The sequence below is a fragment of the Thermostichus sp. MS-CIW-34 genome, from assembly GCF_054060435.1.
Genome location: NZ_JBSSDE010000005.1, coordinates 55898 through 111849 on the forward strand (window position 1 = coordinate 55898; position 55952 = coordinate 111849).

At 59.4% G+C, this 55952-nt stretch carries 57 protein-coding genes (2 of these 57 running past the window's edge); 33 read left to right on the forward strand and 24 right to left on the reverse strand.

Going from position 1 to position 55952, the window contains the following annotated elements; all coding sequences use genetic code 11:
- The 11 genes from ACVWYY_RS02905 to ACVWYY_RS02955 form a co-directional block, all read left to right on the forward strand.
- Positions 1-168, forward strand: the end of a protein-coding gene (locus ACVWYY_RS02905) for a hypothetical protein (protein WP_011433618.1). It extends 213 nt beyond the left edge of the window; 168 of the gene's 381 nt are visible here — the last part of the coding sequence; the start codon falls outside the window, past its left edge; it ends in the stop codon at positions 166-168.
- Between the two features lie 226 nt (positions 169-394).
- Positions 395-1165 carry an SH3 domain-containing protein gene (locus tag ACVWYY_RS02910; protein WP_457403591.1) on the forward strand — a complete coding sequence of 257 codons (771 nt, stop codon included), beginning with the start codon at positions 395-397 and terminating at the stop codon, positions 1163-1165.
- Between the two features lie 299 nt (positions 1166-1464).
- Positions 1465-2262, forward strand: coding sequence for a DUF4382 domain-containing protein (locus ACVWYY_RS02915; RefSeq protein ID WP_457439538.1), 798 nt, complete (start codon positions 1465-1467; stop codon positions 2260-2262).
- A 67-nt stretch (positions 2263-2329) separates the two neighbouring features.
- On the forward strand, positions 2330-2923 hold the full coding sequence (locus ACVWYY_RS02920; protein WP_457439540.1) for a hypothetical protein: 594 nt from the start codon (positions 2330-2332) through the stop codon (positions 2921-2923).
- Between the two features lie 8 nt (positions 2924-2931).
- Positions 2932-3633 carry a cobalt transporter CbiM gene (gene cbiM, locus ACVWYY_RS02925; protein ID WP_457396142.1) on the forward strand — a complete coding sequence of 234 codons (702 nt, stop codon included), beginning with the start codon at positions 2932-2934 and terminating at the stop codon, positions 3631-3633.
- Positions 3620-4441: a cobalt ECF transporter T component CbiQ gene (gene cbiQ / locus ACVWYY_RS02930; protein WP_457439542.1), complete on the forward strand. Its 822-nt coding sequence runs from the start codon at positions 3620-3622 to the stop codon at positions 4439-4441. Before cbiM ends, cbiQ begins: the two co-directional genes overlap by 14 nt.
- A 133-nt stretch (positions 4442-4574) precedes the next feature.
- Positions 4575-5975, forward strand: a complete 1401-nt coding sequence (gene rimO / locus ACVWYY_RS02935) for a 30S ribosomal protein S12 methylthiotransferase RimO (protein ID WP_457439544.1) — start codon at positions 4575-4577, stop codon at positions 5973-5975.
- A 50-nt stretch (positions 5976-6025) separates the two neighbouring features.
- Positions 6026-6742, forward strand: coding sequence for a ribose 5-phosphate isomerase A (gene rpiA, locus ACVWYY_RS02940; protein WP_457439546.1), 717 nt, complete (start codon positions 6026-6028; stop codon positions 6740-6742).
- Positions 6743-7027: 285 nt separating this feature from the next.
- Complete coding sequence (locus tag ACVWYY_RS02945) at positions 7028-8365, forward strand: UDP-N-acetylmuramoyl-tripeptide--D-alanyl-D-alanine ligase (RefSeq protein WP_457439547.1); 1338 nt, start codon at positions 7028-7030, stop codon at positions 8363-8365.
- 107 nt (positions 8366-8472) lie between these two features.
- Positions 8473-8697 carry a DUF3134 family protein gene (locus ACVWYY_RS02950; protein WP_011433626.1) on the forward strand — a complete coding sequence of 75 codons (225 nt, stop codon included), beginning with the start codon at positions 8473-8475 and terminating at the stop codon, positions 8695-8697.
- Between the two features lie 288 nt (positions 8698-8985).
- Positions 8986-9318 carry a fasciclin domain-containing protein gene (locus tag ACVWYY_RS02955; RefSeq protein WP_414387847.1) on the forward strand — a complete coding sequence of 111 codons (333 nt, stop codon included), beginning with the start codon at positions 8986-8988 and terminating at the stop codon, positions 9316-9318.
- Positions 9319-9442: 124 nt separating this feature from the next.
- On the opposite strand, the gene ACVWYY_RS02960 is transcribed toward ACVWYY_RS02955, so the two are convergent.
- Positions 9443-9685, reverse strand: coding sequence for a hypothetical protein (locus ACVWYY_RS02960; RefSeq protein ID WP_011433628.1), 243 nt, complete (start codon positions 9683-9685; stop codon positions 9443-9445).
- A gap of 188 nt (positions 9686-9873) precedes the next feature.
- Here ACVWYY_RS02960 and ACVWYY_RS02965 point away from each other — a divergent pair, with 188 nt between their 5' ends.
- Together ACVWYY_RS02965 and menD are read left to right on the forward strand one after the other, a co-directional pair.
- Positions 9874-10782 (forward strand): cyanophycinase, encoded by a 909-nt coding sequence (locus tag ACVWYY_RS02965; RefSeq protein ID WP_148202746.1) that lies wholly within the window; start codon positions 9874-9876, stop codon positions 10780-10782.
- The gene (gene menD, locus ACVWYY_RS02970) at positions 10779-12599 is read left to right on the forward strand and encodes a 2-succinyl-5-enolpyruvyl-6-hydroxy-3-cyclohexene-1-carboxylic-acid synthase (RefSeq protein ID WP_457439549.1); all 1821 of its coding nucleotides are present in this window, start codon (positions 10779-10781) and stop codon (positions 12597-12599) included. The genes ACVWYY_RS02965 and menD overlap by 4 nt, the downstream gene beginning before the upstream one ends.
- Here the strand turns inward: menD and miaA are convergent.
- The gene (miaA, locus tag ACVWYY_RS02975) at positions 12523-13536 is read right to left on the reverse strand and encodes a tRNA (adenosine(37)-N6)-dimethylallyltransferase MiaA (protein WP_457403602.1); all 1014 of its coding nucleotides are present in this window, start codon (positions 13534-13536) and stop codon (positions 12523-12525) included. The genes menD and miaA overlap by 77 nt on opposite strands.
- A gap of 277 nt (positions 13537-13813) precedes the next feature.
- Between miaA and ACVWYY_RS02980 the strand changes: the two genes are divergently transcribed.
- Complete coding sequence (locus ACVWYY_RS02980; RefSeq protein ID WP_457403603.1) at positions 13814-14515, forward strand: hypothetical protein; 702 nt, start codon at positions 13814-13816, stop codon at positions 14513-14515.
- Between the two features lie 87 nt (positions 14516-14602).
- Here the strand turns inward: ACVWYY_RS02980 and rpe are convergent, their stop codons facing one another.
- Both rpe and ACVWYY_RS02990 read right to left on the reverse strand, forming a co-directional pair.
- On the reverse strand, positions 14603-15313 hold the full coding sequence (rpe, locus tag ACVWYY_RS02985) for a ribulose-phosphate 3-epimerase (RefSeq protein ID WP_457439551.1): 711 nt from the start codon (positions 15311-15313) through the stop codon (positions 14603-14605).
- Positions 15314-15418: 105 nt separating this feature from the next.
- Complete coding sequence (locus ACVWYY_RS02990) at positions 15419-15730, reverse strand: hypothetical protein (RefSeq protein WP_414383965.1); 312 nt, start codon at positions 15728-15730, stop codon at positions 15419-15421.
- Positions 15731-15880: 150 nt separating this feature from the next.
- Between ACVWYY_RS02990 and ACVWYY_RS02995 the strand changes: the two genes are divergently transcribed.
- Positions 15881-16282, forward strand: coding sequence for a VOC family protein (locus tag ACVWYY_RS02995; protein WP_457439553.1), 402 nt, complete (start codon positions 15881-15883; stop codon positions 16280-16282).
- 2 nt (positions 16283-16284) lie between these two features.
- Positions 16285-17925, forward strand: a complete 1641-nt coding sequence (locus ACVWYY_RS03000; RefSeq protein ID WP_457439555.1) for an NAD(P)H-hydrate dehydratase — start codon at positions 16285-16287, stop codon at positions 17923-17925.
- A 37-nt stretch (positions 17926-17962) separates the two neighbouring features.
- Here ACVWYY_RS03000 and ACVWYY_RS03005 read toward each other — a convergent pair whose 3' ends face one another.
- The 9 genes from ACVWYY_RS03005 to ACVWYY_RS03045 form a co-directional block, all read right to left on the reverse strand.
- On the reverse strand, positions 17963-20356 hold the full coding sequence (locus ACVWYY_RS03005) for a VWD domain-containing protein (RefSeq protein ID WP_457439557.1): 2394 nt from the start codon (positions 20354-20356) through the stop codon (positions 17963-17965).
- A gap of 545 nt (positions 20357-20901) precedes the next feature.
- Entirely contained in the window at positions 20902-21498 is a 597-nt protein-coding gene (locus ACVWYY_RS03010) for a hypothetical protein (RefSeq protein ID WP_457439559.1), read from the reverse strand.
- 18 nt (positions 21499-21516) lie between these two features.
- Positions 21517-22128 (reverse strand): hypothetical protein, encoded by a 612-nt coding sequence (locus ACVWYY_RS03015; protein ID WP_457439561.1) that lies wholly within the window; start codon positions 22126-22128, stop codon positions 21517-21519.
- A gap of 316 nt (positions 22129-22444) precedes the next feature.
- Positions 22445-22582, reverse strand: a complete 138-nt coding sequence (locus ACVWYY_RS03020) for a DUF4351 domain-containing protein (protein WP_414374584.1) — start codon at positions 22580-22582, stop codon at positions 22445-22447.
- A gap of 85 nt (positions 22583-22667) precedes the next feature.
- Positions 22668-23501: an undecaprenyl-diphosphate phosphatase gene (locus ACVWYY_RS03025; protein WP_457439563.1), complete on the reverse strand. Its 834-nt coding sequence runs from the start codon at positions 23499-23501 to the stop codon at positions 22668-22670.
- A 231-nt stretch (positions 23502-23732) separates the two neighbouring features.
- Positions 23733-24239: a DUF2808 domain-containing protein gene (locus ACVWYY_RS03030; RefSeq protein WP_457439564.1), complete on the reverse strand. Its 507-nt coding sequence runs from the start codon at positions 24237-24239 to the stop codon at positions 23733-23735.
- Positions 24240-24601: 362 nt separating this feature from the next.
- Complete coding sequence (gene psbZ / locus ACVWYY_RS03035) at positions 24602-24787, reverse strand: photosystem II reaction center protein PsbZ (protein ID WP_011433643.1); 186 nt, start codon at positions 24785-24787, stop codon at positions 24602-24604.
- Positions 24788-24929: 142 nt separating this feature from the next.
- A complete protein-coding gene (locus tag ACVWYY_RS03040) occupies positions 24930-25622 on the reverse strand; it encodes a queuosine precursor transporter (RefSeq protein WP_414329328.1) in 693 nt (230 codons plus the stop codon).
- Positions 25622-26278, reverse strand: coding sequence for a response regulator (locus ACVWYY_RS03045; RefSeq protein WP_457384811.1), 657 nt, complete (start codon positions 26276-26278; stop codon positions 25622-25624). Before ACVWYY_RS03045 ends, ACVWYY_RS03040 begins: the two co-directional genes overlap by 1 nt.
- A gap of 251 nt (positions 26279-26529) precedes the next feature.
- Here ACVWYY_RS03045 and ACVWYY_RS03050 point away from each other — a divergent pair, with 251 nt between their 5' ends.
- The 13 genes from ACVWYY_RS03050 to ribB all read left to right on the forward strand — a co-directional run bounded on the left by ACVWYY_RS03050 (position 26530) and on the right by ribB (position 39862).
- Positions 26530-27648, forward strand: a complete 1119-nt coding sequence (locus ACVWYY_RS03050) for a class I SAM-dependent methyltransferase (RefSeq protein WP_414349803.1) — start codon at positions 26530-26532, stop codon at positions 27646-27648.
- 162 nt (positions 27649-27810) lie between these two features.
- On the forward strand, positions 27811-28281 hold the full coding sequence (locus tag ACVWYY_RS03055; RefSeq protein ID WP_414342436.1) for a hypothetical protein: 471 nt from the start codon (positions 27811-27813) through the stop codon (positions 28279-28281).
- 73 nt (positions 28282-28354) lie between these two features.
- The gene (locus tag ACVWYY_RS03060) at positions 28355-28699 is read left to right on the forward strand and encodes an MgPME-cyclase complex family protein (RefSeq protein ID WP_414329330.1); all 345 of its coding nucleotides are present in this window, start codon (positions 28355-28357) and stop codon (positions 28697-28699) included.
- Positions 28700-28846: 147 nt separating this feature from the next.
- Positions 28847-30391 (forward strand): MFS transporter, encoded by a 1545-nt coding sequence (locus tag ACVWYY_RS03065; RefSeq protein ID WP_457403610.1) that lies wholly within the window; start codon positions 28847-28849, stop codon positions 30389-30391.
- Between the two features lie 139 nt (positions 30392-30530).
- Positions 30531-31700: a glycosyltransferase family 4 protein gene (locus ACVWYY_RS03070; protein ID WP_457439566.1), complete on the forward strand. Its 1170-nt coding sequence runs from the start codon at positions 30531-30533 to the stop codon at positions 31698-31700.
- A gap of 80 nt (positions 31701-31780) precedes the next feature.
- On the forward strand, positions 31781-33478 hold the full coding sequence (locus ACVWYY_RS03075) for a PP2C family protein-serine/threonine phosphatase (RefSeq protein WP_238376753.1): 1698 nt from the start codon (positions 31781-31783) through the stop codon (positions 33476-33478).
- 471 nt (positions 33479-33949) lie between these two features.
- Positions 33950-34168 carry a hypothetical protein gene (locus ACVWYY_RS03080; protein ID WP_414329334.1) on the forward strand — a complete coding sequence of 73 codons (219 nt, stop codon included), beginning with the start codon at positions 33950-33952 and terminating at the stop codon, positions 34166-34168.
- Between the two features lie 130 nt (positions 34169-34298).
- The gene (argH, locus tag ACVWYY_RS03085; RefSeq protein WP_414349809.1) at positions 34299-35732 is read left to right on the forward strand and encodes an argininosuccinate lyase; all 1434 of its coding nucleotides are present in this window, start codon (positions 34299-34301) and stop codon (positions 35730-35732) included.
- Positions 35733-35851: 119 nt separating this feature from the next.
- Positions 35852-36148, forward strand: a complete 297-nt coding sequence (locus ACVWYY_RS03090; protein ID WP_457403611.1) for a DUF6464 family protein — start codon at positions 35852-35854, stop codon at positions 36146-36148.
- A 161-nt stretch (positions 36149-36309) separates the two neighbouring features.
- On the forward strand, positions 36310-36798 hold the full coding sequence (locus ACVWYY_RS03095; protein ID WP_011433657.1) for a M67 family metallopeptidase: 489 nt from the start codon (positions 36310-36312) through the stop codon (positions 36796-36798).
- 246 nt (positions 36799-37044) lie between these two features.
- Positions 37045-37326: a MoaD/ThiS family protein gene (locus tag ACVWYY_RS03100; RefSeq protein ID WP_011433658.1), complete on the forward strand. Its 282-nt coding sequence runs from the start codon at positions 37045-37047 to the stop codon at positions 37324-37326.
- 2 nt (positions 37327-37328) lie between these two features.
- The gene (gene moeB, locus ACVWYY_RS03105; RefSeq protein WP_011433659.1) at positions 37329-38498 is read left to right on the forward strand and encodes a molybdopterin-synthase adenylyltransferase MoeB; all 1170 of its coding nucleotides are present in this window, start codon (positions 37329-37331) and stop codon (positions 38496-38498) included.
- A 110-nt stretch (positions 38499-38608) separates the two neighbouring features.
- On the forward strand, positions 38609-39862 hold the full coding sequence (gene ribB, locus ACVWYY_RS03110) for a 3,4-dihydroxy-2-butanone-4-phosphate synthase (RefSeq protein ID WP_457384803.1): 1254 nt from the start codon (positions 38609-38611) through the stop codon (positions 39860-39862).
- On the opposite strand, the gene ACVWYY_RS03115 is transcribed toward ribB, so the two are convergent.
- The 3 genes from ACVWYY_RS03115 to ACVWYY_RS03125 all read right to left on the reverse strand — a co-directional run bounded on the left by ACVWYY_RS03115 (position 39851) and on the right by ACVWYY_RS03125 (position 42738).
- Positions 39851-40333 carry a hypothetical protein gene (locus ACVWYY_RS03115; RefSeq protein ID WP_457439568.1) on the reverse strand — a complete coding sequence of 161 codons (483 nt, stop codon included), beginning with the start codon at positions 40331-40333 and terminating at the stop codon, positions 39851-39853. The two genes, ribB and ACVWYY_RS03115, sit on opposite strands and share 12 nt — an antisense overlap.
- Before the next feature lie 114 nt (positions 40334-40447).
- Positions 40448-41491 (reverse strand): GntR family transcriptional regulator, encoded by a 1044-nt coding sequence (locus tag ACVWYY_RS03120; RefSeq protein ID WP_457439585.1) that lies wholly within the window; start codon positions 41489-41491, stop codon positions 40448-40450.
- A 155-nt stretch (positions 41492-41646) separates the two neighbouring features.
- Entirely contained in the window at positions 41647-42738 is a 1092-nt protein-coding gene (locus tag ACVWYY_RS03125; RefSeq protein WP_148202843.1) for an ABC transporter ATP-binding protein, read from the reverse strand.
- Between the two features lie 317 nt (positions 42739-43055).
- On the opposite strand from ACVWYY_RS03125, the gene ACVWYY_RS03130 reads away from it, so the two are divergent.
- On the forward strand, positions 43056-43610 hold the full coding sequence (locus ACVWYY_RS03130) for a DoxX family protein (protein ID WP_414418374.1): 555 nt from the start codon (positions 43056-43058) through the stop codon (positions 43608-43610).
- 311 nt (positions 43611-43921) lie between these two features.
- Here the strand turns inward: ACVWYY_RS03130 and ppk1 are convergent, their stop codons facing one another.
- The 3 genes from ppk1 to ACVWYY_RS03145 are packed head-to-tail and all read right to left on the reverse strand — an operon-like array spanning position 43922 to position 47983.
- A complete protein-coding gene (gene ppk1, locus ACVWYY_RS03135) occupies positions 43922-46096 on the reverse strand; it encodes a polyphosphate kinase 1 (protein ID WP_457439571.1) in 2175 nt (724 codons plus the stop codon).
- A 58-nt stretch (positions 46097-46154) separates the two neighbouring features.
- Positions 46155-47114, reverse strand: a complete 960-nt coding sequence (locus ACVWYY_RS03140; protein WP_457387603.1) for a branched-chain amino acid ABC transporter permease — start codon at positions 47112-47114, stop codon at positions 46155-46157.
- A complete protein-coding gene (locus ACVWYY_RS03145) occupies positions 47114-47983 on the reverse strand; it encodes a branched-chain amino acid ABC transporter permease (protein ID WP_457439573.1) in 870 nt (289 codons plus the stop codon). The genes ACVWYY_RS03140 and ACVWYY_RS03145 overlap by 1 nt, the downstream gene beginning before the upstream one ends.
- Positions 47984-48138: 155 nt before the next feature.
- Between ACVWYY_RS03145 and lptC the strand changes: the two genes are divergently transcribed.
- Together lptC and ACVWYY_RS03155 are read left to right on the forward strand one after the other, a co-directional pair.
- Positions 48139-49113 (forward strand): LPS export ABC transporter periplasmic protein LptC, encoded by a 975-nt coding sequence (gene lptC, locus ACVWYY_RS03150; protein ID WP_457439575.1) that lies wholly within the window; start codon positions 48139-48141, stop codon positions 49111-49113.
- 83 nt (positions 49114-49196) lie between these two features.
- Complete coding sequence (locus ACVWYY_RS03155; RefSeq protein WP_457439577.1) at positions 49197-50960, forward strand: sulfatase; 1764 nt, start codon at positions 49197-49199, stop codon at positions 50958-50960.
- A 12-nt stretch (positions 50961-50972) separates the two neighbouring features.
- On the opposite strand, the gene ACVWYY_RS03160 is transcribed toward ACVWYY_RS03155, so the two are convergent.
- The gene (locus tag ACVWYY_RS03160) at positions 50973-51467 is read right to left on the reverse strand and encodes a DUF3531 family protein (RefSeq protein WP_414331319.1); all 495 of its coding nucleotides are present in this window, start codon (positions 51465-51467) and stop codon (positions 50973-50975) included.
- Between the two features lie 568 nt (positions 51468-52035).
- Here ACVWYY_RS03160 and fabG point away from each other — a divergent pair.
- Positions 52036-52797 carry a 3-oxoacyl-[acyl-carrier-protein] reductase gene (gene fabG, locus ACVWYY_RS03165; RefSeq protein ID WP_457403619.1) on the forward strand — a complete coding sequence of 254 codons (762 nt, stop codon included), beginning with the start codon at positions 52036-52038 and terminating at the stop codon, positions 52795-52797.
- Positions 52798-52802: 5 nt separating this feature from the next.
- Here the strand turns inward: fabG and ACVWYY_RS03170 are convergent, their stop codons facing one another.
- The 4 genes from ACVWYY_RS03170 to secG form a co-directional block, all read right to left on the reverse strand.
- Entirely contained in the window at positions 52803-54446 is a 1644-nt protein-coding gene (locus ACVWYY_RS03170) for a gamma-glutamyltransferase family protein (RefSeq protein WP_457403621.1), read from the reverse strand.
- Positions 54447-54483: 37 nt separating this feature from the next.
- Positions 54484-55176 (reverse strand): HAD family hydrolase, encoded by a 693-nt coding sequence (locus ACVWYY_RS03175; RefSeq protein WP_414350024.1) that lies wholly within the window; start codon positions 55174-55176, stop codon positions 54484-54486.
- A gap of 108 nt (positions 55177-55284) precedes the next feature.
- Positions 55285-55938, reverse strand: coding sequence for a YqiA/YcfP family alpha/beta fold hydrolase (locus ACVWYY_RS03180; protein WP_414343667.1), 654 nt, complete (start codon positions 55936-55938; stop codon positions 55285-55287).
- A 12-nt stretch (positions 55939-55950) separates the two neighbouring features.
- Positions 55951-55952 carry a 2-nt sliver of a preprotein translocase subunit SecG gene (gene secG / locus ACVWYY_RS03185; RefSeq protein ID WP_011433676.1) on the reverse strand. 238 nt of this gene lie beyond the right edge of the window, so only 2 of the gene's 240 nt are visible here; its start codon lies beyond the right edge, outside the window — the gene reads right to left on this strand; the stop codon is cut by the window's right edge — 2 of its three bases fall inside, at positions 55951-55952.

A 55952-nucleotide genomic window follows, 5' to 3' on the forward strand; every position in this document is an offset into this window, starting at 1 on the left:
AACATCCCGGATCCCAGGAGAAAACAAGCCCAGCGGCAAGTGGCTCAGGTGGTCAGTCTTTTTGGCTTTCTGGGCTTGGCATTGCCCCTCCTTCTGGCAGGATGGGTATTTGGCCGAGAGATTTTGACGACCGACTGGCAGAATAAGTTCACCAACACCAATAAGTAGAAGCTAATCTCCGACGCCCTTGCCCTCTGGGGTCGCGTCGCCCCGTCAGCGTTGCGATTCCTCTGCACAGGCCTAGCAAGAGCGCTGCGGAACACGATACATTGGGATGCAATCACGTCAGCGTTGCGCAGCAGTCGTGCTCTGGCTTTCGTAAATCCCCGGTTTTGACGGGGATCCCATCTTCTCTGCGGATTCTTGCCTGCAGCATTGCGGGAAGGTATTTCGGATGGCTAACTACCCGATGCGAGGCCGTTCTTCTCCTGCTTCTGGCGGTTTTCCCTTGGGCACCTTGGTGGTGGTGAGTGTCTCGGTTGGGGCTCTGGCCGCCTTGGCTTGGCAGTTGTGGCAGCTCGTCGCCCCCATGTTGGCCCCCCCTGCCCCGCCTCAATTTCCGCAGGCGGTGCGCTTGGATCCCTTGCCCCGCCCAGCCAGTTTTCCCTCTCCCCCCTCTGGCCCTGCTGCAGGCACTGTTGACCCTGAGGGATTTCCCCCCGGCAGCCGTGGGCGGGTGATCGAGCCCATTGGCCTGGCCATCCGCAGCCAACCTTCTGCCGATGGAGCCTACCAAGGGGGAATTGTGGTGGGGGAAACGGTGACGGTGTTGGAGTACAGCGCCGATGGTCGTTGGCAACGGGTGCGGCGGGAGCTGAATGGACAGGAGGGCTGGGTGCGCGCCGGCAATTTGGGCCCTGTGGATGGTGTTTCAGCCTCAACTTCTCCAGCTCCCACAGTTGAACCCAACCCTGAATCAACTCCTTTGCCGACTCGACCCCCCACGGCAGCAGTGGTTTCCCCAGGTGAGCGGGGACGGGTGATCGAGCCCATTGGCCTGGCGCTGCGGGCCACTCCAGAGCGGGAGGGAACCTACATTGGTGGTGTGCCCATGAACGAGGTGGTGACGGTGCTGGGCCTCAGCGAAGATGGCCGTTGGCAGCGCATTCGCCGTCAGAATGGGCAGGAAGGTTGGGTGCGGGCGGGGAATCTGGCGCAGGAGTAGCCCTTGCCATAGGCATAGCCCTACAGATGCCCTGGTGGGGGATTGTAACACCAGGGAAGCCTGTGTTTCGCTAGAGCAGTGCCGTTTGCGTCATCGGGACCGAGTCCTTGGCAGGGGAACTGGTGAAACACACTCCATTTCGGCTTGGTGCTTCAACAAGGGATCCCTGGGGCAAGGGGTTAGCTTTACCCTTTCTGGCCCTTGGGTTGGCCTTCTCTCTAGGCGCCTGCCGACCGGCTTCTAACGCTGGAGCGGAAAAGGTCAGGCAGGAAGCACCCCTAGCCCAAGCAAAGGCAGAGATGGGTACTCTGGAGTTTTGGGCCAACGGCGAGGACTTCATTCGGGAGGGGTTTGTCTCCAAAGACGGCTGGGAACTGAGCTTTGAGCACGTGTACGTGACGCTGGCGGACATAGCCGCCTACCAAACCGATCCGCCCTTTGATCCGGAAGGAAATGCAGATTTGCTGGCACGGGCATTGGTCAGCCTCTCCGGCCCCATCACGGTTGATTTGATCACGGCTCCCCCGGCGGAGCGGGCCTTACTGGGATCCCTAGAGGCACCCCCTGGCCACTACAACGCCCTGGGGTGGCGGCTGGTGCCAGCACTGGAGGGGCCGGCAAAGGGCTATTCCCTCTGGATCGAAGGCCAAGCCCGACCGACAAAGGAAGGGGCTGGGGAGATGCCGTTTGTGCTCAAGTTCAGCCCTGAGGTGGCCTTCACCTGCGGAGAGTATGTGGGGGAGGAGCGCAAAGGCTTTGTGCGCGTCGGCCAGGTGGCAGATCTGGAGGTCACCTTCCATTTCGACCACCTGTTTGGAGATGGAAGCTTGCCCCTCAACGACAGCCTCAATCAAGCAGCTCTGGGGTTTGCCCCTTTGGTGAAGTTGGATCCTGTCTCCCTGGAGCAGCGGCTGGCCGCGTCAGCGGCGCGGAGCACTGGGGGGGGATCCGACCTTCTGGAAGTGGACTGGGGGGATCTGCAGGAGGGATCCCCTGCGGCTAAGGCCGTATTGGAGATCCTGCACCACTTGGGCCATGTGGGGGAAGGCCACTGCCGCGCTGCCTCTGGCCCTGCCCAGACAGAGTCTTCGCCCTGAAGTCTTGGCTTTTCTAAGACCGGTCGCCTGCAGAGCATAGAGATTGTCGTCTGTCCTCAGCTAACCAATGAACCGAGTCTGGCCAAAACTTTGGATCCCTTCCTGCCGACTGAGCCTGATTGCGGCGTCGCGTCAGCGATGCGGAGCACGGTTGAGCTTGCTGGCTTTCGGCCTGCTCCTGTCTGCTCCCGCTTGGGGCCACGGGGTGGAGGCCTCTTGGCGGGCAGTTCCCGCTTTTGAGATCCAGGCCCGCTACGATTCTGGCGAACCGATGCGTTCTGCGCAGGTAACGGTGTTTGCGCCAACGGATCCCACTACCCCTTGGCAGGAGGGACAGACGGATGCGCGGGGACGATTTCTGCTGCAGCCGGATCCCAACCTGACGGGCCTCTGGCAGGTGCGGATTCGCCAGGCGGGGCATGGGGTGTTGGTCAACGTGCCGGTGGGCGAGGAGTTCCCTCAGACAGAAGGGATCCCCAGCGCTTCCCCACCCTTTGGGCCTTTGCAGCGGGGGGTTATGGCCGCCTGTGTCATTTGGGGCTGTCTGGGCACAGCTCTGTTCTTCTCCAGGCCGCGTCAGTCTGTTTATGGAGCGGTGGAGAGCCCATCGGTTTCAGCATCTCCGGGGTCATCACAGGTTAGCCCCTCCGCTCTGGAGTAGGACTGGCCATGCACATCAGCGATGGCATTTTGCCGGCACCGCTTTGGCTGGGGGGCTATGGCATCACCGCTCTCATCACCAGCTACAGCTTGCGGCTTCTCCGTCGCGCCGGCGTTGCCGAGCAATGTCCTTGGTGGGAACGGGATCCCCGCCATATTGCTACGCAACGCTGTCGCGACCAGTTGCCCAAAGCGGCTTTGCTCACGGCTGTCTTTTTTGTGGCCTCTTCGATTCACCTGCCCTTTCCCCCGGCCAGCCTGCATCTGGTGCTGAACGGGTTGATGGGTCTGATGTTGGGGGCTTTGGCCTATCCGGCGATTGTAGTGGGCTTGTTTTTTCAGGCGGTGGCCTTTGGCCATGGGGGCCTGACCACATTGGGCATCAACGCCGCCATTATGGGGATCCCGGCGCTCCTGGCCGGTGGGATTTTTCGGGCAGGCCGTCGGGTGATGGGGGCCGGAGTGTCTGCCTTCTTGGCGGGAGCGGTTGGGGTGGGTCTAGCAGTGCTGTTGTTTTACGGGGTGGTCATGGCTGCTGTGGTTGACGCTGGCAGCGGGATCCTCTCCACAGAAGCCGGTCGCCTGGCTCTTGGGAGCTTGGTGGTGGCCCACATCCCTCTGATGGTGGTGGAGGGGTTGTTCACCAGTTGGGTGGTGCTGTTTTTGCAGCGGGTACAACCGGCGCTGCTGGGAGAGTATGGCAAGAGATGAAGCCGGCTCAGGGATCCCTTGCTGCTGGCGCGGTCAACAATCCCATCCTCACCCCTCCAAACCCCTTTCCTGGCTGCACCGGTGGCAACCTCTGCCCAAGGTGCTGGGCCTGATGGCGCTGATGGCGGCTTTCGCCTCGGTGAGGTGCCTGGCCCTCTTGCCGCTCATCTGGGCGCTGGTGGCTGGACTGTGGAGCCTGTCGGGATTGCCTTGGAGCCTCGGGCTGAGGCGGCTGGCAGCCCCAGGGCTGTTGGTGGCAGGGTTGATGGGGATCCTACCCTTCTGGGCGGGGGAAACCATCCTGTGGCGCTGGGGATCCCTGGCTCTGCGTTGGGAGGGGCTGCAGATGGCGCTTCGCATTGGGGGGAGAGGGCTGGCCCTATTTGCCCTCACGATGCTGCTGCTGGAGACCACCCCCACATCGGAACTGTTGGCAGCGTTGCGGCAACTGGGGATCCCAGACCTCCTGCTGGAACTGGCCTGGCTCACCCAGCGCTATTTGCAGGAGGTAGCCGCTCAGTGGCAGCAGATGCAACGGGCAGCCCGGCTGAGGGGTTGGCGACCGCGGGGATCCCTGTGGCGTCCTGGGCCGGCTTTGAGGCAAGACCTACCCTTCCTGGCTGCTTCGGTGGGCACCCTGTTGGTGCGCAGCTACGAGCGCTCCGAGCGCACCTATCAGGCGCTGCGACTGCGGGGCTACGGACGGGCACCTCTGTTTTCGACGGCGGCTGGCGGGGATCCCTGGAGCTGGGCGGCCAGCGGCCTGGCAGTGGTGGTGTCGGTGGGCTTGGTGTGGACGCAATTTTAGGACTAGCCGCTTGGGCTTAGAAACAGAGGGCCATCTGCTGCCCCCCTGCAAAAGCGAGGGGAAATCCAACTGGGACTAGAATAGGAAAGCCCCATCGATTGTTGTCCGTTTCTGCCAGCTTCTTGGCCTCCTGATGAACCGGTTAGAAAGCACCCTGCCTACGCCCTTCCGCAGCCCCTCCCGTTTGGCGCCGGAGGCCCCGGCCGTTGCCATCTTGCACCTGGGCTGTGAGAAAAACCGGGTGGACACCGAGCACATGCTGGGCCTGCTGGCCCAAGCGGGCTACCGGGTGGATGGGGACGAAGAGAGCGCTAACTATGTGATTGTCAACACCTGTAGCTTCATCGAGGCAGCGCGACGGGAGTCGGTCAGTACCCTGATGGAGCTGGCGGTACAAGGCAAAAAGATCATCATTGCCGGCTGCCTGGCGCAGCACTTCCAGGAGGAGCTGCTGCAGGAGATCCCGGAGGCGGTGGCTATCGTGGGTACGGGCGACTATCACCAGATCGTCCAAATCATCGAGCGGGTGGAGCGGGGAGAGCGGGTCAATGCTGTTACTTCTAGCCTGGATTACATTGCCGATGAGACTGTCCCCCGCTACCGCACCACCCACGCGCCGGTGGCCTACCTGCGGGTAGCTGAGGGCTGTAACTACCGCTGCTCTTTCTGCATCATCCCCCACTTGCGGGGCGACCAACGCTCTCGCTCCATCGAGTCCATCCTCCGGGAAGCAGAACAGCTGGCCGAGGAAGGAGTGCGGGAGCTGATTTTGATTTCCCAGATCACCACCCACTACGGGATCGAGCTCTACGGGGAGCCGCGCTTGGCTGAGCTTATCCGCGCCCTGGGCCAGATCCCCATTCCCTGGATCCGCATGCTCTACGCCTACCCCACGGGCATTACCCCCGCTGTGGTGGAGGCCATTCAAGAGACCGCCAATTTCCTGCCTTACCTGGATCTGCCTTTACAGCACAGCCATCCTGAGATCCTCAAGGCCATGAATCGCCCCTGGCAAGGGCAGGTCAACGACCGGGTGATCGAGCGGCTGCGCCAGGCGTTGCCCAATGCCGTGCTGCGCACCAGCTTTATCGTCGGCTTTCCTGGGGAGACGGAGGAGCACTTCCAGCATCTACTAGACTTTGTCCAGCGCCATCAGTTTGACCATGTGGGGGTGTTTACCTTTTCTCCCGAAGAGGGCACCCCTGCCTACCACCTCCCCCATCAGGTTCCAGAGGCTGTCAAACAAGAGCGCCGCGCCCGTCTAATGCAACTGCAGCAAGGCATTGCCTTCCGCCGCAACCGCGAGCAGGTGGGCCGAGTGGTACCTGTACTTTTGGAGCAGGAAAACCCCAGAACCGGCGAGTGGATTGGCCGCTCCCCTCGCTTTGCCCCCGAAGTGGACGGGGTGGTGTACGTGCGTGGGGAGGGCTCTCTGGGATCCCTGGTGCCGGTGCAGATCACCCACGCCGAGCCCTATGATCTCTTCGGTCGGGTGGTGGCAGCGCCGGAGGGTTTTAGCTGGAGCGGGCGGTAGCGGTGCAAAGCACTTTGGTAGGATCTTCATCCACGGGAGAGGAGCTGGGAATGACTACCCTTGGCGGCAGCGGGACCGAGTCTTTAGATGAGCTGAAACAGGCGGCAGCCCGGGCTGCAGTTCAAAAGGTGCAGTCGGGAATGGTGGTGGGGCTGGGCACGGGATCCACAGCCGCCTTTGCTGTCAGCGCCCTAGCAGAGCGGATGCAAACCGAAGGTCTCCAGATTATCGGCGTGCCCACCTCCGAGCGCACGGCTGAACAGGCCCGCTCCCTGGGGATCCCGCTGGCTACCCTAGAAGAGCAGCCGCGCCTGGATCTGGCCATCGATGGGGCCGACGAGATTGAAGTGGGATCCCTGAACCTGATCAAAGGGGCAGGAGGGGCCCTGTTGCGGGAAAAATTGGTGGAGGCCAGCGCTGCCGAGCTGATCATCATCGCCGATGCCTCTAAAAAAGTCCCGCAGTTGGGCATTCGCTTCCCGGTGCCGGTAGAGGTGGTGCGCTTTGGCTGGAAAACCACCTTGGCGCGGGTAGAGGCTCTGGGGTGCACAGCCACCTTACGGCGGAATGCCAACGGGGATCCCTACTTGACGGACGAGCAGCACTACATCCTCGACTGCCAATTCGGCCCCATGGCGGATCCTGCCAAGATCGCCGATCAACTCAAAGGGACGGTGGGGGTTGTGGAACATGGCCTGTTCATCGGCATGGCCAAAGAGGCAATCATCGCCCTCCCGACTGGGATCGAAACGCTGCAACCCAGCTGACAACTTCCTATACCCAGTCGTGTATTGGCGTTGCCCAGGAACTGGGTTTACAGCTTTTTCCGACTTCATGGGAGTTCCGTAGCCAAGCGGGAGCCTTCCCACGCAAGAGATTGATTGACACTGGCTGTGGTAAACAACGCTGAAAAAAGCTGTACAGCTATCCCCAACTCCCCTCTCCCCCTGGGAGAGGGGCTGGGGGTGAGGGGGAGCGCTTGGGAAATGTCTCAATCGGGTCTGAAATGACCATAGACGAAGAGGCTGTAGGCGAATTGGAGTTTCTGCCCGATGCTGACCTTACGAACTGTGGCTGACCTGCTGCAAACTCCCCTGCAGGGGGATCCCCATTTGTTGGGTCTTCCCGTCCAAGCCATTTGCACCGACAGCCGCCAACTCCAGCCAGGCTCAGTCTTCGTGGCGCTGCGGGGGGAACGGTTTGATGGACACGACTTCATTCCACAAGCTTTGGCAAGGGGGGCCGTTGCCGTCATCAGCCAGCGTCCGGTGGCTGGGCCCCATTTTCAAGTCTCAGATACCCTAGCTGCCTACCAGCGCATTGCCAGAGGCTGGCGGGAGCAGTTTCCCCCCTCCGTAGTAGCCATCACGGGCTCAGCAGGCAAAACCACCACCAAGGAAATGCTGGCGGCTGCCCTATCCCGCTACGGCACAGTTCTCAAAAGTGAGGCCAACCACAACAACGACATCGGGGTTGCTCAAACACTGCTCCAGATGCAACCGGAGCATCAGTTTGTGGTTCTGGAAATGGCCATGCGCGGCCCCGGAGAAATTCGCCGGCTGGCTCAGATGGCTCAACCCACCCACGCCTTGATCACCCATATTGGCACCGCCCACATCGGCAGACTGGGATCCCGCGCGGCCATTGCTGCTGCCAAGTGCGAGCTGCTGCAGGAGCTAGGGCAGGGGGTGGCTCTGCTGAATGGAGAAGATCCCTTGCTGTTGTCTACCGCCGCCAGCCTGTGGTCGGGACAAACCCTTACCTATGGTCTGGATCGGGGGGACTTACGGGGAGAATGGGATCCCCAAGCCCAAACGGTAACTGTGGAGGGCCTAACGCTGCCGGTGCCTCTGCCGGGAAGGCATCATGCCCTCAACTGGATGGGGGTGCTGGCTGCTTTGCGCAGCTTGGGGCTGGATTGGGAGCGGCTCCGAGAACCCATCGCCTTGCCCACCCATCTGGAGGGGCGCAACCGCCATCTCAAGCTGGCGGGAGATGTGGAAATCTGGGATGAAACCTACAATGCCTCGCCGGAAGCGATGATTGCGGCTCTGCACCTATTGGCTCAAACCCCGGGGAAACGGCGCTGGGCTATTCTCGGCCCAATGCGGGAGTTGGGAGAGCATGCACCTCAGCTCTATGCGGAGGTGGGTCGGGCGGCTGCCCCTTTGGGGCTGGATCGGGTCTTGCTCTTGGATCCGGAAGGGGAGATGCAACCGCTGCTCGACCAAAAACCGGCAGCCCAGGCAGAACGCTGCGAGGAGGTATCCGAACTGCTGGAAGTCTTGCTGCATCAGGTACAAGCCGGGGATCGGCTGCTGTTCAAGGCAGCGCGAGCTGTTGAGCTGGATCGGGTGCTGCGCCGCTTTTTGCAGGAGTGGCAGGCATAGGCTAAACTGAGGGATATATCGATGGAAAGCCCGCGTCCCTCGGTTGAGAGGAGATCAATCCAAGCCGAGTTCATTCCTCGTCGATAACTGCCCTTTTTCCGTACGGCATGTACTACCACAATCCCTCTCTGCGCGAAGAGCCCCGCGATCAGCCGCCAACGGTGGTGCCCTCTCCTAGCAGCCTCTCCATTCTTGACTGGTTGCGCAAAGAGGGCCGGTTGATCGAGCAGCCCATTGAGGTCCCTGAGATGATTTTGGAAGAAGACATCGACGATATCGACGATTTGATCGGGGACGACTACGACGAAGACTTCGAGCCGGAAGAAGAGTAAGCACAACTGCCAGGATTATTACGAGCTCGTTAACTCATTTATCCCTTTGCTCGGCACCGTGAGGGTGTTATTTTTTGTGCTGCCGCTGGATAGACAGCTCGAGCAAACAAAACAGTACAGTCGTTTCAGGTTAGAGTGAGACGCCTGAGCTACCAAGAAAAGTCTTCCAGCCCCGCGCATTCAACGCTTCAGGTGTGGGTGCAGCGTTTTAGTTTGAATCAGAATGACTATAGATGCAGACAAACGTAACTGATCCCTCAGCCTCAAGGGATCCTTTTTCAGCCTGTTTTGGATTGCTCACCACCACCCTGCGATGATTGTTGCAAATCTAACCTTAGTGGAAGATACCCCCGCAGCCTTTGTAAGAAAGCATCTTGGGGCAGTAGAAACATCTTTTTCGGGGACTTTTTTCGATTTCTCACTTACCATGCAGTGCCCGGCAAAGTTCTCTCTACCTCTTTGGAAGCTGGGGAAGTGGTTACGGTCGAGGGATCCCCTGTGGAAATCTCTTTGGCTGATGGTGTCAAGGTCAACGATGCCAATGTGGTAACAGCCGACATTGAAGCTTCCAACGGTGTCATCCACGTGATCGACAAGGTGATCTTGCCTCCACAAGGGTGACCTACCAACGCCATGGATTCTAGGCCCTTCAGGGTCTAGCCCTCTGGCAGCCCCTGCTCTGGTGGCGGGGGTTTTGTATTGGGATCCCCAGCTATTCCGTTCTTTGGGCAAGGGATCCCCAATTTCATAGGTCGATGCCAACGCTGGAAGCGTAGATCGCCTCCACCGACACGCCGGACACCCGTTGAGGACGCACGATCATGTACTCATTGTCCATTTGCTTGGGCAAGGTGATGAACTCTTCGCCGCCCACCATGAGGTTGTTGATCAGCTCGGTGTATTCTCTGGCTTCTTTGACCCGTACCTGCATGGTTTGTCCACCTTCCAGCATGATGTGGACAAGATATCCGTCAGGTTTTCTGGCCATGGATGCTCCTGCTGGGTGAACCGAAGGACGAGACGAGGGGTGTTCTTATGAACATTATTCCCCCTTTTGAGACCCCTAACCAACCCCTGACTCTTCCGTGAAATCTGGAATTGAGCTGCGCCAAACCGAATCCCAAGCCGTAGCATAGTGAAAGTGAAATGTGCTCATTTTAATCTTCCTCGCGCTCCATGCCCCATTTGCCTGATGTTTCTGCTGCCCACCGTGAGCTGGAGTGGAACGGAGTTCCTTCCACCCCGACAAACGACGCCCAACCCCTGAGCCGCTCTACCGTGAAGGATCCCATCACCGCCCGTTCCGACATCATCGCCGTCGGGGGAGCAGAGGACAAGGAAAATGAGCGCCACATCCTTTGGGAATTCTTCCGCCGAGCGGGGGGAAAGTCTGCCCACATCACCATCGTGCCCGCGGCTTCTGGGATCCCGGCGGTGCTGGGGGAGATCTACGCCAACATTTTTCAGCAGATGGGGGCGGCCAGCCTCCAAGTTCTAGATATCCGCAGCCCGATGGAGGCGAGGGATCCCGATAACGTTGAGAAAATCCGCTTCTCCACCGGCATCTACTTTACGGGTGGGGATCAGGAGCGGCTGGCGGAGGTGCTGGCCCACAGCGAGCTGATGGAGGCCATTCGACAGCAGTGGCAGCGGGGGCAGACGGTAATTGCCGGAACCAGCGCCGGAGCTTCTGCGTTGGGGCAGCAGATGATCTCCCGCGGCTACAGCGGAGAACCGCCCACGCCGGCAATTGTAACGGTGAAGACGGGCTTGGGCCTTTTGCCTCGCGTCATCATCGATCAACATTTCCATCAGCGCAATCGCCTGGTGCGGCTGGTTACGGCGGTGGCCCACTACCCCCAATGTCTGGGCATCGGCATTGACGAGAATACGGCGGTGGTGATCCAGGCCGACGATGTGATGGAGGTGATCGGCTTGGGCACAGTGACAATTGTGGACGGGACACAACTGTACTCGACTGTTCAGGAGGCGGCAGCGGATGAGTATTTTCGGCTGCACAATGCCCGCATTCACTTTTTGCCGCCGGGATCCCGATTCGATCTCAACACCTTGTCTCCGCTGTGACCGGTGAAAACTTTGTCCTGCCGAGGCGGCTGGACTGGCGCAACCTCAACACCCTCTGGGGATCCCTATTGGCCGAAACCTTGAGTCGGCTGGGTTGCCGTTTAGCGGTGGTGTCTCCGGGATCCCGCTCAGCCCCCCTGACCTACGCCCTGGCCCAGCACCCCGACATCGAGGCGATCCCGGTGCTGGATGAGCGGTCGGCAGCCTTTTTTGCTCTGGGGTTGGCCCAGCAAACCCGGCAGCCCATCCCCCTGGTGTGTACTTCTGGCAGTGCTGCCGCCCACTTTTTCCCGGCTCTCCTTGAGGCAGCCGAAAGTGGCTTTCCCCTGTTGATCCTGACGGCGGATCGGCCTCCAGAGCTGCGCCACTGTCGCGCCGGCCAAGCAATTGACCAAGTGAAGCTCTACGGCCATTACCCCAACTGGCAGGCGGAATTGGCCGTGCCCAGCGCGGCTCCAGAAGCCCTGGCCTACCTGCGCCAAACCCTAGTGCACGCCTGGGAGCGCACCCTTTACCCCTTCCCCGGCCCTGTGCATTTGAATGTGCCCTTCCGGGATCCCCTGGCTCCCATTGCTGACGGCAGCACTGCGCCTTTGATTCATTTGCAGGAAGATCCGGAGTTTGAGAAGACCTTTTTTCGTGGAGTTGTTCCGCCATGCACCGGCTCTTCCTTCCAGGCGGTGCGGAGCCCTCTGCAGACGGAGACAGCTTCTTTTTGGCAGGAGTGGCGCGGCTGTGAGCGGGGGGTGATCTTGGCGGGGCCGGCTCAACCGCTGGATCCCCAGCGCTATGTGGAGGCAGTGGCCCGTTTGGCGACGGCTTTGGGCTGGCCGGTGCTGGCGGAGGGGCTTTCTCCCCTGCGGAACTACGCTTCCCTCAACCCCTATCTCATCACCACCTACGACCTCATCCTGCAGCGGGATGATCCCCAGCTTTGGCCGCAGCAAGTCATCCAACTGGGATCCCTGCCCACCAGCAAAGCGCTGCGGCAAACCCTGGCCAAGGTTGCTCCCCGCGTTTGGCGGTTGGATCCCCGCCCTGAGAATGGGGATCCCCTGCACAACCCCACCACCCACTTGCCTTTCGCCGTAGAGGAGTGGGTCGCCGGGATCCCGGAAGCGCCGGCCAAGCGAACAACTTTTCTGCAGGGCTGGCTGACAGCGGAAGCGCAAATCCGTGCTGCCCTAGACCAGGCCATGACTGACCTATCGGAGTGGTTTGAAGGCAAGGTTGCCTGGTGGCTGGCCCACCACTTGCCCCCAGAGACTCCGCTGTTTATTGCCAACAGCACGCCGGTGCGGGATGTGGAGTGGTTTTGGCCCCCCAACGACCGCCGCATCCGGCCCTACTTCAACCGCGGCACCAACGGCATCGATGGCCTTCTCTCTACCGCCTTCGGGGTGGCCCACCGGCAGCGCCCGACGGTGTTGCTAACCGGGGATCTGGCCTTTTTGCACGACTGCGGCGGCCTGCGGCTTGGCCCTCACCTGCAGGGATCCCTGACCATTCTCCTCATCAACAACCAGGGGGGTGGGATTTTCGAGCTGCTGCCCATTGCTGAAGTGGGCCGTCAAGGGCCAGATCCGCCCTTTGAGCCCTACTTTGCTACTCCCCAGTCGGTGGATCTTGCCCTCCTCTGCCAAGCCCACGGCATTCCCCACCGGCGGGTGGAAAGCTGGCAGGAGCTGGCCCAAGCTTTGGATCCCTTACCTGCCCAACGGGTGCGGGTGTTGGAGATCCTTACGGATCGAAAAGCCGATGCTCAGCGGCGGCGGGACTGGTTTCAACAGTGGTCGGAGCTGCCATCCAAGCCTTGACCTGCTTCCAGATCTGCTCCGGCAAATCCTCAGCTTCGCAGTCCAGCCACTGGATCCCTGGCAGGGCCCGGAACCAGGTCATCTGCCGCTTGGCAAATTGGCGGGTGCGCCGCACAATCAGGGGCTGCAGCTCGGCTTCCGGGATCCGCCCCTCCAGGTAAGCGCCGATCTCCGCATAGCCCAAGGTCTGCAAGAGGGGTAAGTCTGGCCCGTAGCGCTCCCGCAGGGTTTTCACCTCCTCGATCCACCCCCGCTCCATCATCTCTGCCGTGCGCCGGGCAATGCGTTGTTCCAAACGGGGCATTGGGCAGCGCAGCCCCAGGATCAAGATGGGGTAGTGGGGGGGATGGGCCTGCCGTAGGCTGGAAGCCGGCTTCCCGGTGGTGTAAACGATCTCCAAAGCACGCAGCGTGCGCACTGCGTCATGGGGATGAATGTGCTGGGCGGCAACGGGATCCAACTGCTGCAGCCAGGCGTAGCGGATCTCAGGGGGCCAAGTTTCCAGTTGTGTTCTCAGTTGGGGCTGCGGAGGTACCGCAGGGATCCCTAGGCCAGCAGTCACCGATTGGATGTAGAGACCGGTGCCCCCCACCAAGATGGGAGTCTGTCCCTGCCGATGGGCCTCGGCGATGCGGGTTTGGGCCGCCTGTTGGAACTCGGCCACCGTGTAGGTGTGGCGGGGATCCACAAAGTCAATCAGCTCGTGGGGCCAGAGAGCCCGCTCAGCAGGGGTAGGCTTGGCTGTGCCGATGTCGAACTCGCGGTAGACCTGGCGAGAGTCCGCATTCAACAACGGGGATCCCAGCCGTTGGGCCAAAAGCAGTGCCTGTCGAGATTTCCCGGTGGCCGTGGGGCCGGCAATGACGATCAATCCCGGCCATTCTGTCCGGTCGGAAGCTGCTGCAGCGGGAATGCCATTCTCGAGGGTAATGCGCATTCGCTACCCAAACCATCGGCAGGGCAGACTGGCAAGCAACTTTCCTCAGAGACCAGATTAAGATTCTCGAAGAACCTTGTCTCTTTGGGTTAGGATCGGTTACCTGCTACCCTGCTTTTTTGCTGTGCTGATCTCATCCTACATTCCTGCTTCGACGGTTTTGAGGGTCAATGGGCCACAGCCGCAGCCAGTGGCGCAGTTTTTACCTCTCCGGCTAGAGTTGTTCGCAAGGCGCGGCCTCAGCCAGATTGGACGGGCAATTGGAACAGGGTTGCTGATGGCTATGCTCATAGGTGTCCCTTGCTCGGCGCGGGGGGAGACCTTGGTGCTCAAGCAGGGAGAAGTGCGCACTCTGCCCCTGTTGCAAACCCGGGCCCGGCTGCCCTTGCAAATGGAAATGCTCTATCTGGGCATGGTCGAGGAGCGCTTCTTGAGCTACGCCCGCGCCAACAATTGGGAGACCATTTCCAGCGAGCGGGAGGATCCCCGTTGGAGCCGCTGGCAACTGCGTCCTGGGGGTGAAGCCCTTTACCTGCCCGATTCCCCTTCATCTCAGAACTCCTTGGAGCCCCCCATCTATGCCCGTGGGTTTTATGTGCAAGCCTATTTTGTCGGCGGGCGCCTGGCGGGAATGCACCTGATTCGCAACCCTGAAGAGCCGGGCTTCAACTTGAAGGCCCTGCAAAGGCTTATCCGCGCCTGGTTTCCCGATAATCGCCTGATGTTGCATTACCAAATACTGCCAGAGGATCCCGAGCAGCAGGTGCTGGGCGCCTATCTGGGCACCATTCCTCCCCCCTACCTTGCCGATATTCGGCGCAACCGCGTGCCTTTTTGTCAGACTTTTTTCAGCCCCACTTTGCCCCAGCCGATCATCCCCCCCTCCGTCGATGTGCCTCCCCATTGCCTGGGCACAACTGCCGTCAACAGCGGGACGGGGCCTTACGCTGCCCAGAAAGGGGCTGCTGCTTTGCGCTAAAGGCACGTGAGGAGTTGGCTCAGCGCAGCGCTGGGGTCAAGCCGGATTTCAGTAAGGGAGCAGTTTCCTTCAAAATGAACTGTCACCTTAAACTGTCACCAGCTCGGGACGGCGGCTGTTGCGAATGCTGCGAATGGCTTCTGCATAGTCTTTGGCTTTGAACACTGCCGAGCCGGCCACAATGGCGTTGGCTCGTGCTTCAATCACCTGCCAAGCGTTGCTGGCTTTGATGCCGCCATCCACCTCGATCCAGGGATCCAGGCCGCGCTCATCACACATGGCCCGTAACTGGCGAATTTTGGGCACCACTGCTGGAATAAAGCTCTGGCCGCCAAAGCCGGGGTTGACGCTCATGATCAGCACCAGATCCACCAGCTCCAGCACGTATTGGATCAGCTCCAGGGGGCTGGCCGGATTGAGCACCACGCCCGCTTGCTTGCCCAGATCCTTGATTTGGCTGAGGGTGCGATGCAGGTGGATGGTGGAGCTGGACTCTGCGTGCACGGAAATGATATCGGCCCCTGCTTTGGCAAAATCCGCCACATAGTTCTCCGGCTCTACAATCATCAGGTGGACGTCCAGGGGCTTAGCCGTCACCGGGCGCAGCGCTTCCACCACCAACGGGCCGATGGTGATATTGGGCACAAAGCGGCCATCCATGACATCCACATGGATCCAGTCGGCCCCCGCCTCATCCACTGCCCGTACTTCCTCCCCCAAGCGGCTGAAATCGGCTGAAAGGATGGAAGGGGCGATCACAATCGGCTTTTGCCCAGAGGTCGCTGACGGCTGCACCATGGTGAGTCCTGGGGATTGAAAACAGAGAAACGGAGAAACCTGCTCCTCTATGGTACGGGGTTTGATCCCCTTTGCAAAGCGTTATATCCCCTCTCAGCTTGGCACTCAAGGCTCCAGGGGGGACGTGGACTCTGGCGACAGGATCCCGTTCGCGTTGGCGGAACGGAGTCCTTTCAAGCTCGCATCGCCGGGCCACAGACCCTGCAAGACTTGGGCAACACGGTGCCAGGGATCCAGCCGTTCCGTTCGCGTTGGCGGGACGGAGCCCTTGCTGCTTTGAGGCTCTGGAGAAGACTGCTCAGAGGGGGCGGGATCCCTTTCCTCCAGCCTCAGGGAAAGCTGCTGCAACTGCATGTAGATGCTGTTCACGGCCAGCATGGCCAAGACCGTGCCAAAAAACTTGGTGCGGGATCCCATAGGTCAACCCCTGTGCGAGAACAAGAGTAGGGTCGTCGCCGGTGCGTTAGCTCCACCTTAGCTCACAGGTTTGGCTGGCTGTTGCGAGAAAATAAACCTGTTTGCACCAGATCCTGCAAAGCCCTCGGGTCAAGATCCGCCGCCAAGACGATGACTACTCCACGAAAGCCAACCTACCAGCACCTGCACACCGCCCTTTGGGTAAGCGATCTGGCCAGAGCCGAACATTTTTACGGGACAGTGCTCGGGCTCCCCAAGGTGGAACGGTTGCCGTTTGACTTTCCCGGCGCTTGGTATCAAGTGGGTTCCTCCCAAATTCATCTCATCGTGGCCGAGGAGCCGATGGATCCACGGCAGCGAAGCGGAACGGGATCCTCAAAGTGGGGGCGTAATCCCCATGTGGCGCTGGGGGTAGATGACTTGGAAGCGGTGAAGGCTCGCCTGCGGCAGGAAGGGTATGAGGTGCAACCGAGCGCTTCCGGGCGAGCGGCAGTGTTCGTCCGGGATCCCGACGGGAATGTGATAGAGCTAAGCTCGATTAGCCCAACCTAGCCATGAGCCATCTCCCCTCAGCAATGCCGCCGGTTGCAACAGCGTTGCGTAGCGATATGGGTTCTCGTTGCCAGTTCGATCCGGCCATCAGCTTGGTTAGTTCCGCGCAGATGCAGCGCCTTGAGGGGCAGATCTTCTCTGCCGGCATGCCCGTTGCCGCTCTGATGGAGAAGGTGGGGCTGGCCGTTGTTGCTCAGTTGCAGAAGGATTTTCCGCAAGTCCAGCGCATTGGGATCCTCTGTGGGACAGGGCACAACGGTGGCGATGGGTTGGTGGTTGGGCGGGAGCTGTGGCTGGCCCAAAAGTCGGTGAAGGTGTGGTTGGGCAAGCCGGATCTCAAGCCCCTGACGGCAGACCACGCCCGCTATCTCAAGGCGCTGGGGGCGGAGTTTGTGGGGCAGCTTGAGGAGCTGGCCGATTGCGATTTGTTAATTGATGCCCTGTTTGGGATCGGTCTGAACCGGCCTTTGGGGGAGCCTTGGGCGGGGGCGGTGGGGTGGGCCAATGGCAGTGGGATCCCCATCCTTAGCCTGGATTTGCCGTCTGGCCTCAACGACCAAACCGGGGAAGTCTGGGGCTGCTGCATTCGCGCCAGCCATACCTATACCCTTGGCCTTTGGAAACGGGGGCTGTGGCAGGAAGCAGCTCTGCCTTGGGTAGGACGGTTACATCGCGTTGATTTTGGGATCCCCGCTTGGGCCTGCCCAGAGGATGAGGTTCCCCGGTTGTTGCTGCGGCCTTGGCAGCACTTTCCTGCGGATCCCCCTTTGGATACCCACAAATACTGCCAGGGATCCCTGTTGTTGGTGGCAGGCTCGGCAGCCTATGCCGGAGCAGCGGTGTTGGCGGGGCTGGGATCCCGCGCCAGCGGGGTGGGTATGGTGACGATGGCGGTGCCGGCGGAGTTGAAAGGAGTGATCCACAGCGTCCTGCCGGAAGTCTTGGTCTATGCCTGGGAGGGGATCCCTTCTCTGCCGCCGGTGGCTGATCGCGACAGCGGGACGAAGTCCTTGAAACCCTTTCAGGCGGTGGCCGTGGGGCCGGGCTTGGGAGAAACCCGCTTACCGCTGCTGGAACTCCTGCTGCGGGATTGGGCCGGGATCCCCTGGGTTATCGATGCCGATGGCCTCAATGCTCTGGCGGAGATGGGGGTAGAGCGCCTGCCAGAAAACGGGATCCAGGCCATCCTCACCCCCCACCTGGGGGAATTTCGGCGGCTTTTTCCGGGGATCCCGCTTGGGGATCGCATCGAGGCAGCCCAAAGGGCGGCAGCCCAGAGTGGAGCAGTGGTGGTTTTGAAAGGGGCGCGGACGGTGATCGCCTCTCCCACTGGGGAATGCTGGGTGAACCCGGAAAGCACACCGGCTTTGGCCCGGGGTGGCAGCGGCGATGTCTTGACCGGTTTGATCGGGGGCCTAGTGGCGCGAAGAAGAGCTCAAGCCGGTCAACCTTTGGACGCTCCCGCCCTGCTCAGTTGCGCCTGTGCGGGGGTGTGGTGGCATGCTCAGGCGGCTGTCCATCTGGCGCAAGAACGCGGCCTAACGGGAGTGGATCCGGCACGGCTGGCGGAGCATTTGCCCCAGGCGCTGCAAGCTCTTCAACAGGAGGAAGTTGTTCATACCGTGTCGCAGGCGGGTGAATAAATACTCTAAGTCATAGCCCAAGCCTTCCTGCTTGCTCCTACCCTCCACTAGGGGTCACCCGGTAAAGGGCACAGGAATAGAATTCTGGCTGGTTACTCGAAAGCCTTGGACAGGCCACCAAACCAAAGCCCGCATCCTCCACCACTATCTTCTCCGGCTGCAAGCTAAAATCCTGCGGGATCCGGAAAATCGGACTCAGGGATCCCTGAGGGGACACCCGTGCCAACCCACTGCGCCAAGACCCTTCTGCATCTTCCAAAAGACGACTCTGCCCCAACAAAGCCACTAAGTTGGCTCCTTGTAGGTCAATATCCCGGATGGGTACAGAATCTCCACCATTTTGTTCTCGTATCACCCGCCCATCCACCACTACCGCTAGCCCCTGACTGGGATTGGCCTTGAGAATACTTGGATCCCCTTGGTTATTGGCCAGAAAATAATACTCCTGCCCGACGAGCTTGGTTGCGGAGTCATCCGAGATAAGCGAAAACCCAGGCGGGAAAAAAGCACTCAAATCCATCACCTGAGTGGTTTGCCCTGTGGCATCCACCTGCAGCAACTCCTGACCACAACAGGAACGCAGCCAATCCCGACTTTGCCGAGCCGTAATCACCGGGAAGCTATACCGGGTGAAAACGACGCTATTGCCCACCTGAACGAGGTTGGATAGGTATTCTACAGTTCCTCTTCCGAAGGCCCCAAATGGGAGATCATCCACAAACGTCGAGACTTGGCCCTGGGCATTCACTTTGTTCAAAACCCCCACATTCCGGGTTCCAACCCCTGCATCAAAGCTCCGAGTGCCTTTCAGCAGCATCACCCCATCTTCAAATGCACCGATTCTGCGGAACCACTCTGAATAGCCTGGCCATTCATTTTTTTCTGCCTCCAGCACTGGAATTACCCCTCCAAAAGGGGTGATACGACTCACTCTCTCCCTCCTATCCACACATGTATTGAATGAAAATTGATTACAAACTTCTTCCAGTACCCAATAATCGGAGCCAGATTTCACCAAGTCTCTGACTCGCCCGACACTGGCCAAGGGAGTGAAGGTATAGCCATCGGCCTCAGTGGTTCGATAAGTGCCCCCATACCCGGCCACTGCCTCTCCACCCATAATGGCAACATCAAAAATGCAATCTTCCAAGCTGAATCTTGGGTGCAACTGGATCCCAGAATCCCGACAGATGCGCTCTGCTCCTATGCGTTGGCTTGGGCTAATCTCCGCAAAGCCACTGGGAAAAGACCGGTTACTCAGGCTCTCGCTGCTCTCTCCGGGGCCATAGTCAAACAAAGACTCAGCAGGACTGACCCGCCAACTGTCACCGAAGACTGGGTAAAGCCCGTTAAAGTCCGTCTCGGAGACTAGCTGTCCACTGCGGCTTTGCAGGTCATTGCTGGGGTTGTAGTCGTAGTTGCCCAACAGGCCGCGTACTCGTCCCAAGTATTGGGGGGGTAGCTCCAAGGTAAAACTCAGGTGAGCAAAGGCTGCAGAGTTGGGGAAGTAGGGTTGAACGGTGAGTGTTTCTCCTTCTGGCCAGTTGAGGATGTACTCACCCTGATGGCCACGGAAGAGTTCGTAGCCGTAGCAGCCGCCGGGGGTACAGTTGGGGTCGGGGGTTTCCCATGCAGAGTCTTCGTCTTCTGGGTCTTGGGGCGGGCGTTCGGCTAAGGCGAGGAGCAGGTAGCCACCGGGGGGTAAGTCGGTGAGTTGGCCATCTATTCTCAGTTCCGGGGCAGGGGTGGTGTAGATGGCAACACGATGGGATCCCATTTGGGTGGCGATGGCACGAGTCATGCTGGCGACAGTGCTGCTGCCGAAGGGGCGGAAGCGCGCTTGCAGTTGAAAGTCCAGTTCGGGTACGACACTCTGGCTCAGGATATATTCTCCTACCCCGTGGAAGTCGTAGCGCAACCGGTCCAGGGTGTACAAATGCGGATCCCCTACCCCATCTGCTTTGCCGGCATCAGGATTCGCCTGGGAGGGATCCGGATCGCAATTGGCCCCCGGAGGACAGTATCCCCCGCCTGAGCCACCAGAACCCCCTGAGCCACTAGAGCCGGAACCAGAACCGCCTGTGTAGTTCAACTGTTTGCTGTCTGTGGCAACAAGGGGATCCCCGATGGGCCGACCTTGTGCATCCTTAATTTGGTATTCGGCCCGCGCATCAACTTGCATGTAGACCCGTCCTCCCTGGATGGGCCTGTCCAGGTTGAGGATGGTGGCTTGGGTGGTGAACTCGCCTTTTTCATCCGTTTCCCCTTCTGCGGGGTCAAGCTCACCATTGGTGATGCTAGGGAAGGTGATCTGCACGGGAGGTCGTTTGCCGGAGGCATCTTCTACAACTCGACCGCGGGCATCCAGCAAGCGGACTTTCAGTTTCAAGTTGGCTTGCCCTGTAGAGGTTGCAGGAGGAATGAATTCCATTTCCTCAATCTCAAGGTCTAAGCACTGATTGCTTGTGGGATTGAGAGTTTCTGCTGCATCCCCCAGCATTTGGAATATTTTCCGGCGAGCCTCGAAGTTCCGATTGAGGTAAAAGTTGTCAAATCTATGACCGTCAAGAGGTAGAGCATCAGGGCCAAGAGGAGGCACAAGCCTAACATTCCAGTCCAAAGGTTCAAGTAAAGATCTGGATAAGACTGGATTACCCTGAGCATCAGAGATTCCACCAGAGGCTCGAGCAACCTCTCTAACCAAATTGACCACTCTATCTTCATCAAAGGTGACATACAGAGGAATGTCATTGAGGCTAGAGATTGTGGATCCCATCATGTGGGCAACTTGAACCCCACCAAAGAAACAACCTGCAATCTTCTGAGAGGTTGCATTTGCAATTGTCCGCTTGGCAGCATCGACAAATATTGTTCCCTGAGAATTAGAGATAGTTAAGACATGATAACCATCTCTGGCATCATCCAAGGCTGGCCAAATGAAATTGTCGTAGAGAGAAGCTATAGTATTTCTTCGAATCATATCCAGATGTTGGTCGGCAATTCTATCCCGAATTTTTGACCAAGAAGATTAATTAGAGTTTCTTGGACATTAAACCTTTGCAATAGTGGCCTTAGAATATCATTTGCATTTGGGGCTTTTAGAAGAACACGAGCATATTGCCACGCTTGAGGGTCTGACAGTTCTGGCAGTGCTTCCCGAATCTTGAGTGCAATGGATGCAACGATTTGAAAGGTTGGGTTGTCTGCTGCTTGAGTTACATTTCCAGACGCAGTTATTCCTCCCAAAGCCATGTTGTAAGCAAGCCGATAGTTTGCGATGTCTTGCTCGAACCCAATGTTGTCTTTGAGTCGGCTCAATACATTCTCTTCGTTTCCTCCAATGGCAGCAATGATTCTATCACGATTATCCTCAGCGTCACGTATTTCAGTTGCCAGTCCGTTAATATAGTAAATTTTAGACTTGAGGACAAGTGCAGCGGTATTGAAGCTGAAATTGGGAGAAATAACTGAGTGAATATTTGGTCTGTTTGGTAATGAGCAAGACTTGAGAATCAGTACAGACAGGCAACAGCACAATAAAACAACAAGACGAACAGTATTTCGACCGAACATCCATTTATCCTCACTAATCTAGCGAATTGGGTCAGTACATGTCGATTCTTCTGCGCCAACGACTTGTCCAGAGAACTTGGCATCAACAGTTAAATCTGCAATAACTCTTTCCTGGGTGTTAAGCATTTGAAATTGCACTTCCCTTACTGCCTCAGCAACCTCATCAATGAGATCAAATTGATCAACTCCGCCGAATGCCAATCTTGCACATCGCTCTGCTCGGAAACCATCAAGCACTCTTGCACGCACCTGGTCTCGACTATCCCTGTCAACATTCACGATGCTTGCCTGTAAAGCTTTGGCGTATCGCAGCATGGCCTTCCGCTTCAGCTCATCATTGGGATACCGGCGGTAAATCCAGCGCTGCACATCATCACGCACGCCATCTCCATCGGCATCAATCCCCTCCAAAGTTTGCTTGCCCGCCTCCCCTGGATCCGGTGGCAAATTCGGAAACAATCTATCCAGTTCATCGACCGGGATCATATCTGGAGAGGGATCCTCACCCGGATTTTCTGGCACAAATCCAGTAGTGGGATCAGGACTGGGCTCTTCTTCTGCACTGGGGGTAGAACCTCTCCCGCCACTGCACCCACACAGCAACACCAACACAGAAGAGAGCATCAACATAAGCAGTATCCTGAGGCCGTTCATAATCGCCTTGGTTCTAGCAGTTCAAGTGGCACAAGTGACCCCCACAGGGATCCGGCAATCCTTCTATTGGAGCTACAAGCAACACAAAATTAGGGCAGGGATCCCTAGAAGGAACTCTCTCAGGAGGATCTACCGTTCATCACCCGACAAGAGCAAGACTGGATTTGCAGCCTGATGCTCAAGCAGAAACTAACATCTGCTTCAACAAAGTGCAAGTGCGCTGCAACACACGGGCTCAATCTTTAGATTCGTCAGCGTATGATACGGAGCCCTTTTTTGAAGGGGAGAACCTTTAATGGCTGAATCCATCAAGCCAGGTGGTGAGGTCAATCAACGACTGGAACTCCAGCAAGGCTAGACCCAGCTCTTCCAAGCGCTCCACCGATAAAGACCGAATCTGAGCCTCCACCTCCTCAGGCAGGGATCCCATTTTGCCAATCTTCTCAGTGGGAAAAGCAGCCAGAAAGGAGTGACCACCTCAGGGATCCCCGTGGATTGTAGTTGACTGAGCTTGATTAGGGTCTTAGGAACCCCAGCGCTAAACCCAAGATAATAAACAAGCCAAAGCCAATCCGATAAACAATGAACAGCCAGGTGCTGCTGCGCTGCAAAAACTGAATTAGCCAATCGATAGACAAGTAGGAAAAGACGAAGGCCGAAAGCGTCCCCAACCCCTGCGGCAGCAGGGCCTCTGCCTCGAACTCGGAGATAAACTCCACAACCCCCGCCAAAAATAATGCCGGGATCCCCAGCAAGAAGGAGTAGCGAGCGGCAGCCGAGCGCTGCAAATGGAGAAACAGCCCTGCCGTCAGCGTCGAGCCGGAGCGCGACACCCCAGGGATCAGGGACAAAGCTTGGGCCAGCCCTACCCAGATCCCATCCCAAATGCCTAAGCTGTGAAGGTCTCGCTGGCGTTTGCCCGTTTGCTCTGCCCAGCCCAACAACACAGCCAAGCCGATGGCTGCGACGGCGATCACCCACAACTGGCGGGGCGGGGATCCCCAAATGGCCTTGATGGCCCAGCCGGCAACCACAATTGGCACTGTTCCCACCAGGATCCCTACCAGCAGCCGCCAAGGCTCCTGCTGAAAATCTCGTTCTCGCCAAGCCTTCCAAGAGCCGAGGATCAACTGGCGCAGGTCAGAGGCAAAGTAGATCAGCACCGCCCCCAAACTGCCCAACTGGATCACCGCCGTAAAAGAAGCGCCCGCATCCGGCCACCCCACCAAAGCCGGAAACACCCGCAGATGAGCCGTGCTGCTAATGGGCAGAAATTCGGTGATCCCTTGCACCATGCCCAAAATTAGAGCCTGCCACCAATCGGGATACCAAGTGTCAGCAAGCAACAAGGTAAACACTCCCCCACCCAAACTTGCCGGATTTGCACAATCCCCATTCTTAGAAAAACTCAGAACTCCGGCTTTTTCCAGCAGCCCATACCACGGCGAACAAACACTTGCAGAGGGATCCCACCCCAACTGGCCGGGAACTTGGGTGTCGCTGTCCCAGACCCGCAAAAGGGCTGTGCCTATAGGATCGCCGCAAAGATCAACAGTAGGTCAGATCATCGGGTCAATAGATCAGAAGCCAATCCGCTCTGGGTCTTCAATGGTAATCAGCCAGTTGCCCACATTCCGGAAGAGGGGGTTGGGTTCCGTACCCCGTACCCGCGCCTCCACCCGATAGATGCCGGCAGACGAGGGGTTGCGCACATTGGAGAGCACCAGACGGATCTCCTGACCGGCAGCAATGGGTTGACGGGCCACCACCTCTAGAGAGCGAAACTCCTCGTTCCAGTACACTTGATCCAGCTCTACAGGCCGGCCTTCTACCTCCAGGCGGACACTTTCCGGATCGATGCGGCCATCGAAATTCCTGTCCCCGTTGATCTGCACTTCTGCCACCGCCACATTCTGGGGGGGAATGGTCAGGCGATAGCGATCCAAACGACTGCGAACCCCGCCAAAATCGAGCCGATAGCTGAGGACAGGTACCCCTTCACTGCCGGTGATCACCAAACCCGACTGCGCCTCTGCAGAATGGGGCATCACCAGGGATCCCAGGCTCCCCATCACCAGAACCGCCAAGGCCAGCCTCATTCCTCGCCGAGCAAGGCCAAGTTCCTGCGAACATTTCCCTGCTCTCATCACTGCTCTCAACACCCAAACCTCCGCTGGTTGAAACACCTCAGCACCTTCAAAGCTCACTAGCGCGGCCTGTAGACAGCCTGACCGATGGCAAGCAAGGCCGACGCCTCGCCGTCCATTGTAGAGGATGGGATCCCCTCTACCGAGAGAGCTTAAGGCTTATCGAGGTGCGGAAGTGCGTAGTTCGTCCAGGATCCCAGACAAAAACTTTGGGCCGCCACACCCACGGTGCAGCTCCCACGCAACGCTGATTGCGACCACAAGGTGACCTTCGGTGGATTGGCCCTCGCCCTTCTACGGCTTCACTTGAGGAAACTCAGCACCCCCACCCCGATCACCATCAGCACCCAGAGCAGGGATCCCACCAAAATCACATTCTTGGCCCGGCTCCAGTCGCTGGCTGAGCTGTAGAGCACTGGCACCGCCACCACCAAGAGCAAGCTGTAAAGCACCAACACCAACAAAGCAATTTGGAAAACGAGCATCATCTTGCGGATCCCTCACAAAAGTCTTGTCTTGGATAAAAGCTCCCGGTAACACCGGATGGCAGCAGGATAAATAGGATGACGCTCTGACTATACCAAAATAGGATCCCTCCCAAGGCCAGATCCGTTGAGGCGGCTGATGGATTCATCTAGACACAGGCTGGAGGCGGAAGGGGTTAAAGTCGGTTGCCACATCGAAGTAGTCTTCTTGTTCTTGCTGCTTTAGCCAGCCGGTAATGGCATAGGTCAGGGGCGTGAACGCCGCCTCAACGGCACACTTGAACACATAGTTGGAGAGTATTAAGCTGCCCAGGCCGGGGAACACCCCCCAGAAGGCCAAGGTGACAAACAGTCCAGTATCCACCGCTTGGCCCACCAGGGTAGAGCCGATGGTGCGTGTCCACAGCCACCGTCCCCGCGTCCACACCTTCATGCGGGCCAGTACATAGGCGTTGGCAAAGCTGCCTCCCCAATAGGCGATTAAGCTGGCCAGCACAAGGCGGGGCGTCAGGCCCAGAATCTGGTCGTAGGCTTCTTGATAGGGCCAGTCGGGGGCGGCCGGCAGGGATCCCACGATCATGAACGTTACCGACATGAGGGCCGCCGAGAGAAATCCCAGCCAGATCACCCGTCGCGAGCGGGCATAGCCATAGACCTCCGTGAGGATGTCGCCAAAGATATAGCTGAGGGGGAAGAGAATGGTGCCCCCGTCAAAGGTAAAGGGCCCCAGAAGAACGATCTTGGTCGAGGCGATGTTGGAAATCAGCAGCACGGCTACAAATAGAGCCGTCACCGCATCTAGGTGTCGATAAGCTCGCTCAAAAACCCTCTCAGACATCAGGATCCCCCCAACAACTTACGGATGTGCCGCAGCTCCTTGACGATCAAGGCCAAGCCTTGGCTATGCCGTTCCACTTCGCCGGCGAGCTTACGGATTTGTTCTTCCAGGTTAGCGCTGTGGGATTCCTGACGGTCTAGACGCTGGCTGAGGCTGGAAAGCCGCGTCACCACCTCCCGCTGGATCAGGTTTTCCGTGCCTTGAATCAGCAGCGTCTCGATAGCAGTGAGCTTGTTCAAGAGCAATTGGGTGTTGGTTTCCCCTCCAGCCTCCGGGGCAGCTACGGGGGCCACTTGCAGAGCCTTTTGAATTTGTGCAAGGAGAGCCTCCGCCTCAAACGGTTTTTCGATAAAGTCGAAATCGACAAAAGGCTCAGGGATGCGGGCCGTCACCTGCTCCTTCATCCCCGACATCATGATGATGGGGGTATTTTTCAAACTGTCTTCGCGGCGAATAGCCTGCAACGTGTCATAGCCATCCATCTTGGGCATGACAAAATCCAGCAGGATCAGGTCGGGGTGATGTTTTTTGGCCGCTTCCAGCCCTGTCAACCCGTCTTTGGCCTCCACCACTTGGAACTGATCGGCCAAGATGCTGGCCACCATCTTGCGAATCATGATGCTATCGTCAATGACCAACACCGTCTTGGTTGTCATGCTGAGGCGCTCCCTCTTCCCATTGACTCGACCTGATCGGCCCTTTCCTCCAGCCCATGAGGCGAGCGGGGAAATTTTTCTAGGACACCACTAGAGTACTCTCCTGTTCGGCCAGATGGAGCGTGCCTACGAATCCCCTTCCGCCAGGTTTCCCCTGATCCCAGTGGCTGCCAGCTCGGCGCGGCCGCCTTGCTATAATTAAGTGTAAACAAACGTTAAGCCTTCATTCTTCATTCGCACCTTGCAGGGTTATGAGCCTACAACTAAGTCCTGAGCTGTCGCTGCCGATCCCATCTCCAGTCGGAGAAGCTGCCTACCGCGCTTTTCAGTGGGGCAAAAACATCTTCGGCTTTGCCCACAAAGCGCTCTCCACCCAAGCTTCAGATCTGATGCTCTCCGTGCTCAGGGATCTGCAAAGCTTCTCCTCCGGGAGGACCCCGCCGCCGCGGGCCAAGGTGCGGGTGAGCGCTGACACGCTACAGGTGTTGCGGGCCCGTTACGAACAACTCCTGCAAGCGGACTGGCAAGATGCTGAGGCAGGGTACTACCCGCACGCGCTCCTGTTCGACAACCCCTGGCTGGACTTTGCCCGCTATTACCCACAGGTGTGGTTGGATTTGCCGCAAATTACTCGGCGGGTTCACAGCAAGCGTTACCAAGAGTTTTCTCAAGACATCTCCACCGAGGGCTATCCGAAATACTACCTGCAAAATTTCCATTACCAAACCAACGGCTATCTGAGCGACAGCTCGGCTGAGCTTTATGACCTGCAGGTGGAGCTGCTGTTTGGGGGCACAGCGGACGCGATGCGCCGTCGGGTGATTCGCCTGCTCAAAGATGCCTTGGATCCCACCTTGGTCAGCCCCCACATCCTCGATGTAGCCTGTGGCACGGGGCGGATGCTGCGCTTGCTGCGGGGATCCCTGCCCAAAGCAGCTTTGTATGGCCTGGATCTTTCCCCCGCCTATCTGCGCAAGGCCAACCGACTGTTGCAGGAGCTGCCGGGGGAGCTGCCCCAGCTTATCCGCGCCAACGCCGAGGCCATGCCCTATGCCGACGCCACCTTCGATGCCGTTATCAGCGTTTTTCTCTTTCATGAGCTGCCTGGCCCGGCCAGACAAAATGTCATCAACGAGATGAGTCGGGTGGTGAAGCCAGGGGGCGTGGTGGTCATCTGCGACTCGGTGCAACTGCTGGATTCGCCAGAGCTGAAGGAGACGATGGAAGCCTTTATGCAAACCTTCCACGAACCCTACTACCGCGACTACATCCACGACGATCTGGGGGTGCGCCTGCAACAGGCAGGCTGTGCGGTGCTGCGCCGAGAAACTCACTATGTCAGCACCTACACCCTAGCCCGTAAAGGTTGAGCGCCCCTTCCACAAGCTTAAGAGGAAGAGTAAATCGGCGGTCACTTGTCCAGAGGGTGTATAGTAGTTTTAGACACGAAACCTTGGATGAGAAGACGGGCCACTAACTGGATAACCCTTGGGTGCAAGTCCGTCTAAGATCTTTTTCTTGTACTTAGGCTCATGTCCCACCCCCATGGATCCCTCCGCGCCGGCATTACTGCTCTCAAGCAGGAGCGCTACCTGGAGGCGATCAACCTTCTCGAGTCCTTCTGCTACTGCTGTTCCATCCAAGAGAGACAAGAGAGTTTGTCCCGCCGCCTGAGCGAGCGCAATGGCTCGAGGGCAGATCCGGAAGAATGCGTTTTGGCTCGTGTAGCTCTGATCATGGCATATCAGGGCAGTGGTGACTTGGAACGCTCAACTGCCCTTTGCCAAGAGCTGTTGGAGGAGAAGGAAACTCCTGAGTCCGCTTCCTGGGCTCGGGAATGGGCAGCTCAGGCTCTACCTACCCTCAAGCAGGCTTCAGAACATTCCATGCCCCCTGAGGAAGTCATGGCGCGGCTACCCGTTCTCCGGCAGTTGGAAGACTGTCAGCCGCTGTGTAGCTCCCGCGATCCGGCTCCGCATCTGCTCAAATCTGCCTCTCTCTGAGGGAGAGGATCTGCAAGGAGCGGTGGACGCCCGGCTCTAGCCTTTATTCTCAACACAGTTCCACAGCAATCTTATGTCTGCTGCCGAACCGACTACCTATCATTTTGTCGTTGCCAGCCTGTCTTTCTTACGTTCTGAGCCTCTGGAAGAGGTGCTGGAGGAGCGTCGTCGATACTGCGAGGAGCGCCATTGCCCTGTCGATTTCTTCTGGGTGCCCCAGCCGGCCTTCATGGAAGCTCCAGAGTTAAAGCCCCTGCGGGACAAGTTGAAGGAGCCCCTGGGGGCAGTGGTATCCACCAACGCGGATTTTATTCGTTGGCTGAGCCTGCGCTTAACCTTTGTAGAGAAGGGCAGCTTTGTGGCTCCCAGCGAGTCGATCCCGGATCCCTTGCGCTCCTTGTCTGCCGCAGGAAGCTAGGCCTGCCGATTCCCAAGATTTGGGTTGGTGGATTGGAAGGCGGGCCAAGATAAGATCGGGGCACCCCATTTCCACTTTTGTTTGCTGACGGGATCCCATTCTGTTGTGGGGCCGACGTCGGGGAAATGGGCAGGTCACCTGGGGAGCATGATGACTTTGGAGCAACGATGGGGCTGGCCGGAGGGAGGGGCAGGGATCTGCCACCCCAGTTCCCCTCTCCAGAATCCCCCACCTGCGTCAACGCCAACTTGGGGTCTGAAGTCAGAAGCTCTCTTGCCTGAGCCGACAGCAAGCCCCGCCCTCAGCTCGCCGGAGTGTTCTCCTGGGGATCCCCTGCCGGAGCCACCTCCTGAGGATCCCGAAAAAGGGCAAAAGGAAGAGGAAGATCAAGGTCTGGCTGAGCCGGGCCTGAGCAACTTTGTAACCGTGCTGCGCCGGCGCAATTTCCTGCTGCTGTGGATGGGGCAGGCGTGTTCCCAGTTGGCGGACAAGGTGTTGTTGGTGCTGCTGATTGGGTTGGTTGCCCGCGAATTTCAGCCGGAAGGGGCTTCCATCAGCGGTTGGGTCTCGGCCATCATGCTGGCTTTTACGCTGCCGGCGATGCTATTGGGCAGCCTGGCAGGGGTATTTGTGGATCGCTGGCTGAAAAAAGGGGTGTTGGTGCTCTCCAACCTGGGGCGCGGGATCCTGGTGCTGCTGTTGCCGCCGCTGCTCTGGCTCAGTGCCGGGCGCGACCTTTGGCCGGGGATCCCCTTGGGGTTTGCGGGGCTGTTGCTGGTGAGCTTTGCCGTCTCGGTTCTGACCCAGTTTTTTGCTCCTGCCGAGCAGGCGACTTTGCCCCTGATCCTGCCGAAGCGAGAGCTGCTGGCGGCCAACTCCCTGTACACCACCACGATGATGGCTTCGCTGATCGTCGGGTTTGCTGTGGGGGAGCCGCTGTTAACCCTGGCAGATCGTTGGGTACGCCATTGGTTGCCGGGCTGGGAAGTGGGGCCGGAGCTGTTGGTGGGGGGAGCCTACCTCTTGGCGGGATCCCTGCTATTGCTGCTGCAACCCCGCGAGAAGCTAGAGCCCCGGCGTTGGGAAGTCCCCCACCTCTGGGAAGATCTCCGCTTGGGCCTGCAATATGTCAGCCAGATGCCCCTGATCCGAGCTGCCTTGGTGCAGGTGGTGGTGCTCTACTCGCTGTTTGCGGCGCTGGCAGTGTTGGCGGTGCGCATGGCCGAAGTGATGGCAGAGCTGAAGCCAGATCAGTTCGGAGTGTTGTTGGCCGCTGCCGGCCTGGGCATGGGGATCGGCGCCTTTTGGGTGGGCCATACGGGCCGACGGGTGAGCCGCCGCGCCTGGATTGGGCTGGGATCCCTGCTGCTCTGTGGGGCTCTGGCAGCCCTCTCCTGGACGACCCACTGGTTGCTGCCCAGCTTGGGCTGGATTGCCCTGTTGGGCTGTGGCGGGGCTCTGGTGGCGGTGCCGATGCAAACCTTGATCCAAGAGGAAACGCCTGACCATCTGCGGGGCAAGATCTTTGGGCTCCAGAACAACGCCGCCAACATTGCCCTCAGTTTGCCGCTGGTGTTTACGGGATTGGCAGAAGCCCGCCTTGGCCTTCCCTGGATGTTTGTGGCCCTGTCTGTTCTGGCGGGGCTGGCGGGGCTGTACACCTGGAGCCTATTGGGCAGAGAGGCCCCCTAAATCCTGCCGCAGCGCGAGGTTGGATATCCTCTTCCGAGGGGACGGGCCAAGGCAGGAGCTAACTCTGCTACTCTTGTAGAGGTTTAAGAATCGAGACTCCCTTTGCAGCTAAGCGTTTCAGCTCCGCGGGGATCCGCCCATGCACATCGCCTGGATAGGCAAAAAAACACCTTTCTGTGGCAACGTCACCTATAGCCGCGAGGTGACCAACGGCCTTTTGGATCGGGGACATCAGGTTAGCTTTTTTCACTTCACCAACGACGGCCAATCGCCCGCTCTGGATCCTGGAGGTGAAGGCTGGAGGGCGGAGCTGGATCGTCGAGACGTTTCCCTCCCCTGTCTGTACAAGTCGCAGATTTACACGATCCCGGCCCCCAACGCCAAGCGGTTGCTCACCCAGGCCCTCAAGGAATTGCAGCCGGATCTGGTACATGCCTCCTTGACCATTTCTCCCATCGACTTTGTGCTGCCGGAGATCTGTGCTGAGCTCAACCAGCCGCTGGTGGCCACCTTCCACCCGGCCTTCGACCGGCGGCGGCGCAACATCGCCTCTCGCACCCAATACTTGGCCTACCAGCTCTACGCCCCGTGTTTGGCCAACTATCACCGCACCATCGTCTTCTCGGAAACGCAACGGGAGATCTTGGTCAAACTGGGGGTGAGCCCCCAGCAGGTGGTGGTCATTCCCAATGGTGTGGATGTGGACAAGTACGCGCCTGGGCCCTCCACCCTCAAACAGCGGTTGGGACTGGAGCGGATCTTCGTCTATCAGGGGCGGGTCTCGCCGGAAAAAAACCTGGAGGCCCTGCTCAAGGCTTGGAAACACGCCCAAATGGGGGAGAAGTGTGGTCTGCTGATCGTGGGGGATGGGCCACTGCTCAACACCCTCAAGCCCTGCTACACCCTTCAACATGGGATCCACTGGCTGGGCTATATTGCCGACGAGCAGCAGCGCATCGAGATCTTGCGAGGGGCTGATGTGTTTGTTTTGCCCTCCTTGATCGAGGGGCTCTCTTTGTCGCTGCTGGAGGCGATGGCCTGTGGGGTGGCAGCGGTAGCCACCGATGTCGGCGCTGATGGAGAGGTTTTGGCCGATGGAGCTGGGATCCCGCTGGATCCGACACGGGTGACAGCAGAGCTGCAAACGCTGCTGCCTTTGCTGCGGGATCAACGGGAGTTTACCCAACTGCTGGGGATGAAGGCCCGCCAGCGGGTGCTGGAGCGCTATACCCTCAGCCACAACCTCAGCCAGGTGGAACAGCTCTACCGAGAGCTGTGCCAGGGATCCCGTCAGCATCGCTGGGTGTGAGGGATGAGTGTGATGAAGCTTGTGATATTTTTGCTAAGCTGTTTCGTTACGTTTCCAAGGGATTAACGCCAGTCTTCCCGATGGATGATCACAGCCCCCAAAAGGCCGTTTTAGGGCAGCCCCCTGCCGGGCTGTCAGATTCTTTGTGGTCAGAGTCCTTGCTGGCCCAGGATTCGGGCAAAAATCCCCTCCCCCCCAATGCTCCGTCGCTGTCGCCCACGGACAATTCGGGGGACTTGCGCTCAGCTCAGACCGGCCAGGATGAGGATCCCACCTCTTCAGGTGCCGTTGCGTCCGATGATAGAGAGCTGCCGGAGGTCAAGCCGGCCATTGTGCCTGCCCCTGCAATGCCGGATCGGGTGGCAGAACTGGAGAGAGAACACCATCGGATGCAGTATCTGCTGGCGTGGCTGGCTTTTGCTCTGCGCTCTTTTAACAACTTGAACCAGATCCTGGAGCTGACGGCTTTTGTGGCCAGCCAACTGACCGATGCCGAAGGCGGAGCCCTGGTTTTGTTCAATCCCAACGGCACCATCCAGTTGGATCAACTGCATTGCTCTGATCTCAATCACCGCGAGCAGATTCGGGCTGAGATGGAGCAAATTACCCAGACCCTCTCGGCTCAAGAGCCCATTCTCAAAACGGAGGGATCCCTGTCTGTTAAGATCCCTGCCCTTGAACACCTCTTGGACGAACGGTTCCGCCAGAGCTTGGGGCCGGATGTACGCCTTTTCGGCACGCCGCTGCTGATTCGCAACTCTGTCCAGGGTCGCTTGTACGTCTTCAGCCGTCAGCCTGGCTACCACTGGGATGAACGTCGCCAACAACTGTTGCGCTTGGTCGCCGATCAGGCAGGGGTGGCCATCGAAAATGACCGCTTGACGGCAGCCTTGCGCCGCAAGATGGCCCTGGAAAAAGAAATGGAGATTGGCTCTTACATCCAGACCCAACTGCTACCTCGGGAGTGCCCTCAAGTCAAGGGGATTCGCTTGGCAGCCCGTTGCCGGGTGGCCAGCAAAGTGGGGGGCGACTACTATGACTTCATCAAGATTCCCGGCGAACGCCTGGAAACATCCGACTCATCTGAAGAAACGGCAGGCTTTCGCTTGGCCATCGTCATTGGGGATGTGATGGGCAAAGGGGTGCCCGCCGGCCTGTTGATGACCATGACCCGCGCCATGGTGCGGGCGGAGGCCCTCAACCGCCATTCGCCGGCCCGTGTTCTGCAACATCTGAACCGGGCCATGTACAGTGACCTGGAAAACTCCAATCGCTTCATCAGCCTGTTTTATTCGGAGTACGATCCCCGCTCCCATCGCCTCTGCTTCAGCAACGCGGCCCACAACCCCACCCTGTGGTGGCAGGCCCGCACCCGAGAAATTCAACCCCTGGACACAGAGGGGGCGCTGATCGGCTTGGAAGAAAACAGCCACTACTCGGAAAGCTGCGTGCAACTGCAACCCGGGGATGTGGTGGTGTACTACACCGATGGCTACACGGAGACAGCCAACACCCGCGGCGAGCGCTTGGAAACCTCTGGGCTGATGGACGCCATCCAGTACGCTGCCCGTCGCTACGACTCCCCCGAAGACATCTTGGAGAGCTTGTTTGAGCAGATGGATGCCTTCCGAGGCCGCCGGGGATCCCACCCTCTTCCCCTATGGCTGCCCGAGGATCCAGAGCTCCTGTTGCAGGACGAGATTTCCCTGCGGCCTGAGCCCGTGGACGACACAACGCTGGTGGTGTTGAAGGTGTTGCCCGACTCCGAGCCAGCCTAGCTAAAAAAGTTCAAACTCAGGGTTAATGACAGCAGGCCGCAACGCTCACAATAGCTCAAGCAAGCTACTCAACGCTACTGGGCTGGGCAGCAACGGTGGGTTGGTTGACGTGGTTTTGCCGGACTACTAGGCTAGTTGGTTAGTTCTGGCATGCGTTCTGCATGGGCTAAAGCCTGCTCCAGCTTTAGTCTGTGTGGCTCTCTCAGAGAGCAAGGAGCGGCTACCTGCAGCTTGCGGGGAAGTCACGCCTGTGGAGATCCCTCTGGCGGGGCAGTGGGGGTGATCTCTGCTGCCAGCCATAGTTCGTTAAGGCAGGAAGAAAGCAGAAGCGCGGCAGACGCTGAGCACTCCGCGCCGCCGGTGCGAGTGGAAGTGTTTGTTGGCGTTTCGTAGGTCTTTCAGAGCGGTACGCTCTAGCTGGTGGAGCTACCAGGTTGGCTGCACTGTGTTATCTACACCTGAGGTACAACCATGAACTTCTCTCCTTCTGGGTCTGAAACCGCCTCGGTTTACTTGCCGGCTCCCGCGGCTTTCCAGACGGAAATGATTGTCGGGCAGGTGTTCCGACAGGATGTGCTGGGCGATATCCGCAAGGGTTGGAATGGCTTTGTGGAATCGGGCCAAATTTGGGCGCTTTTGATAGGGATCGTGGCGGGCTACATGCTCAAGAGCATCACCAGCTCCCACTAGAGCCTTGTCGCCATTGCTCTAGCTGGATCCAGTTGGCCTGAGCCGGCGGGGTTTTGGCCGTCGGTATTTGGTTTTTGTGCTTTTTCTTCTGCAGCGGGGTCTTTCTTCCCATTCTCCCAGTTCCCAGCCGATGTCTGAGCCGACGGTAACTTCCACCCCTCGCCCCTGGAGCCAACGCTTCGAGGGATCCCTGCACCCTGCCATCGCCCGCTTCAACGCCAGCATCGGCTTCGACATCCGCCTGCTGCCCTACGATGTGGCCGGATCCCTGGCTCATGTGCAGATGTTGGCCGCTTGTGGCATCCTGACCCAGCAAGAGGCCGACCAGATCCGGTGGGGATTGGAGCAGATCCAACAGGAAGCGGCTGCCGGCACCTTCCGGCCCGATCCAGAGGCAGAGGATGTCCACTACGCCGTCGAGCGTCGTTTGGTGGCTTTGGTGGGGGAAGTGGGAAAAAAACTGCATACCGGGCGCTCCCGCAATGACCAAGTGGCCACCGATCTGCGTCTCTATCTGCGAGATCAGATCGATCACCTTCGTCAAGCCCTCTGGGAGCTGCGCGGAGTTTTGTTAGACTTGGCCGAGCGGCATCTGGAGACAATTCTGCCCGGCTACACCCATCTGCAACGGGCTCAGCCGATTAGCTTGGCCCACCACCTCTTGGCCTATGAAGAAATGTTCTGGCGAGACTGGCAACGGCTGGGGCGGGTGCGGGAAGAGGTGAATGTCTGCCCCCTCGGATCCGGGGCTTTGGCCGGCACTTCTCTGCCCATCGATCGGCAGCTCACCGCCCATCTGCTGGGATTTGAGCGGATCAGCGCCAACAGCTTGGATGCCGTCAGCGACCGGGACTACCTGGTGGAGTTCCACGCTGCCGCCAGCTTGATTTTGGTGCATCTCAGCCGCCTCTCGGAAGAGATGATCCTCTGGGCTTCCCAGGAGTTCGGCTTTGTCACCCTCACCGATGCCTGTGCCACCGGCTCCAGCCTCATGCCCCAGAAGAAAAATCCCGATGTGCCGGAGTTGGTGCGCGGCAAGGCGGGGCGGGTGTTTGGCCATCTCCAGGCTTTGTTGGTCACCTTGAAGGGGCTGCCGCTGGCCTACAACAAAGATCTCCAAGAAGACAAAGAGGGACTATTCGACACGGTCGATACCCTGAAAGCCTGCCTAGAGGCGATGACCCTTCTGCTGCGGGAAGGGATCCAATTTCAACCTGAGCGCATGGCGGCTGCTGTGCAGGAAGATTTCTCCAACGCCACCGATGTGGCCGACTACTTGGTGCGCAAAGGGATCCCCTTTCGCACAGCCCATGATTTGGTGGGGCAGATTGTGCGCATTTGTTTGGCAGAGGGGATCCTGCTGCGGGATCTGCCCTTGGAGCGCTGGAAAACCTTCCACCCGGCCTTTGAGGCGGACATTTTGACGGCCATTGAGCCCCGCCAGGTGGTGGCCACGCGGCTCAGCGCCGGGGGAACGGGCTTTGCTGTGGTGCGAGAAGCCCTGCAACGGGCCCAGGCCCGCCACCAGCAGCCAGAGCCATCGGAAGAAACTCCACAAACTTAAACTGAACTCAAGGAGAGTTTGCAATTCTTGGGTTCTTCTCGCCAGTGTGTGCCATCCTGAGGTTCTCAGCCATCCAACGCAACTCCCAGCCTGTTGGCCTCTTCCCTGGGTATCGTTCCATGTTGGATAACCTCACCGCCCACGTCCTCGAAAATGCGGCCAAGCGTCGCTGGCGGGAACGCGCCTACAGCCGATTTTTGCAAGATTGGCGACGGCAAGTGGTGCTGCTGCGCCGTCAACGGGCCGGCGAATTTGGCCCACCCCTGGGGGATCCCTCTTGTGTTTTCAGTGCCCACTCGGCCTGGTTGCGCTGTGCCGTCCATCCGCAAGGGCCGTGCCAGGGTTGCCCCCACTATGCTCCTGTCGCCCCTTCAAAGCCAGAGCCACCTCTGGGTTCACTCGATGGACGGGTCTGACCGCGCCACACTGGTGGCCGAACATTTTCAGCAGCGGCGGCCTCTGCGGAACGGCCTGCCCGTTGCGCCCCAATGGCATCCGCTGTAGCTAAGTTGAGGGATCCCCGGCCAACTTGTGCCAGAATAAAAGAACGGTAACTCCATCGGCAAAGGCGAGATTCATGGCCCTCTACCTCTCGGCAGACCACCTTCACAGCATCCGCCAGCACGGCGAACAAGCCTTTCCCCACGAGAGCTGCGGCATTTTAATTGGGGAAATCCGGGGATCCGACAAGATCATCCACGAGCTTTGGTCGGTGACCAACACCTGGGATCAAGCGGAAAACCCTCTGGCAGACGGGGAATCCAGCCGCCGCCGCTTTTTGATCGATCCGGCGGATTTCAAGCGGGCCAACGACCACGCGGTGCGCAAAGGGCTGGGGATCCTGGGCACCTATCATTCCCATCCCAACCATGCGGCCATTCCCTCCGAGTTTGATCGGCAGCATGCTTTTCCTTGGGGCTTTTCCTGTGTGATCGTCAGTGTGCGCGAGGGCAAGGCAGAAGAGGTGGTGAGCTGGGTTTTGGATGAGCAGGAGCAGCCCCAACGGGAGCCGATGCAGATGCTGGAAGACATTCGCATCCCCCCGCTCCCGGCTTTGGCAAGCTAGAGTCGTTTGGGCTTTGCCGCTGTTTGAGGCTGAAGTTCACGGCTAAGTTCAGTTGGGATCCTTGAAAGCTGGGATGGGCGCCACCGGAAAAAGCGGTAGTCTAGTGCTGAACCTTGTCTGTAACATAGCTGAATCCTCAAAGTCAGTAGACAGCCCCAACAAGATCGACAAACGGATAGGTCAGCCCAGATCCTCTGGATCCTCAAAAGTCTCCAGTAGATATCCAAGATCTCTCCCCGAACTCCCATGGCAACCAAAGTTCTGATCCCCTCTCCCCTGCGCCCCTACACCGACAACCTGGAAGCTGTCGAGATCGAGGGCAGCAATGTTGGCGAAGTGATGGGCAACCTCATCGCCCGCTATGGCGAGCTGAAGCGCCACCTCTACACCGAGGATGGGAAGCTGCGCAATTTTGTCAATGTCTACCTCAACGACGAGGATGTGCGCACGTTGCCCCAAGGCAACAACACCCCCGTGGGAGAACAAGCCGTCATCAGCATCGTTCCCGCTATTGCTGGAGGGTTGTGAGCATGTTGAACCTGGATACCAGCCAAGTTAGCCTCTCCCGCGAAGAGATGGAGCGGTTTTCTCGACATTTGATCCTGCCCGAGGTGGGCCTAGAAGGACAGAAGCGGCTGAAAGCGGGCAAAGTGCTGTGCATCGGCACAGGCGGCCTTGGCTCGCCCCTGTTGCTGTACTTGGCGGCAGCCGGCGTGGGGCGGATCGGCATTGTCGATTTTGATGTGGTGGATGTGTCCAACCTGCAGCGGCAGGTGATCCACGGCACCTCCTGGGTGGGCAAGCCGAAGGTGGAATCGGCCAAGAACCGCATCCTGGAGATCAACCCCCACTGTCAAGTGGATGTTTACAACACCGCCCTGAAGGCCCACAACGCACTGGAGCTGTTTGCCAACTATGACGTGATTGTGGATGGCACCGATAACTTCCCCACCCGTTACCTGGTGAACGATGCCTGTGTGTTGACGGGCAAGCCCAATGTCTACGGCTCGATCTTCCGCTTCGAGGGACAAGCGACGGTCTTCAACTACGAAGATGGGCCCAACTACCGGGATCTCTACCCCGAGCCGCCCCCACCAGGACTGGTGCCCTCCTGCGCCGAAGGGGGAGTGTTGGGGATCCTCCCCGGCATCATCGGTGTTATTCAAGCTACCGAAACCGTGAAGATCCTGCTGGGCGTGGGCACAACCCTAAGTGGGCGGCTGCTGCTTTACGATGCCCTGAACATGAGCTTCCGGGAGCTGAAGCTGCGCAAGAACCCCGCCACTCCTCCCATCACCCAGCTTATCGACTATGAGCAGTTCTGCGGGATCCCGCCAGCCCAAGCCACAGAACAAGCTGGCCAGACAGAGATCCCCGAGATCACTGTGGCCGAGCTGAAAGCGCGGATGGATGCTCACCAAGACTTTGTGTTGGTCGATGTGCGCAACCCAAATGAGTGGGAGATAGGCCGGATCCCTGGTGCTCACCTGATCCCCCTGCCCCAAATTGAAAACGGCGACGGGGTGGAGCAGGTGCGTCGCCTCCTTAACGGCTCAGAGCTGATCGTCCACTGCAAGAGTGGGGCACGCTCGGCCAAAGCCCTGAAGATCCTACAAGCTGCTGGGATCCAAGGAAAAAACCTGCGCGGGGGGATCCTCGCCTGGGCAGAGGCTTACGATCCCTCGATTCCCAAGTACTGACCCTGTCTTGGGATCCCTAGCTGTTGCCCGGTTTGCTCTAGCATAGATCCGGCAGATCCGGTGCCCAGAGCCGGCTGTGCCAGGTTTTCCCTTTTTGCGTCCCCTTTTCCATGAGCGCCATCCCGCAGGCCGAGACAGAAACGATCTTCCACTCCATCCCCGAAGCCCTCGAAGACCTCAAGTGTGGTCGCATGGTCATCGTGGTCGATGACGAAAACCGAGAAAACGAAGGGGATCTGGTCTGTGCTGCCCAGTTTGCCACGCCCCAAGCTATCAACTTCATGGCCACCTACGGGCGGGGCCTTATCTGCCTGGCCATGCAGGGATCCCGCCTCGATGAGCTGAAGATCCCGCTGATGGTGGGGCAGAACACCGACAGCAACCAAACTGCCTTCACCGTCAGCATTGATGCTGGGCCAGAGGCTGGAGTTTCCACCGGCATTTCCGCTGCCGATCGCTCTCGCACCATTCAGGCGGCCATTCACCCGCACACGCGACCGGAAGATCTGCGCCGGCCTGGGCATGTCTTTCCGCTGCGGGCACGGGAGGGCGGAGTACTCAAACGGGCTGGCCATACGGAAGCAGCGGTGGATCTGGCGATGTTGGCCGGGCTGTATCCGGCGGGGGTCATCTGCGAGATCCAAAACCCAGACGGCTCCATGGCCCGCCTGCCCCAGTTGATCGAATATGCCCGTCAGCACGATTTGAAGATCATCACCATCGCCCACCTCATCGAGTACCGCTTGCGCACCGAACAACTGGTTCACCGAGAGGCTGCCGCCACCCTGCCAACGGAGTTTGGCCAGTTTCGGGTTTACGGCTACCGCGATAGCCTCAACCAAGTCGAGCACCTGGCCCTGGTGAAAGGGGATCCGGCCCAATTTGCCGCTGAGCCCGTCCTGGTGCGCGTCCATGTGGAGTGTCCCCTAGGGGATGCGCTGGGATCCCTGCGCTGCGATTGTCGCCGCCAATTGACAGCGGCCCTGAAGATGATCGACCACCAAGGCAAGGGGGTACTGGTGTACCTGCGCCGGCAAGAGCAGGAGCTGAGTCTCATCGAGCAAATCAAGTCCTACGCCCGGCAAGATCTGGGACTTTCTGAAACCGCGCCACCGGTGGCGATGGACTTGCGCGATTACGGCATCGGCGCCCAGATCCTACGGGATGTAGGGGTGCGCAAAATGCGCCTGATCAGCAACACCTCTCGCCACATCAGCGGCTTGAAAGGATTTGGCCTGGAAGTGGCCGAGCGCGTGCCCCTGCTGGTGGAAGAGCCGGATCTCAATTTGCATGTGGAGCCGTCCTGTTCCCTGAAACTGTTGCTGCACGACGCTGGCGCAACCGATTCCGGCTCAAGCCTGTAGCGCGTTGTAGGGCCGAGGGCTATGGTGGAACAAAGACTGGGGTGCAGCCGGCTCGCCATCCACCACATAAGCCTTGGATCCCCAGCCCCAGAAAGACCAGAAAGGACGTTCGGGCCCCGATGGAGCCGTCATTGCTATGCGACGCTTCCGCGCTGGTGACAGGGGTGCGGAGCACTGGCGCGCCGGTAGGAGGGAGTCCCTGGCTGTCGGGCTCAACAGTTGCTTCGGCAAGACGGGAATGTCGGATCCCACCTGCGACCACACTTCATAGCCCTGAGGGCGCACCACTACCAGGCTGATCAGGGATCCGTGATCCATGTCGTAGCGGCAACTGGCGATGGCCTCTTGCAGCCGCGAAAAGCTCCGGTTGAAAACATAAAAATGGTTCTGGAAGCGGATGGCCTCCCAGAAACCTTCCCGTGTAACCGCCACATAGTCGTGATCGGCGGAGGCGTAGTCAAGGATCACCATACGTGTAAAGACTGATCAGCGATGAATCAAAGTGAGTAAGCTTTTACCGTATTTCCACTTAAACACGATATCGGGCAGCCTGTCATCCGCAAAATGGCTCACCTGCAACAAGGCTTAATGCGTTTCTTTGCCTTGCAAACTGCTACTGCTTGCGTCCCCATCTCCTCCGGCTCCAGGGATCCCACCCAGTTCCCGTCGCAGCTCGGCCATGGCTGCTTCTCCGATGTGGGGGGTGGCGCAGACTAGGTTGGGTGTGCGGATTAGATCGGCTCGGGCTTGGCGCACCAAGACCCGCAGGGTGGGGTAGCTGGCCTCATCGCAAATCAGCGTATGGGCGCGGCGGATTAGGGATCCCACCCGTTCCGTATCCGAGATCACTGCCGTCAGCACCAGCAGGTCTCCCCGCAGACTGTAGACAATCACCTCGGCAACCTCCAGCAGGGCAGTGCTGATGCTCACCAGCCCCAGACAGGCGTAGGAAGGCAATTGGCGGATCAGGGCAATTTCGCGGGCGTAGTCGGACACCTCCACTGTCAGAACACGGGCCCCCCGGGGTTGGGCAATGGCCTCGACGGCGCTGAGAAAATAGTGCAGCGTCACCACAGTGCCGGAATGGATCTGATCCAGGACGGTGGCCAGATCCTCCAGGGGCACCAACTGGACCCGGATGCCCAGAGTTTGCTGGATTTGCTGGGCCATCAGTTGTCCTGTACCCAAATCCCGGTTGGGCACACACACCAGCACTTGAGCACTGCAGCGCAACCGCCAATCGATCTCCGCTAGCAGCAGATCCCGCACCTGCTCCAAAGAAAACCCCTGCTGCAGCAGCTGGTCGATGCCCTGGCGCACCTGCTCCAGGACCTGTCGGGATCGATCCAGGTTTCCCCCCAGGCCGCGAGAGTAGTTAACCACCTGGCGGGCGGAGCGGCTCACGTAAATGCCAGATCCAGCGCGGGTTTCCACCAGGCCCATGGCCTCCAATTGGCGGTAAACCTTGTGGATGGTGTTGCGATGCAGGCCCGTTTGCATAGCCAATTGACGGGTGCTGGGCAGGCGGCAGCCGGGAGGAAACTGCCCACAGGCAATGGCGAAGCAGAGCAAATTAAAGAGCTGCACGGAGCCAGGGATCCCACTCTCCGGCTGGATGGAAATGCGCATCATGGCCCGTTTTTCTCCCTTTGACAACGCCGTTGCGAGCCCGTTTCTGGGCTACGTAAGAATCCCTCGACTTCAGTCGGCGGGAGTGTCAACTGCCTGCAAGATAGCGCCGACGCCGGATAGACAAGCTCCAGAGGAGATCGGGATTGAGAGCCCTATTCGGGGATGCGGTGCATCCGGCTGGGATCCCAACTTAAAGTCACCTCCGTCCCTTCCGGCAACTGCTGCAAATTCAGGCCGGGGTTGGGTTGCACAGCCAAAAGTTTCACCTCACAGCCCGACACCCATACCTGATAGCGAATGAAAGCCCCTAGATAAGCAGTGTCGCAAATCCGTCCCCGCAAGCGGCAGTGGCCATCGGGGATCCCTTCTTCAGATAAGTCAATCCGAATGTGCTCCGGGCGCAAAGCAAACAGGGCCGCTTCTCCCACGCATCGTTCCGCCAGGGATCCCTCGATCAAGTTGGTTTGGCCGATAAAACCGGCTACAAACCGGGTGGCAGGTCGCTCGTAGAGCTCTGCCGGGGATCCCACCTGTTCGATGCGCCCGCGATTGAACACGGCAATACGATCGCTCATGGTCAGGGCCTCTTCTTGGTCGTGGGTGACGTACAAAAAGGTGAGACCAAGGCGGTGTTGTAGGGCCTTGAGTTCAAACTGCATCTGTTGGCGCAACTTCAAATCCAGCGCCCCCAAAGGTTCATCCAGCAAGAGCACCTGCGGTCGGCCAACCAAAGCCCGCGCCAAGGCCACCCGTTGCCGTTGCCCCCCTGAAAGTTGGCTGGGTTTACGGGATCCCAGATCGGGCAGTTGTACCAGCTCCAGCGCCTCTTGCACTCGCTTTTGGCGCTCCTTCGGCGGTATGCCGCGGATCATCAAGCTGTAGCCAACGTTCTCCGCCACCGTCATGTGGGGGAAGAGAGCATAGTCCTGAAACACCGTGTTCACAGGCCGTCGGTAGGGCGGCAGACCCAAAACATTCTGGCCGTTCAATTCGATCTGCCCCTCATCCGGACGCTCAAAGCCCGCGATCATCCGCAAACAGGTGGTTTTGCCCGAACCCGACGGCCCCAACAACGTAAAAAACTCCCCCTGCTGCACCTCCAAATCCACCCCGTCCACCGCTTGGATCCCGGAAAAGTTGCGGCTGACCCTCCGCAAACGAATGGCAGGCGGGGATCCCTCCTCTCTCCCGGCTTGGGCTTTGGCGGAGCTGACATCAGAGGCGAGGACAGATTCGGCAACCATATCGACACAGGCAGCAAATGAACCCATTATGAGGGATCCATTTACAGAGGTTGACAGGTCTCAGCAAGGCCGGAAAAGTCCCAGGCCAAGAGCAGAGATAGTGTGGCGCAATCGCCTGCGGTGAAAGCTCGCCGGAAACCCACCCGACCGGTCGCGAAAGCGGGCCGGAGACCTTGTTTTTGCATGGGATCCCTTGACCACTGGGGATCTGAGTCCCACCCTTGTTACAGAAATTTAGAATCGTTACAATAAGTTAGAATCTTTGCTCATCTTTGCATCGCAGGTTTTATCCTATGGCACCCTCTCAGCAGTTTCCCGTGCTACTCGCCTCAGCTTTGCGTCACGACAGCGTAACTCCGCGCTGGTCTCAGGTGGCGTGGACCGTTTTGCGGGTGGTGGCAGGGCTATTCATGATTCACAACGGCCTTGACAAACTGGCAGATATCGAAGGGTTTGCGACGGCTTATGTAGAAGTGATCGGGTTGCCCTTCCCGATCTTTTTTGCTTATGTAGCCGCCTATACCGAGCTGATTGCAGCCCCCATGGTGGCGCTGGGCTTGTTGACCCGCGGGGCAGCGTTGGGTTTGTTCGCCACGATGGCAGTGGCCATGTTCCATCACATTAAGGTGGCCGGCTTCAGCGTTCCCTACTTGGAGCTATCCGCCATCTACGCAGCGATCTTCCTGGCCTTTGCGGTGAATGGGGGGGGCTGGTTCTCTGTGGATCAGCTCTTGGTGAACGCAATCGAGTCGTGGCTGAACCGCTCCAGCCGGGAAAAGTTGGAGAGCTTGCAGTCTTCGTTGCAGGCCACGGAACGGGTAATTGCGCTGGGCGAGGAAGAGGCCGAGGCCGCCAAGACCACCGGATCCTGAGCTTTGGTGGCCATTCCCGATAGCGGCGAGGCTGCTCCTCTCTCCCTCTGAGAGAGAGGTTAGCTAAACCGCCGGGAAGCCCCGCACTCTCTGCAACAGCAGGAGGGTCGGGATGAAAGGCGTATATATCCTGTGCCATAATCAACATGGCTGTACAAAACGGCGTTGCCGGAATCTGGTACAGCTACGCGGTGGGACATCCCGTGTCTGCGCGTGGAGGGTTCTTGCAGTAGCTCCCCGATGAAGCGCGAAGCCCACGCTGTACCTGTAGGGTCAGTGATGGGAGTATGTCACCAGTGAGAGTCATCCTGCTAAATGCGGCTGGCGGCCCGCTCCATCAGGCGTTGGTGGGTGGAGCGCACAGGCTCTCCTGGCTTGGGTTGCCGCTGCACGTAGGTGCCATCAGGGCGCAACTCCCAGGCTTGCCGGTTGTCCGTCAGGCAGATGTCCAAGATCGCCTTGAGCTCCCGCTGCAACGCGGGATCCTCCACAGGGGTAACCACCTCAACCCGTCGATCCAGGTTGCGGGTCATGTAGTCGGCGCTGCCAATGAAGTATTCTTCCTGGCCGCCATTGTAGAAGTAGAAGATGCGGGAGTGCTCCAGGAAGCGCCCGATGATGCTGATCACGCGGATGCGTTCGCTTAGGCCGGGGATCCCGGGCTTGAGGCAGCACATGCCGCGCACAATGAGGTCGATCTCCACCCCGGCTTGGCTGGCCTCGTAGAGCAGCCGGATCATTTCCGGGTCGGTGAGAGAGTTGATCTTGACGATGATACGCCCCTGGCCCCCCGCTTGGGCATGGCGCATCTCGCGGCGGATCAGGGCTTCCATGCCTTGGCGTAGGGTTCTGGGGGCCACCAAGAGCTTGCGGAATTGCCGTTGCCGCGAGTAGCCCGTCAGCAGGTTAAACAACTCTGTAACGTCGTTGCAGAGGGTCTCGTTGCAGGTGAACAGGCCCAGGTCAGTGTAAATGCGGGCGGTTTTGGGGTTGTAGTTGCCGGTACCGATGTGGACGTAGCGGCGCAGGGATCCCTCCTCTTCCCGCACCACCAAAGCCAGTTTGCAGTGGATTTTCAGCCCCGGCAGGCCGTAGGCCACGTGGACCCCGGCTTTCTCCAGCTTTTTGGCCCAGAGGATGTTGTTTTCTTCGTCGAAACGGGCTTTGAGCTCCACCAGAGCGGCCACCTGCTTGCCGTTTTCGGCGGCCTGAATGAGGGATTTCACCACCGTCGAGTCGCCGGAGGTGCGGTAGAGGGTTTGCTTAATGGTGAGCACCTGCGGATCGTTGGCGGCCTCCTCCAGAAACCGCTCCACGCTGGCGGCGAAGGAATCGTAGGGGTGATGCACCAACAGATCCCCTTCCCGGATGACGGCAAAGATATCCACCGGCTCATCGCTGACCGAGGCAGTGCGCAGGCGGGGCGGGGTGACCGGCCCCCAAGGGGGATCCTTCAAATCGGGCCGATTCAGGCTGAGAAACGCCATCACCCCCCCCATACTCAAGAGGCCATCCACTTCGTACACCGAGTCACTGTTGAGGCGCATCTCTTCGCTGAGCCGTTGTCGGATGGCTGCCGGAGTTTGGCTGGCAATCTCCATGCGCACCACTGAGCCGAAGCGGCGCTTGCGCAGCTCTTCTTGAATGGCAGCCAGCAGATCGTCGGCCTCGTCCTCTTGGATTTCCAGATCGGCATCCCGGGTGATGCGGAAGGGGTAGTACTCCAGCACCTGCATGCCGACAAACAGCGCTTCCAGATGGTGGGCAATCACCTGATCCAGCGGCACAAAGCTCACCCCATCCCGCAGCGGCACAAAGCGGGGCAAGGTATTGGGCACCTTCACGCGAGCAAAATGCTCCTTGCCAGTCTCTGGATCCCGCACCACCACCGCCAAGCTGAGGCTGAGGTTGGAGATGTAGGGAAAAGGATGGCCTGGATCCACTGCCAAGGGGGTGAGCACTGGAAACAAACGCCTCTCAAAGTAGTCCCGCAGCTCCTGCCGTTCCGACTCGGCCAGCTCGGAAAAATCGCGGATGTGAATGCCCTGTTCCGCCAGCTTGGGCACCAGTTCCTGCCGGAAGCAAGTGTGCAATTTGCGAATCAGGGGGCGCAGGTGGCTCGAGATCTGCTGCAACTGCTGCTGCGGTGTAAGGCCATCCGGGGTTAGCACCAACACGCCCGTTTCCAACTGACGACGGATCACCGCCACCCGCACCATGAAAAATTCGTCCAGGTTGCTCTCAAAGATGGCCAGAAACTTCAGCCGCTCCAGCAGAGGTGTGCGCTCATCCAGGGCCTCGTGCAAAACCCGGGCATTGAATTCAATCCAGCTCAGCTCCCGGTTGAAATACTGCTCCGGCAGAGCATAGCCCTCTTGGATGGGTGTAGTCCGGATCCCTGGTTGTCCGGCATCAGGGGGGCAGCCCGTCGTGTCGGGGTTGCAGGGTGGCCAGGAAGGGTCAGTTTCCTTGGGACGCGGAGTCATGACGACAGAGGGCTGGGTTATCTCAAACACGTCAACAACAGCTGGAGCCGACCCAATCCTATCCTGCGGGGTTCTGCTTAGGCGAAGGAGAAGTGCCCAAGACGGGCTTGGGCGGACGTTCAGGCAACAATCCTTGAGAGCGCGTCAGAAGAATGACCTGGAGCAGGATCCCGATCAACAAAATGCGCAAAGGGCCAGCCCGGGTGGCCCACTGGGGCGGCAAACGGTTGGTGAGCCACTCGCTGCCCGACCACACCCCCCAAATCACCAGCGCTCCCAGCAAGGCGCCGCGATTGTTGCCACTGCCCCCTGCGATCAACATCACCCAAACGATGAAGGTGGCAAACTCCGGTTGAAAGGCTTCTGGGCTGATGAAATTGACAAAATGGGCGTAGAGGGCCCCCGCCAACCCCATGAGCATGGATCCCAGCACAAACGCTTGCAGGCGAAACTGGAGCACATCTTTGCCGGCAGCCAGGGTTGCCGGTTCATCCTCGCGAATGGCCCGCAGCACCCGCCCCCAGGGGGAGCGATAGGCCCGCTCCGCAGCCCAATAGACCACCGCCAAGATCAACAGCACCAAGCCCAAGTAGAGAAGGGTATCCTGACCTGGGATCCAGCCGCGAAAGGGTCGTGGAATGCGGGTAATTCCCCGTACGCCATTGGTCAGCCAGCCCTCATTTCTCAGGATTTGGCTGATGATCTCAGCAATGCCGATGGTGGCGATGGCCAAGTAGTCGGAACGCAGCTTCAGGGTAATCAACCCGATCAAAAAGGCAATCGCCCCGGCGACAGCCACAGCTATGGCAAAACCCACCCAAAAGGGCAGATTGAAGCCGCCCAAATGCTCGGCGCTTGGGGGTGTGGTGACAATGGCGCTGGCATAGGCTCCCACGGCAAAAAAAGCCCCCACCCCGATGTTGAACATGCCGGCGTAGCCCCACTGGATATTGAGGCCCAGCACCAGCACGCCGTAGATCCCCACCAAAATCAAAAAGAAAATGCCGTAGCTCAACATCAGACATCCCCCCCACCCGGGGATCCCAGTAATCCTGTGGGTCGGAAGATCAGCAGCAATACCAATATGGCGAAGGCCACCCCGGTTTTATAGGCCGGGTTGATCACCAAGGTCGAGAATTCTTCCGCCAGGCCGATCACCACTCCTCCGGCAATGGCCCCGTAAGGGCGACCGATGCCGCCGAGAATGGCCGCTGCAAAAATGGGCAACAATAGCCGCCAGCCCATGGTGGGGTGCAGCCGGGTATCCATACCCAGGAACACACCTGCTGCACAGGCCAAAGCTGCGCCGATGGCCCAAGTCCAGAGGACGATCCGCTCTGTATCAATGCCGGTAATCTTGGCCAGCTCAAAATTGTCGGCCATGGCCCGCATCGCTTTGCCCACCCGCGTGCGTTGTAAGAAAAGATGCAGGGCCACCACCAACAGGGCTGTTCCCACCAGGATCACTGCCCAATCGGGCTTGATGCGCAGCTCTCCAAGCCGCCACGGCAACTGGATCCCGCTGCGGTACACCTGATTGTTGGGCCCCCAGATGATCTGCACCAGGCTGCGCAGAATCAGGGCGGTGCCAAAAGAAGAAATGAGCAAGATCACTGGTGCCTCCCGGCGCAGGCGGCGATAAATGAGTTGGTCGATCCCAACTGCACAAAGTACCGTGGCCAAGGCTGCCGGGATCAGGCTCACCCCAATCGGCCAACCCAGCCCGACCAACGTCAGGCCGAAGTAGGCCCCCAGCGTCATCAGATCCCCATGGGCAAAGTTGGCAAAGCGCAAAATGCCAAAGGTCAGCGACACCCCAATTGCTCCCAGGGCGTAGATGCTGCCCAAGACAAGGCCGTAGATGAAAAGTTGCAACAGTTGGGTCACGCTTGCCCCCAAAAACACTTTGCCCTGATAATGCCACGGGTTTGCCGAGAGCGGGATCCGGCTCAGCGCAGCGGAAGGATACGGCTGATCGCGCCAGCGGGACGGAGTCCTAAGAAAGCTAGGGTAGGGGAGAGCGCCCACAAGGAAGAAGATCCATGCAGTCCAGGTCTTTGTCCATCCTCAGCTCCCTGGCAGCTTTGGCCCTGTTGAGCCTTGCCTGCGGAGCGCTGGAGCCATCCCCAGACAGGGATCCCACACCTGCGGATCCCATTCCCACTCCCCAGTTAATCTACGAAGACATCACCCTCACCCAGGCCAGACCGGATGGTGCCATTCTCTGGCGCTTACAGGCTCGCCTGGCCGAATATGAGTCCCCCCCAGAAAATGGTGCCGCTCCTGTGCAGTTGGGATCCGCCCATTTGCAGGCGGTTCAGGGGGAATTCTTCGACGAAGACAACCGCGCCATCCGCACCCGCGCCGAGCGAGGATCCGCGTACCCCGGCGAACGACGGCTGGAATTGACGGGTCAAGTCGAGGTGGAATCAGAGCGGGATAATCTGCGTCTGCAGGCCCAACGGGTGGAATGGCTGCCGGAACAGCGCCGCCTCCAAGCCGAGGGCCAGGTGAAAGTGGAGCTGTTGGAGGGCCAGGGATCCCTGTGGGGGGATCGGCTGCTCGTTGATTTTGGCCAAGCCCAGATGCAGTTGGAGAACTGGGATCCCACTCAGCCGGTGCGGGCAGAGTACCGGGATCCGGATCTGGAGCTGGCTGCCAGCCGTTTTCTGTGGCAATTTGGCGTCGGGGAAGTGCAGGCAGTAGGGTCTGTAGAGGTTTACGCTCCCTTACAAGCTTTGCGCCTCAGGGGCGAGCAGTTGCGGGCTCCCCTGCCTCTAACCGAGTTGCGCATATTGGGCAACGGGCAAGCCAAAGCCGAGCAAACCGGTCAAGAGCTGCAGGCCCAGGAGATCCGCTGGCGCATCGGCTCCACCCAGCTGCAGGCCCAGGGCAACGTGCGCTACCGCCAGCCCGGCCAGGCTTTGACTGTCAGAGGCAACCAAGGGATCCTGGATTGGCAGGCCAACACTGCTCGGATCCAAGGCAACAGCCAAACCCAGCTCACTTTGCCCTAAGGGGGGCTGGGGGGAAGCAGAAAGCTGGCCGAGAGCATGGCAGGATAGGGATACCTTTAAGGAAAAGTATCGGGTGAGTTGTGGTGAGCTTTGAGGACTCCGTCCGAGTGGCGCAAACAGGACATTCCCCCGCAAGGGCCGGCGCTGCTGCCGTAGAACGCCCCAACATCCTGCTGATCGTGCTGGATACCCAGCGGGCGGATCGTCTCTCCTGCTATTGGTCAGAAGCGGAGCGTGCCCGCCAAGTGCCCACCAGCCCCAACCTGGATCGGCTGGCCGCCGAATCCACCCTCTTCGAGCGGGCCATTGCCCCCGCCCAATGGACCATCCCCTCCCACGCTTCCCTGTTTACGGGGGAATACCCCAGCACCCACCAGACCGTCCAAGCAGATCTGGAGCTGAGCCCCGCCTTGCCCACCCTGGCAGAGCTGTTGCAGCTGAGCGGCTATACCACTGTGGGCTTTTGCAACAACCCTCTGGTGGGGATCCTGAAAAACGGCTTGCGGCGCGGCTTTGAAACCTTTTACAACTACGGTGGCGCTCTGCCCACCCGCCCCCCCGAAGGCACCCCCTTGCCCGCCCCCTTGAACCGCTGGCTGGCCGCCTACACCCAATTTTGGCGGCGGCTCTCCTATCCGGTGCAAAACGCCTTTGCCCGCTCCGACGCCCTCTTCCAGCTGGCGCTGCACCCCTGGTTTGCCTCCCTCTGGACCCGCCTGCTCAACTTCAAAGGCAACACCGCCGCCTCGATTGCCGACCTCAACCGCTACCTGCAGCAGATGGCCCGCCGCCGGTCGGATCCCGGAGCACGGCCCTTCTTTTGCTTTGTCAACCTGATGGAGCCCCATCTGCCCTACTGGCCGCCGGAGCCCTTTGTGCAGAAATACGCCCCCTATTTCAAAAGCAACCGCGAGGCCCGCGACTTTTTGCGCCAATACAACGCCCAGCCCTACCGCTGGATGGCGCCCCTGCCGCAGCCCCTTTCTCCACTGCAAGCGCAGGTGCTGCGGGATATCTACGATGCTGAGGTGGCCTACCAAGATCACCTACTGGGATCCGTCTTCGACACCCTGCGCCACACCGGCCTGGAGCAGAACACGCTGGTGGCCATCGTCGCCGATCACGGCGAAGGCCTGGGAGAACACGACTTCGTCGGCCACGCCTTTGTGGTCTACGAAGAGCTGATCCGCGTGCCCCTCATCCTGCGCTATCCCGGCCACTTCCCGGCAGGAAAGCGCATTGCCACCCCCGTTTCCACCCGCCGCCTCTTCCATACCCTCCTGGAAGCTGCCGGCTTTAGCCCCAACCTTTCCCCCAACGGTGCCCCCTGTGTCAGCCTCAAGCTCCGCCGCGAGGTCGCCCGCCTCAGCTTGGCCCGCACCTTGGCAGGGGAAGATCCCGAGCAGGGAACAGTGCTCAGCGAAGCCTTCCCGCCCCACCTCCTCATTCGGGCTATGGAAAGCCGTAACGACAGCCTGCTGCGGGCGCGTGCCTGTTACGACATCCGCCGTGCCCTCTATGAGGGGATGACCAAGCTCATCCAAACGGGGGATCGTCCCAGCCTCTACAACTTGGAGCAGGATCCAGCGGAGCTGCGGGATCTGCTCTGGGTCGGCAACGGGGATCCTGTCTCCTCTCTCCCTGATGCTGATCCGCAACGCTGTCACGACGGGTCGGCGGTGGAGACCGGCTGGCCCCAGGCTTGGCTGGCTCGCCTACAGCAGGGGCTGAGAACGTGGGTGAGCTGGGCAGAGTCCCGGCGGCCTAGCACGGCTCCTCGCAAGGTGAATGTGGAAAGCGATGCCGACTTGGTGCGGCAGATGCAAGAGCTGGGCTACTTGGAGTAGGCAGGGATCCCGCTATTCCAGCCCTCCTTCCTCCTCCCTGTGATCCCGCACATAGCCGTTTAGATCGTAGTCATCCATGTCATCCATCTCCTCCGGATCCGCCGTTGGCCAATCCTCATTTTGCCCGCCGATAATCACGCGGCTGAGGCCGATGTATTCCAGGCTGAGGGTGCGCAGGGCGTTGATCAACACATCCAGCGCCATCGCATCGGCGGTGCCCAGATCAAACCAGCAGCGGGCCCAGTTGTCCTTCTCTTCCAGGGATCCCATGTTGTGCATTAGGGAAGGCAAGGGCTCCGATTCGTTGGGATACTCCAGATAGCTCAGATCCACCTCGGCCTCTTGGGCCACCAGACGCTCGGCGTTAAATCCGCCCAGCTTGCCCAACACGTACCACGACTCCAGCACCTCGTTGAGGTACTCCAGCTCAGCTTCGACCGGCGGCTCGGCAAACTCAAACCAGATCCACAGATTTCCCGGATCGCACTCGCGAAACTCCACTTGCATGGACAGTTCCTGATACATTCACGCTGAACTCTCCTGAACATGGTTCAGGAAAGAAGCGATCGCATCCTGCCTATCTCTGTTCGCGTCAGCGGGACGGAGTCCAAACAGGAAGGCGGTATCCCGCAAAGCCCTGAGGAATACCCCCCGAGCGCTTTCCCCCTTCACTTCCCGGCAACCGTTGCGGTGGACTCAAGGATCAGGGGGAAACTTGGTCTACTATATCCCTCTCAATGACTTTTGCCAAACCGCCTAAAGCTCAGTAAATTCAGCAAAGTTCAGGGTTTTGGGGGTTAGAGGCATGCTCTGCTGCGGCCTAGCCTTTGATCATAGTCCGGCTCTGCTCGCCCGTTGGTCTGGGAATCCGTCCGTCAACACATCTTGCGGGCAGGGTGACTGCACAGAGCCGTGGGATCCCTCCTGCCTATGCCGAAGGACTCCATCCAAGTAGCGCGAACGGCGGTTATGAGGGACGCAGCGCAAGCGATCGCAGGGAAGCCAGTGGCAACCAGAGGGCTCTAAAGCATCCTATACTGTTGCGGCTGTCCGAATCACGAGGAACCTGCCGCTTATGTCTGAGCTTCTCCCTTTGCCTTCCCTCCAAGACCGGGTGGCTGTGGTCACCGGAGCCAGCCGGGGCATTGGCCGGGCGATTGCCCTGCACCTGGGGGCCATTGGAGCAAAAGTGGCGATCAACTACGCCCGCTCCGCTGCCGAAGCCGAGTCCCTGGTGGAGGAGATCGCGGCCCTGGGGGGAGAAGGGATCCCTGTGGCCGCCGATGTGTCTTGCCCAGAGGCGGTGGAGAGCCTGTTTGCCCAGGTGATGGAGCGGTGGGGTCGGGTGGATGTGCTGGTGAACAATGCCGGCATGGCCCGCGACACCCTGCTGCTGCGCATGAAGCCAGAAGATTGGCAGGCGGTGCTGGATCTCAACCTGACGGGGGTCTTTCTCTGCCTGAAGACAGCTGCCAAGATCATGGTGAAGCAGCGCCAGGGGCGCATCATCAACATCACCTCGGTGGTGGGCTTGGTGGGCAATGCCGGCCAGGCCAACTACAGCGCCGCCAAAGCAGGGGTGGTGGGCCTCACCAAGACAGCAGCTCGCGAGCTGGCCAGCCGCAACATCACCGTCAACGCCGTGGCACCGGGGTTCATCACCACCCAAATGACCGAAAAACTGGATCCTGGCCCGATTTTGGCGCAGATCCCCCTGGGGCGACTGGGATCCCCGGCAGAAGTGGCAGGGCTGGTGCGTTTTTTGGCGGCAGATCCGGCGGCGGCCTACATCACAGGACAGGTTTTCGCCATCGATGGCGGCATGGTGATGAGTTGAGCCTTCTACCACGCCAGGGCTAGGCCATCGGCACGAGGTTCGGAAGCTGCAATGAAGTGATCCCCATCCCGCAAGAGGATCTGTCCCCGGCCAAAAAGGCCGTAATCCTCTTCTGCCTCCACCACCTGCACTGCATGGCCGCGGGCGGAGAGTTCGCGCACCACCTGGGGCGGCACCGTGCTCTCCAGCGCCACCTGCGGGATCCCCTGATCCCACAGCACTCGCCAGCGGGGCGCATCCAGAGCCGCCTGGGGGTTCAGGCCGTAATCCACCAAATTCACCACCACCTGCACATGGCCTTGGGGCTGCATTGCCCCCCCCATGACACCAAAAGGGCCGAGGGGGATCCCTTCTCTGGATAGAAAAGCGGGGATGATCGTGTGGTAGGGGCGCTTGCGGGGGCCCACCTGGTTGGGATGGCCGGGCTCCAGGGTGAAACCCGTGCCGCGGTTGTGGAGAGCAATGCCCGTGCCCGGAACCAGCAGACCACTGCCGAAGCCATCGAAATTCGACTGAATCAAAGACACCATCAACTCACCATCAGCTGCAGCCAGGTAAACCGTTCCCCCCTCCGGCAGCCCTGGCTGGGCCAGGGGGATCGCCTCCCTCCCGATCAACTGCCGCCGCCGCTGTGCATAAGCCTTATCCAGCATCTGGGCAGGACTGACCCGCACATACTCCGGATCCGCCACCTGTCGGCTCACATCGGCAAAGGCCAGCTTCATTGCTTCAATCTGCAGGTGATAGCGCTCGCCGGCATCGTAGGAGATCCGACCCAGCTCAAAACCCTCCAAAAGGTTGAGCGCCATCAAAGCGGCAATGCCCTGCCCGTTGGGGGGGATCTCCCAGACGGTGTAGCCGCGGTAATCTGTATGGATGGGTTCCACCCAATCGGCCCGGTGCTGGGCCAAGTCAGCGGGGGACAGGAAGCCGCCCGTGGCCTCCGAGAAAGCCAGCAACTTCTCCGCCAGCTCCCCCCGGTAAAAACTCTCCCCACCGCTACGGGCAATCTCTTCTAGGGTTTGAGCATGCAGGGGGCTGCTCCAGCGCTCTCCAGCCCGTGGGGCACGCCCTTGGGGAAAGAAAACGGCCTTGAAGGCCTCGTGGCGGGGATCTGGCAGGGGCAAATAGATGGACTCCGCCGCCTGCCACAGTTGGGCCACCCGGGGAGAGACCGGAAATCCCTCTTGCGCCAGACGAAGGGCAGGCACAAACAGACGCTCGAACGGCAGCTTTCCCCAGCGCCGGTGCAAGGTCTGCCAAGCGGAAACTGCCCCCGGCACCGTCACCGCTAACCAATCGTAGGGGGGGATCCGCCCATAGTCCCGGTACCGCTCCGGCGTCAGGGCGGCTGGGCTGCGACCGGAAGCATTCAACCCGTACAGCTGACCCTCCTCCCCCCCCTCCCACACCAGAGCAAAGGCATCGCCGCCAATGCCATTGGAGGTTGGCTCCACCACCGTCAAAGCCACCGCCATTGCCACGGCTGCATCCACAGCATTGCCGCCCGCCCAGAACATCTCCATGCCCGCCATTGCCGCCAAAGGTTGGCTGGTGGCCACGGATCCCTGTCTGCCCATCACCACCCGTCGCCGCGAAGCAAACGGATAGCGATCCAGGGCCTGCCGCAAAAAAGTGGGTGCTGGCATATCGCTACGCGACGCTCTCGCGAATGGGCTGGGCTCCCTACACAGGCAGGTTATCGCTACGCGACGCTCTCGCGAACAGGAGTGCGGCCAACTCCGCAAAGCTGTCCACCACCACATCTGCCCCGGCGTGGCGCAGTTCCTCGGCGGTGAAAGCCGTCGTGAGGCCCACCGCAAAACAGCCAGCCCCCTTAGCGGCGCGGATCCCATGGGTAGAATCTTCAATCACCCAACACAACGCCGGATCCAACCCCACAGCGGCAGCCGTTTTCAGGTAAGGCTCTGGGTCGGGCTTGGCCCGCTGAATGTCTTCGGCGGTAATCACCGCGTCAAACCAGCGGTGCAGGTCGAAGCGCTGGAAAATCTGCGCTTGATCCCGGCGGATGGCCGAAGTGGTGACGGCCAGGGCAGAAAAGCGCTGGCGGCTGGCCGCCAAAAACTCCAGCACCCCCGGCACCAGGGGTACCTCTGCCAGCAGCTCGCCAAAAGCCTTGGCCTTTTCCTCGATCAAGCGCTGCACCAGCAGGGGCCGTTCTGCAGGTGGGGTGTCCGTCTGGTGTTGGACAAGGTACTCGAACATGTCGCGGTCGGTGCGCCCCTTGAACTGCAGGGAGATGGGGGCCAAATCCAGGGATAGGTGGCAGCGTTGCAGGGCAATGGCCCCGGCGCGGGCATGGATTGGTTCCGAATCCACAATCACCCCGTCCATATCGAAGAGCAAGCCGGCAGTCACGTCAGCCTTCCCCTGTTGTAGGCACAGCACTTTGGATTGCATAGACATTATCGCTACGCGACGCTTTCGCGAATGGGCAACCACGGGACAGGGATCCTCTTAACAACCCTACTGCCCCGTCTCCATCCCCCACCCGCAGAAGCGGCTGGTGATCTGCCAAATGGGATCCAACACATCGGTCAGGGCGTGGTCGCTCTCCACCGCCACCAGTTGGGCCCAGGGGCGACGGGCCACATAGTCTCGACTGGCTTGAATGGGGATGGTGTCGTCTTGGATCCCGTGCACAATTAGGGTGGGCACAGGCCGTCGTAACCCCCCATCCGGGTAGCGCTGGGCATCGGCGACAAAGCCGTACTCCAAAGGGAGAGGGCGGCCTTCTCCGTAGTGAAACACCATGAGCTGTCCGGTTCGCTGCCAAGTCTCCACCGCCTCTGCCCCCAGCCGCGGCAGCCAATGGCCTAAAAAGCCAAAAGCCGGCGCCAAAAGCACCAAGCGCTGCACGCAAGGTTGTCGTTCGGCAACCCAAGCAGCCACCAGGCCCCCCAAGCTAGAGCCGATGAGGGTGACAGGGGGGTAGTTCATCTCGGCAAGCTGGCTGGAAACCTGCTGGATCTGGCGGGTCAGGGTGAGCTGGGCAAAATTGTCCTGGTTCAGATCAGGCACCTGAACAGGGATCCCCACCTGCTGCAGCCGCTGCCGAAAGAAAGTTGCCTTGGCCGACTGCGGCCCAGAGCCGAATCCATGCAGGTAAATCGCCAACACGGAAAGGGATCCCT

Coding starts and splice junctions, on each gene's coding strand:
- ACVWYY_RS02910 (WP_457403591.1), top strand. CDS start 395: ATGGCTAACTACCCGATGCGAGGCCGTTCTTCTCCTGCTTCTGGCGGT.
- ACVWYY_RS02915 (WP_457439538.1), top strand. CDS start 1,465: ATGGGTACTCTGGAGTTTTGGGCCAACGGCGAGGACTTCATTCGGGAG.
- ACVWYY_RS02920 (WP_457439540.1), top strand. CDS start 2,330: ATGAACCGAGTCTGGCCAAAACTTTGGATCCCTTCCTGCCGACTGAGC.
- cbiM (WP_457396142.1), top strand. CDS start 2,932: ATGCACATCAGCGATGGCATTTTGCCGGCACCGCTTTGGCTGGGGGGC.
- cbiQ (WP_457439542.1), top strand. CDS start 3,620: ATGGCAAGAGATGAAGCCGGCTCAGGGATCCCTTGCTGCTGGCGCGGT.
- rimO (WP_457439544.1), top strand. CDS start 4,575: ATGAACCGGTTAGAAAGCACCCTGCCTACGCCCTTCCGCAGCCCCTCC.
- rpiA (WP_457439546.1), top strand. CDS start 6,026: ATGACTACCCTTGGCGGCAGCGGGACCGAGTCTTTAGATGAGCTGAAA.
- ACVWYY_RS02945 (WP_457439547.1), top strand. CDS start 7,028: ATGCTGACCTTACGAACTGTGGCTGACCTGCTGCAAACTCCCCTGCAG.
- ACVWYY_RS02950 (WP_011433626.1), top strand. CDS start 8,473: ATGTACTACCACAATCCCTCTCTGCGCGAAGAGCCCCGCGATCAGCCG.
- ACVWYY_RS02960 (WP_011433628.1), bottom strand. CDS start 9,685: ATGGCCAGAAAACCTGACGGATATCTTGTCCACATCATGCTGGAAGGT.
- ACVWYY_RS02965 (WP_148202746.1), top strand. CDS start 9,874: ATGCCCCATTTGCCTGATGTTTCTGCTGCCCACCGTGAGCTGGAGTGG.
- miaA (WP_457403602.1), bottom strand. CDS start 13,536: ATGCGCATTACCCTCGAGAATGGCATTCCCGCTGCAGCAGCTTCCGAC.
- ACVWYY_RS02980 (WP_457403603.1), top strand. CDS start 13,814: ATGGCTATGCTCATAGGTGTCCCTTGCTCGGCGCGGGGGGAGACCTTG.
- rpe (WP_457439551.1), bottom strand. CDS start 15,313: ATGGTGCAGCCGTCAGCGACCTCTGGGCAAAAGCCGATTGTGATCGCC.
- ACVWYY_RS02990 (WP_414383965.1), bottom strand. CDS start 15,730: ATGGGATCCCGCACCAAGTTTTTTGGCACGGTCTTGGCCATGCTGGCC.
- ACVWYY_RS02995 (WP_457439553.1), top strand. CDS start 15,881: ATGACTACTCCACGAAAGCCAACCTACCAGCACCTGCACACCGCCCTT.
- ACVWYY_RS03000 (WP_457439555.1), top strand. CDS start 16,285: ATGAGCCATCTCCCCTCAGCAATGCCGCCGGTTGCAACAGCGTTGCGT.
- ACVWYY_RS03005 (WP_457439557.1), bottom strand. CDS start 20,356: ATGGAATTCATTCCTCCTGCAACCTCTACAGGGCAAGCCAACTTGAAA.
- ACVWYY_RS03010 (WP_457439559.1), bottom strand. CDS start 21,498: ATGTTCGGTCGAAATACTGTTCGTCTTGTTGTTTTATTGTGCTGTTGC.
- ACVWYY_RS03015 (WP_457439561.1), bottom strand. CDS start 22,128: ATGTTGATGCTCTCTTCTGTGTTGGTGTTGCTGTGTGGGTGCAGTGGC.
- ACVWYY_RS03020 (WP_414374584.1), bottom strand. CDS start 22,582: ATGGGATCCCTGCCTGAGGAGGTGGAGGCTCAGATTCGGTCTTTATCG.
- psbZ (WP_011433643.1), bottom strand. CDS start 24,787: ATGATGCTCGTTTTCCAAATTGCTTTGTTGGTGTTGGTGCTTTACAGC.
- ACVWYY_RS03040 (WP_414329328.1), bottom strand. CDS start 25,622: ATGTCTGAGAGGGTTTTTGAGCGAGCTTATCGACACCTAGATGCGGTG.
- ACVWYY_RS03045 (WP_457384811.1), bottom strand. CDS start 26,278: ATGACAACCAAGACGGTGTTGGTCATTGACGATAGCATCATGATTCGC.
- ACVWYY_RS03050 (WP_414349803.1), top strand. CDS start 26,530: ATGAGCCTACAACTAAGTCCTGAGCTGTCGCTGCCGATCCCATCTCCA.
- ACVWYY_RS03055 (WP_414342436.1), top strand. CDS start 27,811: ATGTCCCACCCCCATGGATCCCTCCGCGCCGGCATTACTGCTCTCAAG.
- ACVWYY_RS03060 (WP_414329330.1), top strand. CDS start 28,355: ATGTCTGCTGCCGAACCGACTACCTATCATTTTGTCGTTGCCAGCCTG.
- ACVWYY_RS03065 (WP_457403610.1), top strand. CDS start 28,847: ATGATGACTTTGGAGCAACGATGGGGCTGGCCGGAGGGAGGGGCAGGG.
- ACVWYY_RS03070 (WP_457439566.1), top strand. CDS start 30,531: ATGCACATCGCCTGGATAGGCAAAAAAACACCTTTCTGTGGCAACGTC.
- ACVWYY_RS03075 (WP_238376753.1), top strand. CDS start 31,781: ATGGATGATCACAGCCCCCAAAAGGCCGTTTTAGGGCAGCCCCCTGCC.
- ACVWYY_RS03080 (WP_414329334.1), top strand. CDS start 33,950: ATGAACTTCTCTCCTTCTGGGTCTGAAACCGCCTCGGTTTACTTGCCG.
- argH (WP_414349809.1), top strand. CDS start 34,299: ATGTCTGAGCCGACGGTAACTTCCACCCCTCGCCCCTGGAGCCAACGC.
- ACVWYY_RS03090 (WP_457403611.1), top strand. CDS start 35,852: ATGTTGGATAACCTCACCGCCCACGTCCTCGAAAATGCGGCCAAGCGT.
- ACVWYY_RS03095 (WP_011433657.1), top strand. CDS start 36,310: ATGGCCCTCTACCTCTCGGCAGACCACCTTCACAGCATCCGCCAGCAC.
- ACVWYY_RS03100 (WP_011433658.1), top strand. CDS start 37,045: ATGGCAACCAAAGTTCTGATCCCCTCTCCCCTGCGCCCCTACACCGAC.
- moeB (WP_011433659.1), top strand. CDS start 37,329: ATGTTGAACCTGGATACCAGCCAAGTTAGCCTCTCCCGCGAAGAGATG.
- ribB (WP_457384803.1), top strand. CDS start 38,609: ATGAGCGCCATCCCGCAGGCCGAGACAGAAACGATCTTCCACTCCATC.
- ACVWYY_RS03115 (WP_457439568.1), bottom strand. CDS start 40,333: ATGGTGATCCTTGACTACGCCTCCGCCGATCACGACTATGTGGCGGTT.
- ACVWYY_RS03120 (WP_457439585.1), bottom strand. CDS start 41,491: ATGCGCATTTCCATCCAGCCGGAGAGTGGGATCCCTGGCTCCGTGCAG.
- ACVWYY_RS03125 (WP_148202843.1), bottom strand. CDS start 42,738: ATGGTTGCCGAATCTGTCCTCGCCTCTGATGTCAGCTCCGCCAAAGCC.
- ppk1 (WP_457439571.1), bottom strand. CDS start 46,096: ATGACTCCGCGTCCCAAGGAAACTGACCCTTCCTGGCCACCCTGCAAC.
- ACVWYY_RS03140 (WP_457387603.1), bottom strand. CDS start 47,114: ATGTTGAGCTACGGCATTTTCTTTTTGATTTTGGTGGGGATCTACGGC.
- lptC (WP_457439575.1), top strand. CDS start 48,139: ATGCAGTCCAGGTCTTTGTCCATCCTCAGCTCCCTGGCAGCTTTGGCC.
- ACVWYY_RS03160 (WP_414331319.1), bottom strand. CDS start 51,467: ATGCAAGTGGAGTTTCGCGAGTGCGATCCGGGAAATCTGTGGATCTGG.
- fabG (WP_457403619.1), top strand. CDS start 52,036: ATGTCTGAGCTTCTCCCTTTGCCTTCCCTCCAAGACCGGGTGGCTGTG.
- ACVWYY_RS03170 (WP_457403621.1), bottom strand. CDS start 54,446: ATGCCAGCACCCACTTTTTTGCGGCAGGCCCTGGATCGCTATCCGTTT.